The 57,671-nt window shown below is 45.6% G+C and carries 54 protein-coding genes (2 of these 54 running past the window's edge); 4 read left to right on the forward strand and 50 right to left on the reverse strand.

Annotated features, from left to right (window positions below; genetic code table 11):
* From atpB to rpoE, 29 genes are all read right to left on the reverse strand, one after another.
* A protein-coding gene (gene atpB, locus GLV98_RS08355) for a F0F1 ATP synthase subunit A (protein WP_160914515.1) crosses the window boundary here: on the reverse strand, positions 1 to 716 show its 5' portion. Its footprint begins 7 nt before the window's first position; only the first 716 of its 723 coding nucleotides appear in the window; it begins with the start codon at positions 714 to 716; its stop codon lies off the left edge, out of view.
* A 24-nt stretch (positions 717 to 740) separates the two neighbouring features.
* Positions 741 to 1,109, reverse strand: a complete 369-nt coding sequence (locus GLV98_RS08360; RefSeq protein WP_160910917.1) for an ATP synthase subunit I — start codon at positions 1,107 to 1,109, stop codon at positions 741 to 743.
* Between the two features lies 1 nt (position 1,110).
* A complete protein-coding gene (locus tag GLV98_RS08365) occupies positions 1,111 to 1,329 on the reverse strand; it encodes an AtpZ/AtpI family protein (protein ID WP_160913969.1) in 219 nt (72 codons plus the stop codon).
* 293 nt (positions 1,330 to 1,622) lie between these two features.
* Positions 1,623 to 3,782: a S8 family serine peptidase gene (locus GLV98_RS08370; protein WP_160913972.1), complete on the reverse strand. Its 2,160-nt coding sequence runs from the start codon at positions 3,780 to 3,782 to the stop codon at positions 1,623 to 1,625.
* A gap of 686 nt (positions 3,783 to 4,468) precedes the next feature.
* Positions 4,469 to 5,617 carry a non-hydrolyzing UDP-N-acetylglucosamine 2-epimerase gene (gene wecB / locus GLV98_RS08375; RefSeq protein WP_160913974.1) on the reverse strand — a complete coding sequence of 383 codons (1,149 nt, stop codon included), beginning with the start codon at positions 5,615 to 5,617 and terminating at the stop codon, positions 4,469 to 4,471.
* 30 nt (positions 5,618 to 5,647) lie between these two features.
* Positions 5,648 to 6,280 carry a uracil phosphoribosyltransferase gene (upp, locus tag GLV98_RS08380; protein ID WP_089654985.1) on the reverse strand — a complete coding sequence of 211 codons (633 nt, stop codon included), beginning with the start codon at positions 6,278 to 6,280 and terminating at the stop codon, positions 5,648 to 5,650.
* 662 nt (positions 6,281 to 6,942) lie between these two features.
* The gene (gene glyA, locus GLV98_RS08385) at positions 6,943 to 8,199 is read right to left on the reverse strand and encodes a serine hydroxymethyltransferase (RefSeq protein ID WP_160913976.1); all 1,257 of its coding nucleotides are present in this window, start codon (positions 8,197 to 8,199) and stop codon (positions 6,943 to 6,945) included.
* A gap of 23 nt (positions 8,200 to 8,222) precedes the next feature.
* Positions 8,223 to 8,786 carry a TIGR01440 family protein gene (locus tag GLV98_RS08390; RefSeq protein WP_160914517.1) on the reverse strand — a complete coding sequence of 188 codons (564 nt, stop codon included), beginning with the start codon at positions 8,784 to 8,786 and terminating at the stop codon, positions 8,223 to 8,225.
* Between the two features lie 154 nt (positions 8,787 to 8,940).
* The gene (rpiB, locus tag GLV98_RS08395; protein ID WP_160913978.1) at positions 8,941 to 9,381 is read right to left on the reverse strand and encodes a ribose 5-phosphate isomerase B; all 441 of its coding nucleotides are present in this window, start codon (positions 9,379 to 9,381) and stop codon (positions 8,941 to 8,943) included.
* Between the two features lie 781 nt (positions 9,382 to 10,162).
* The gene (locus GLV98_RS08400; RefSeq protein WP_160913980.1) at positions 10,163 to 10,771 is read right to left on the reverse strand and encodes a low molecular weight protein arginine phosphatase; all 609 of its coding nucleotides are present in this window, start codon (positions 10,769 to 10,771) and stop codon (positions 10,163 to 10,165) included.
* Positions 10,772 to 10,842: 71 nt separating this feature from the next.
* Positions 10,843 to 11,370: a manganese efflux pump MntP family protein gene (locus tag GLV98_RS08405; protein ID WP_202409988.1), complete on the reverse strand. Its 528-nt coding sequence runs from the start codon at positions 11,368 to 11,370 to the stop codon at positions 10,843 to 10,845.
* A gap of 69 nt (positions 11,371 to 11,439) precedes the next feature.
* Positions 11,440 to 12,474, reverse strand: coding sequence for an L-threonylcarbamoyladenylate synthase (locus GLV98_RS08410; RefSeq protein ID WP_160914519.1), 1,035 nt, complete (start codon positions 12,472 to 12,474; stop codon positions 11,440 to 11,442).
* A gap of 228 nt (positions 12,475 to 12,702) precedes the next feature.
* The gene (locus tag GLV98_RS08415) at positions 12,703 to 13,014 is read right to left on the reverse strand and encodes a hypothetical protein (protein ID WP_160913985.1); all 312 of its coding nucleotides are present in this window, start codon (positions 13,012 to 13,014) and stop codon (positions 12,703 to 12,705) included.
* Positions 13,015 to 13,068: 54 nt separating this feature from the next.
* Positions 13,069 to 13,665, reverse strand: a complete 597-nt coding sequence (spoIIR, locus tag GLV98_RS08420; RefSeq protein WP_160913987.1) for a stage II sporulation protein R — start codon at positions 13,663 to 13,665, stop codon at positions 13,069 to 13,071.
* 87 nt (positions 13,666 to 13,752) lie between these two features.
* The gene (prmC, locus tag GLV98_RS08425; RefSeq protein ID WP_160914521.1) at positions 13,753 to 14,613 is read right to left on the reverse strand and encodes a peptide chain release factor N(5)-glutamine methyltransferase; all 861 of its coding nucleotides are present in this window, start codon (positions 14,611 to 14,613) and stop codon (positions 13,753 to 13,755) included.
* 1 nt (position 14,614) lies between these two features.
* Positions 14,615 to 15,685: a peptide chain release factor 1 gene (gene prfA, locus GLV98_RS08430; RefSeq protein ID WP_160913989.1), complete on the reverse strand. Its 1,071-nt coding sequence runs from the start codon at positions 15,683 to 15,685 to the stop codon at positions 14,615 to 14,617.
* A 212-nt stretch (positions 15,686 to 15,897) separates the two neighbouring features.
* The gene (locus tag GLV98_RS08435; RefSeq protein WP_160913991.1) at positions 15,898 to 16,299 is read right to left on the reverse strand and encodes a hypothetical protein; all 402 of its coding nucleotides are present in this window, start codon (positions 16,297 to 16,299) and stop codon (positions 15,898 to 15,900) included.
* Between the two features lie 1,004 nt (positions 16,300 to 17,303).
* The gene (locus GLV98_RS08440; protein ID WP_160913993.1) at positions 17,304 to 17,594 is read right to left on the reverse strand and encodes a hypothetical protein; all 291 of its coding nucleotides are present in this window, start codon (positions 17,592 to 17,594) and stop codon (positions 17,304 to 17,306) included.
* A gap of 15 nt (positions 17,595 to 17,609) precedes the next feature.
* Positions 17,610 to 18,296 (reverse strand): DUF2294 domain-containing protein, encoded by a 687-nt coding sequence (locus GLV98_RS08445; RefSeq protein WP_160913995.1) that lies wholly within the window; start codon positions 18,294 to 18,296, stop codon positions 17,610 to 17,612.
* Between the two features lie 729 nt (positions 18,297 to 19,025).
* Entirely contained in the window at positions 19,026 to 19,649 is a 624-nt protein-coding gene (locus GLV98_RS08450; RefSeq protein ID WP_160913997.1) for a thymidine kinase, read from the reverse strand.
* Positions 19,650 to 19,947: 298 nt separating this feature from the next.
* A complete protein-coding gene (locus GLV98_RS08455) occupies positions 19,948 to 20,193 on the reverse strand; it encodes a type B 50S ribosomal protein L31 (RefSeq protein ID WP_089654859.1) in 246 nt (81 codons plus the stop codon).
* A gap of 176 nt (positions 20,194 to 20,369) precedes the next feature.
* Positions 20,370 to 21,656, reverse strand: coding sequence for a transcription termination factor Rho (gene rho / locus GLV98_RS08460; RefSeq protein WP_160913999.1), 1,287 nt, complete (start codon positions 21,654 to 21,656; stop codon positions 20,370 to 20,372).
* Between the two features lie 462 nt (positions 21,657 to 22,118).
* Entirely contained in the window at positions 22,119 to 23,087 is a 969-nt protein-coding gene (glpX, locus tag GLV98_RS08465) for a class II fructose-bisphosphatase (protein ID WP_089654857.1), read from the reverse strand.
* A 57-nt stretch (positions 23,088 to 23,144) separates the two neighbouring features.
* Entirely contained in the window at positions 23,145 to 24,431 is a 1,287-nt protein-coding gene (locus tag GLV98_RS08470) for a UDP-N-acetylglucosamine 1-carboxyvinyltransferase (protein WP_115823374.1), read from the reverse strand.
* Between the two features lie 67 nt (positions 24,432 to 24,498).
* Positions 24,499 to 25,140, reverse strand: coding sequence for a fructose-6-phosphate aldolase (gene fsa / locus GLV98_RS08475; RefSeq protein ID WP_160914001.1), 642 nt, complete (start codon positions 25,138 to 25,140; stop codon positions 24,499 to 24,501).
* A 121-nt stretch (positions 25,141 to 25,261) separates the two neighbouring features.
* Complete coding sequence (fba, locus tag GLV98_RS08480; protein WP_160914003.1) at positions 25,262 to 26,125, reverse strand: class II fructose-1,6-bisphosphate aldolase; 864 nt, start codon at positions 26,123 to 26,125, stop codon at positions 25,262 to 25,264.
* A 158-nt stretch (positions 26,126 to 26,283) separates the two neighbouring features.
* Positions 26,284 to 26,655: a response regulator gene (locus tag GLV98_RS08485; protein WP_160914005.1), complete on the reverse strand. Its 372-nt coding sequence runs from the start codon at positions 26,653 to 26,655 to the stop codon at positions 26,284 to 26,286.
* A 763-nt stretch (positions 26,656 to 27,418) separates the two neighbouring features.
* Positions 27,419 to 29,023: a CTP synthase gene (locus GLV98_RS08490; protein WP_160914007.1), complete on the reverse strand. Its 1,605-nt coding sequence runs from the start codon at positions 29,021 to 29,023 to the stop codon at positions 27,419 to 27,421.
* Between the two features lie 313 nt (positions 29,024 to 29,336).
* A complete protein-coding gene (gene rpoE / locus GLV98_RS08495; protein ID WP_160914009.1) occupies positions 29,337 to 29,885 on the reverse strand; it encodes a DNA-directed RNA polymerase subunit delta in 549 nt (182 codons plus the stop codon).
* Positions 29,886 to 30,136: 251 nt separating this feature from the next.
* Here rpoE and GLV98_RS08500 point away from each other — a divergent pair, with 251 nt between their 5' ends.
* Positions 30,137 to 30,451 (forward strand): hypothetical protein, encoded by a 315-nt coding sequence (locus tag GLV98_RS08500; protein ID WP_160914011.1) that lies wholly within the window; start codon positions 30,137 to 30,139, stop codon positions 30,449 to 30,451.
* A gap of 138 nt (positions 30,452 to 30,589) precedes the next feature.
* Here the strand turns inward: GLV98_RS08500 and icmF are convergent, their stop codons facing one another.
* The 8 genes from icmF to GLV98_RS08540 form a co-directional block, all read right to left on the reverse strand.
* Positions 30,590 to 33,835, reverse strand: coding sequence for a fused isobutyryl-CoA mutase/GTPase IcmF (gene icmF, locus GLV98_RS08505; RefSeq protein ID WP_160914013.1), 3,246 nt, complete (start codon positions 33,833 to 33,835; stop codon positions 30,590 to 30,592).
* A 15-nt stretch (positions 33,836 to 33,850) separates the two neighbouring features.
* A complete protein-coding gene (locus GLV98_RS08510; protein ID WP_160914015.1) occupies positions 33,851 to 34,477 on the reverse strand; it encodes a TetR/AcrR family transcriptional regulator in 627 nt (208 codons plus the stop codon).
* Between the two features lie 2 nt (positions 34,478 to 34,479).
* Positions 34,480 to 35,418, reverse strand: coding sequence for a methylmalonyl Co-A mutase-associated GTPase MeaB (meaB, locus tag GLV98_RS08515; RefSeq protein WP_160914017.1), 939 nt, complete (start codon positions 35,416 to 35,418; stop codon positions 34,480 to 34,482).
* Positions 35,419 to 35,430: 12 nt separating this feature from the next.
* Positions 35,431 to 36,570: an acyl-CoA dehydrogenase gene (locus GLV98_RS08520; RefSeq protein ID WP_089654847.1), complete on the reverse strand. Its 1,140-nt coding sequence runs from the start codon at positions 36,568 to 36,570 to the stop codon at positions 35,431 to 35,433.
* A gap of 12 nt (positions 36,571 to 36,582) precedes the next feature.
* Positions 36,583 to 37,728 (reverse strand): acyl-CoA dehydrogenase, encoded by a 1,146-nt coding sequence (locus GLV98_RS08525; protein ID WP_160914019.1) that lies wholly within the window; start codon positions 37,726 to 37,728, stop codon positions 36,583 to 36,585.
* Positions 37,729 to 37,749: 21 nt separating this feature from the next.
* Complete coding sequence (locus tag GLV98_RS08530; RefSeq protein WP_160914021.1) at positions 37,750 to 38,601, reverse strand: 3-hydroxybutyryl-CoA dehydrogenase; 852 nt, start codon at positions 38,599 to 38,601, stop codon at positions 37,750 to 37,752.
* A 13-nt stretch (positions 38,602 to 38,614) separates the two neighbouring features.
* Positions 38,615 to 39,802, reverse strand: a complete 1,188-nt coding sequence (locus GLV98_RS08535) for an acetyl-CoA C-acetyltransferase (protein ID WP_160914023.1) — start codon at positions 39,800 to 39,802, stop codon at positions 38,615 to 38,617.
* 171 nt (positions 39,803 to 39,973) lie between these two features.
* Positions 39,974 to 42,106 carry a heterodisulfide reductase-related iron-sulfur binding cluster gene (locus GLV98_RS08540; protein WP_160914025.1) on the reverse strand — a complete coding sequence of 711 codons (2,133 nt, stop codon included), beginning with the start codon at positions 42,104 to 42,106 and terminating at the stop codon, positions 39,974 to 39,976.
* A gap of 211 nt (positions 42,107 to 42,317) precedes the next feature.
* On the opposite strand from GLV98_RS08540, the gene cls reads away from it, so the two are divergent.
* Entirely contained in the window at positions 42,318 to 43,502 is a 1,185-nt protein-coding gene (cls, locus tag GLV98_RS08545) for a cardiolipin synthase (RefSeq protein WP_160914027.1), read from the forward strand.
* Between the two features lie 5 nt (positions 43,503 to 43,507).
* On the opposite strand, the gene GLV98_RS08550 is transcribed toward cls, so the two are convergent.
* The 6 genes from GLV98_RS08550 to speE all read right to left on the reverse strand — a co-directional run bounded on the left by GLV98_RS08550 (position 43,508) and on the right by speE (position 48,888).
* Complete coding sequence (locus GLV98_RS08550) at positions 43,508 to 43,687, reverse strand: XapX domain-containing protein (RefSeq protein WP_089654841.1); 180 nt, start codon at positions 43,685 to 43,687, stop codon at positions 43,508 to 43,510.
* 759 nt (positions 43,688 to 44,446) lie between these two features.
* Complete coding sequence (gene argS, locus GLV98_RS08555; protein ID WP_160914029.1) at positions 44,447 to 46,114, reverse strand: arginine--tRNA ligase; 1,668 nt, start codon at positions 46,112 to 46,114, stop codon at positions 44,447 to 44,449.
* Positions 46,111 to 46,551: a DUF1934 domain-containing protein gene (locus GLV98_RS08560; RefSeq protein ID WP_160914031.1), complete on the reverse strand. Its 441-nt coding sequence runs from the start codon at positions 46,549 to 46,551 to the stop codon at positions 46,111 to 46,113. The genes argS and GLV98_RS08560 overlap by 4 nt, the downstream gene beginning before the upstream one ends.
* An 84-nt stretch (positions 46,552 to 46,635) precedes the next feature.
* Positions 46,636 to 47,082 (reverse strand): hypothetical protein, encoded by a 447-nt coding sequence (locus GLV98_RS08565; RefSeq protein ID WP_160914033.1) that lies wholly within the window; start codon positions 47,080 to 47,082, stop codon positions 46,636 to 46,638.
* 97 nt (positions 47,083 to 47,179) lie between these two features.
* The gene (gene speB / locus GLV98_RS08570; RefSeq protein WP_160914035.1) at positions 47,180 to 48,052 is read right to left on the reverse strand and encodes an agmatinase; all 873 of its coding nucleotides are present in this window, start codon (positions 48,050 to 48,052) and stop codon (positions 47,180 to 47,182) included.
* A 5-nt stretch (positions 48,053 to 48,057) separates the two neighbouring features.
* Positions 48,058 to 48,888, reverse strand: a complete 831-nt coding sequence (gene speE / locus GLV98_RS08575) for a spermidine synthase (protein WP_160914037.1) — start codon at positions 48,886 to 48,888, stop codon at positions 48,058 to 48,060.
* Positions 48,889 to 49,028: 140 nt separating this feature from the next.
* On the opposite strand from speE, the gene GLV98_RS08580 reads away from it, so the two are divergent.
* Entirely contained in the window at positions 49,029 to 51,080 is a 2,052-nt protein-coding gene (locus GLV98_RS08580; RefSeq protein WP_160914039.1) for a transglycosylase domain-containing protein, read from the forward strand.
* Positions 51,081 to 51,383: 303 nt separating this feature from the next.
* On the opposite strand, the gene GLV98_RS08585 is transcribed toward GLV98_RS08580, so the two are convergent.
* From GLV98_RS08585 to GLV98_RS08615, 7 genes are all read right to left on the reverse strand, one after another.
* Positions 51,384 to 51,728 carry a YolD-like family protein gene (locus tag GLV98_RS08585; protein ID WP_237417075.1) on the reverse strand — a complete coding sequence of 115 codons (345 nt, stop codon included), beginning with the start codon at positions 51,726 to 51,728 and terminating at the stop codon, positions 51,384 to 51,386.
* A 142-nt stretch (positions 51,729 to 51,870) separates the two neighbouring features.
* Positions 51,871 to 52,098 carry a hypothetical protein gene (locus GLV98_RS08590; protein WP_160914040.1) on the reverse strand — a complete coding sequence of 76 codons (228 nt, stop codon included), beginning with the start codon at positions 52,096 to 52,098 and terminating at the stop codon, positions 51,871 to 51,873.
* 100 nt (positions 52,099 to 52,198) lie between these two features.
* Positions 52,199 to 52,741 (reverse strand): YwhD family protein, encoded by a 543-nt coding sequence (locus tag GLV98_RS08595; RefSeq protein ID WP_160914041.1) that lies wholly within the window; start codon positions 52,739 to 52,741, stop codon positions 52,199 to 52,201.
* 89 nt (positions 52,742 to 52,830) lie between these two features.
* Complete coding sequence (locus GLV98_RS08600; protein WP_160914042.1) at positions 52,831 to 53,391, reverse strand: GNAT family N-acetyltransferase; 561 nt, start codon at positions 53,389 to 53,391, stop codon at positions 52,831 to 52,833.
* A complete protein-coding gene (locus GLV98_RS08605; protein ID WP_160914043.1) occupies positions 53,388 to 55,412 on the reverse strand; it encodes an ABC transporter permease subunit in 2,025 nt (674 codons plus the stop codon). The genes GLV98_RS08600 and GLV98_RS08605 overlap by 4 nt, the downstream gene beginning before the upstream one ends.
* A 100-nt stretch (positions 55,413 to 55,512) precedes the next feature.
* Positions 55,513 to 56,013 carry a YwgA family protein gene (locus GLV98_RS08610; RefSeq protein WP_160914044.1) on the reverse strand — a complete coding sequence of 167 codons (501 nt, stop codon included), beginning with the start codon at positions 56,011 to 56,013 and terminating at the stop codon, positions 55,513 to 55,515.
* A 13-nt stretch (positions 56,014 to 56,026) separates the two neighbouring features.
* On the reverse strand, positions 56,027 to 57,322 hold the full coding sequence (locus GLV98_RS08615; RefSeq protein WP_160914045.1) for an HD domain-containing protein: 1,296 nt from the start codon (positions 57,320 to 57,322) through the stop codon (positions 56,027 to 56,029).
* A 234-nt stretch (positions 57,323 to 57,556) separates the two neighbouring features.
* Here GLV98_RS08615 and GLV98_RS08620 point away from each other — a divergent pair, with 234 nt between their 5' ends.
* Positions 57,557 to 57,671, forward strand: the beginning of a protein-coding gene (locus GLV98_RS08620; protein ID WP_160914046.1) for a lipoate--protein ligase family protein. The gene runs 728 nt beyond the window's last position; only the first 115 of its 843 coding nucleotides appear in the window; its start codon is at positions 57,557 to 57,559; its stop codon lies beyond the right edge, outside the window.

A 57,671-nucleotide genomic window follows, 5' to 3' on the forward strand; every position in this document is an offset into this window, starting at 1 on the left:
TCTTCGCTCACCTTGTGAGACAAGTAAACCATCGTTAACATAACGAAAATAAACGCCTGGATAAAACCAATGAAAGTACTAAAGCCCATCCATGCAATCATCGGAACGGTCGCTCCGATAAATCCTCCAACGCCAGTCGCTGCAAGTCCAACGAGCAAGGTTAATAGGATTTCACCTGCATATATGTTCCCGTAAAGACGCAGACCAAGAGTCAACGTATTTGAGAACTCTTCAATAATCTTGAATGGTAGCAAGAATGGCAATGGACGTACAAATCCTTTTGCATATTCCCTACCGCCCCGCAGTTTCACTCCATAATAATGGGACAAGACGACGACTAGTGTCGCGAGTGTCAAAGTGATCCCCGGATCAGCTGTCGGTGACTTCCACCATAGTGTGTGTCCAACAACACCGTTGGTGACAACCCCGAGCATGTTCGCTACGAAAATGTAGGCGAATAATGTCAGTCCCAGCGGTAAAAAGAGCCTACCTGTTCTCCAATCCATGTTGGAACCGATAATTCCTTTGATGAAATCGATCAGCCATTCCATGAAATTTTGAAAACCTGTCGGATATCGCTGCATGTTTCTTGTCGCCGCTACGCCGAGGATGAATACGATCAATGACGCGACAAACATCATCAACACGTTTGATAAGTTGAAATCCAACCAAGAGATTCCAAACGCATCCTCCCACATCGGTGCTTCGTGATTCAAACTGTTCACCTACCTTCCATCATGCTAAACTGTTGATTTATTGAACAGATAATCTATTAAAATGACAATATAGGCTGCCATTAAGCCCAAAACTACTGCAATCAAATGGAAATATTCTTCAAACTGAAGGGCAATGACTACGGCTAAAGCGCCGGAAGCCAATCGCGTAAACGTACCAATTCCTCTTACGGAGCGGTTATCTGCGGAAGCTTCGCCAAGCTTGCGGATCTTTCTTTGCATGAGCCAGAGGTTGTAGAAGCTCAATGCACTTCCTAGCAGAAGTCCGAGGAAAATCGGTTGCCAAGGGGTGATGCCCCAACCAAGTACAAATAATGCCAGAAGGTAGAACATCCATTTTCGCTGACGGGTCATCATCTGTTGATATCCTTGCATGTCAATCGTCTCCCGTGTACGTCCGTACTAAATGAATGGTCCCATATGTACCTGCACCTAACCCGAGGAGTAATCCTATGATTAAGAAAATGGGTTCCGTGGAAAAGTGACCATCGATCCATTTCCCGAGGAAAACGCCGGCCAAAGGGCCGCCTGCGAGTTGGGATGTGATCATGCTGGTTAAAGCCATTGCTTTGAAGGGTGGTTCGGTTTGTTTCATCCGCTCTTCCTCCACAATTTTCTAGTGGCTGAAAACCTTGTATGTCACTTATGAAAACCTTATCATTCCACACTATGTAAGAATACAATAGGGGTGGTTTGATGTCAATGAGTTTGTGAGTAAAAGTACAAATGAAAGACAAAATTCGATCACATTTTCGTCACATTTACTTTGGATTTACACACCCTTCAAATATATGGAACACAATACAAATATTATCTAATTAAACCACTGGTACTACATAGATTTTTATCTATCACGAAAAAACGCTGCGCTTCTATGCGCAACGTTTTTTACCGACTTCCTTCTATATAAATAGGAAATGGATAAATCGACTCCTTTTTATTTGTTTTGACGGTTATGATAGCAAGATAGCTCCCCTCTAAGTTCAGATTATCGATATTCACTTCCCCTTCAATCAATCCGGGTTGTAAATCTTTTTCATTCAGTAGAGTACCCGCTGTTAACATCGTACCTGCCCGGTATAAGTCGACTCTCAATTCTTCTACACCTTCCGCTAAATGGAAACGATAATCAGCCACTCGATCGTTTTGCCAGGAAGTCTCCAGTTCAAACCCTGAGACAATCTCATAACTAGACGTTTCTTTCACAAACACATATGGAATCGTGTAAACTTTTTCACTTTCTTGTACTTTGAGAAAACCTTCATGGATCCCATCTTCTAAAAAAGCTGCAGATACACGGAGTTCTACTGATAGTTCCTCCGTTTGGCCGGGATCTATTTCTGTGGCCATTGGTACCGTCCAAGATACACCACTTTCCATCATCGGCTTTTCAATTGAAATGGTAACAGGTTCACTTTTTAAGTTCTTTATCTTAAGAGGCAGTTGTTTTCGATATATCCGTTCCTCAATTTTCCCGAAAGACAGCGAACTTTGCTCGATGAGCAGTTCTGGCTCCAGTGCTTCGTTAAGATCAACATAACCAGCCCCTTGCTCTGTAGGTGGGAAAGGCTGGTTTCCTGTCAGGATCAAATCCGCTGTGCTGGTCAGCGCCTGCTTGACTTCAGCAGGATCCCAGTCTGGATGCGCCTCTTTAATCAACGCTGCCATTCCCGCCACATGAGGAGCAGCCATACTTGTTCCTTGCAACGATTGATACCCACCTGGAACGGTACTGTATATATCGACCCCAGGTGCCAGAATATCCGGTTTGATTTCCCAGTTCGTTGTGACAGGCCCTCTCGAGCTGAAGGGAGCAACTTGGTCGCCTAAAGAAACATTTATAGTTTCGACCCACTGATTTTGTTGTATAACTTTTTCCTTCAACCATTCCCCTGCTTCATTTGATAGAGATGCTACAGGGATCGGCAGTTTCACACCATCCAATCCTCCTTGAAAATTCCCCTCATCATTGTTGTAGATCAATACAGCAACCGCACCTTTTTGGTAAGCCTTGAGAGCTTTATGACTAAAAGGAATCCCACCTCTTTCAAACAAAACAATCTTTCCACGTACATCCCCATATTCTTCTTCCCCAGTCCCGGCATAGGTGACCGGATACTTCTTCGCTAATTCCCAAGGAACAGACCCAGACATCGTTTGGATTAAAACCTTTTCCCTTTCGCCTGGGACCTTCAGCACAGGAGCCTTCATAGATAAAGCTGAAGCCCCTACCGTGATCGCGTTCGAAGAAGTAGCGGGAGAGCCGATCGTCCAGCCATCCGGTCCAGAATTGCCTGCAGCTACCACAACCACCGTCCCTAACTCTATGGCTTTATTCACAGCGTGACTCGTTGGCCAGTCCGGCCCATTTACGTCATTCCCCAAAGAAAGGTTGATGACATCCATCCCGTCTTTGACTGCTTCTTCTATCGCGGCAATCACTTGTACAGACGACCCTACTCCTCCAGGGCCTAACGCCCGGTAGGCATACAGGTCAACATCTGGTGCTATTCCTTTCATTTCTCCATTCGCCCCTACAACACCGGCGACATGTGTGCCATGAATCGTCGCCCCTTCCTCCTCGGTTTCCATAGGATCATCGTCAAAATCAACGGTGTCATACCCACCTTTGAAATTGTCTTTTAGATCCTGGTGATTGTAGTCGATCCCTGTATCTATAATTCCGACCTTAACGCCTTTCCCTGTTTGCGGATGGCGCATTTGATTTCTAATCAATTCAGTAGAAAAAGTCGGGCCTTCTTCCACCTCTAATGCTTCGTAGGTGTGTACGGGATGCTGGTTTTTCACAGCATCCATCCTAGCCACTTTTTCCAATTCTTCCGCCGTCCCTCTAATGGCTACTCCATTAAAAATGGTATCGTAACTTGTTACTACTTCAAGCCTTGGGAGCCTTCTCTCTACCTCTTTTAAGAAACTCTCGGGTGATTCGTCTAATTCGACAATGATGGTTACTTCATCGTTCGGTTCAGGAGCACTGAATCCGGTCAATATAAATAGGCATGTGAAAAAGATAATCCCATATCGCATAAGCTTGTGCTCCTTTTTCCATAGCATTTGTCATAGCTACACGTTTATGCGAAAGCTTCAAAGGATCTTAAACAAAATGGCAGGATTGTGGAAGACTCAGTTTCGAGATGTTTCGTGGTTCGTTATCGTGTTGAGCGCCAGGGGTGGCTGGGAAGCTACTCGCTTTCCTGTGGGGGACGTGGTGAGCTTCCTCGGACTGCGTCCTGCGGGATCTCACCTAACTCCTTCTCCCACGGGAGTCTCGCAGCTTCCCAACCACCCCATTCGAGGTATGTGAAAAACGAACCTCTGTACCAAGTTGGAAGGTCTTCCACTACCACACATTTGAGGTGTAATGAGCTCTGGATCAAGCTTTTACGTACTTTGGAGGTGTTCTAGTCATCCACTTCCCTCAACCATACATGCTCCCCTTTTAGAAGTGGTTTCGAGACACTTCTAAGGTAAAGGGGCGGAGGGAAACGGTGAGACTCCTATGGGACGTGTGGGACAGGTGAGACCCCGGAAGGCGTAGCCTGAGGAGGCTCACCGCCCGCCCCATGGAAAGCGAACATTTTCCCAGAGCCCCTAGAACCAACAATTGTCTCGAAACTGAGTCTTCAAGTAAAGGGAGCTATTATGGAAGTAGGTTCGTTGGATGATAAAGAAAAAGGACGGGGTCTTGGTGACCTCGTCCTTTTGAGTGATTCTTATTCAATTTCAAATGGTGCTGGTTTGTCTTCGCGGTGTTTGAAGAAGTAACGAATTGCCTCTGCGATGCGTGCAGAAGCTTGTCCGTCTCCATAAGGGTTTGAGGCTTTAGCCATCGCTTCGTGTTTCTGATCATCAGATAACAATTCATGAGCCAGATGGAAAATATGATCCTCTTCCGTTCCTGCAAGCTTCAGAGTACCTGCTTCAATCCCCTCCGGACGTTCTGTTGTGTCACGAAGGACAAGGACAGGGACACCCAAAGAAGGAGCTTCTTCTTGAACGCCACCTGAATCGGTCAAAATGAGGTGAGCTCTTGATGCGAAATTGTGGAAATCGATGACATCAAGAGGTTCAATCAGCTTGATTCGATCGTCATTTCCTAAAATTTCGTCAGCTGTCTCTTTCACCACCGGATTCAAGTGAACCGGATAGACGACCTGAATATCGTCATGTTCCTGGACAAGGCGCTTGATGGCGCGGAACATTTGCTTCATGTTGTTACCGAGGTTTTCACGGCGATGGGCAGTCATAAGGACAAGTCGTTTATCTCCAACTTCCTCTAGCACCTCGGATGCGTAGTCTTCCGCTACCGTTGTTTGCAAAGCATCAATGGCTGTATTCCCGGTTACAAAAATGTTGTCCTCCGACTTATTTTCAGCAAGAAGATTATCCCTTGATTTATTCGTCGGTGCAAAATGAAGGTCTGCCATGACACCTGTCAACTGACGATTCATTTCTTCAGGGAACGGAGAGTACTTATTCCAAGTTCTTAGTCCAGCTTCCACATGTCCGACAGGAATTTGATTGTAGTAAGCAGCCAAGGAAGCTGCAAAAGTCGTTGTCGTATCCCCATGGACAAGCACAACATCCGGTTTCGTTTCCTTCATCACTTCGTCTAAACCTTCTAAAGCACGTGTAGTTACTTGAGCCAGTGACTGGCGGGCTTTCATGATATCAAGATCAAAATCAGGTTCAATATCAAAAATGTTTAGTACTTGATCTAACATCTCTCTGTGTTGGGCGGTTACAGCAACAATTGGTTCGAACTGTTCCGTACGTTTTTTCAATTCAAGAACGAGCGGTGCCATTTTTATGGCTTCCGGTCTTGTCCCAAATATCGTCATTACTTTAGTGCGTTCTGTCATGAGTGCTCCTCCTTTAATGAGGAAGTGGTTTTATTTCGTTCCGTACAAGCGGTCTCCTGCATCTCCTAAACCTGGTACGATGTATCCTTTTTCGTTCAATTTCTCATCAAGAGCGGCAAGATAGATGTCCACATCAGGATGTTCTTCCTGCACTGCCTCCACACCTTCCGGGGCCGCTACTAGACACATCAAACGAATTTGTCGTGCTCCACGTTTCTTCAAGGAGTGGATTGCTTCATTGGCTGATCCGCCTGTCGCAAGCATCGGATCGATGACAATCAGTTCACGTTCTTCGATATCACTTGGAAGCTTCACATAATACTCGACGGGCTGCAATGTTTCTGGATCGCGGTAAAGTCCGACGTGTCCGATCTTTGCAGCAGGAATCAATTGGATAATTCCATCCACCATACCAAGCCCAGCTCTTAGAATAGGAACAAGTCCGATCTTTTTCCCTGTTAGTACTTTCGCCTTCGCATCCTCTACGACTGGTGTATCGATAGACACTTCTTCCAGTGGAAGGTCTCGGGTGATTTCAAAGGCCATAAGTGCTGCCACTTCATCTACTAATTCACGGAAGTCTTTCGTCCCTGTTTCTTTTTTACGTATGTACGTCAACTTATGTTGAATCAATGGGTGATCCAGTACATAAACGTTTGCCATTGCCATTCACTCCTTCTGAAAATTTACATCCTTTAAATTGTACAGAAAAAGAAACCTCTCCGCAACCTATCAGCGTATTACGAATTATTACAGAATTGCTCCCATTGTGGAAGACTCAGTTTCAAGATGTTCCTGGGTTCGTTGCCTGGGTTGAGTGTCAGGGGTGGCTGGGAAGCTACTCGCTTTCCTGTGGGGATGACGGCCAGCCATTCCCACGGGAGTCTCGCAGCTTCCCAACCACCCCATGCGTTGAATGCGAGAAACGAACCCCTTTACCCAGGTAGATTGTCTTCTTCTATCCGACTGTTTAAAAGCATAAAGAGCTCTGTATCAAGCTTTCAGGATACATGAACCTCAGCATGGAAGTATTTTCTTACACTCCCATCAAGCTCGATAGCTACTTTTCCGAGAAGTGGTTTCGAGTCACTGGATATGGTAAAGGGGCGGAGGGAAACGGTGAGACTCCTGTGGGAAGTGCGTAGTAGATGAGACCCCGCAGAGCGTTAGCTCGAGGAGGCTTATCACTCGCCCACGGAAAGCGAACCTTTTCCCGAAGCCCCTAAACTCCCGCAAAAGTCTCGAAACCAAGTTTTCCACAACCGTGCCTGAATCTTTAAGAAGAGCCACTAGATCAATCTAGTGGCTCTTGGTGGTTCCATTCATTAAATGGAAGAAAAGTTGAGGGTCTGATATAACGGGAAGCGGGATGTTAATTCACGTACACGTTTTTCCGCTTCTTTCATTTTCGCTTCATCTTCATGATGGTCTAGAGTGAAGGCGATCAGATCTGCAATTTCTTCCATTTCCGCTTCCTTGAAGCCACGGCTCGTAACCGCTGCTGTACCGATACGGATACCGCTTGTAACAAACGGGCTTTCAGGATCGAACGGAATGGCATTTTTGTTTGTCGTAATACCGATTTCATCCAAAGCTTTTTCAACTACTTTACCGGTCAAGCCTTTGCTGCGTAAGTCAAGTAAGAGCAAGTGGTTGTCTGTTCCGCCAGAAACAAGATCTACCCCTTTTTCAACCAGGGATTCGCCCAGTTGCTTCGCATTGGAGATGATTTGACGGGAATACTCTTTGAACTCTGGTTGCAAAGCTTCTTTAAAGGAAACGGCTTTAGCTGCAATGATATGCATCAAAGGCCCGCCTTGCATTCCTGGGAAGACCGTCTTGTCGATCTTCTTAGCGAAAGATTCTTCACAAAGGATCATTCCACCACGAGGACCACGCAATGTTTTATGGGTCGTTGTGGTAACGAAATGAGCGTGAGGTACAGGGTTCGGATGTAGACCTGTAGCAACAAGCCCTGCGATATGAGCCATATCAACCATGAGGTAAGCTCCTACCTCATCAGCGATTTCGCGGAACTTAGCAAAATCGATTTCTCTTGGGTAGGCGCTGGCACCGGCGACGATCAATTTAGGTTGGACTTCTTTGGCCTTAGCAAGCACTGCCTCATAATCAATCGTTTCATCCTTTTCATCCACACCATACTCTTCAAAATTGTACAACTTACCACTAAAGTTGACGGGGCTGCCATGGGTCAAGTGACCGCCGTGATTCAAATTCATACCCAGAACTGTATCTCCATGCTCAAGCACGGTGAAATAAACAGCCATATTCGCCTGCGCTCCAGAGTGGGGCTGAACATTTGCATGATCGGCGCCGAACAGCTCTTTCGCACGGTCGCGGGCTAAGTTTTCAACAACGTCTACGTGTTCACAACCACCATAGTAACGACGGCCCGGATAGCCTTCCGCATATTTATTCGTAAGTACAGAACCCATCGTTTCCATAACCGCTTCTGAAACGAAGTTTTCTGAAGCAATCAATTCAATATTATCCTGTTGGCGTTGTCTCTCATCCTGGACGGCTGCAAAAATTTCTGCATCTGCTGATTTTACATGATTCATGGTCTAGCTTCCCCTTTCCATTCCTAAAGATCACAAGAACCTGCTTCTTCTTGACTTACATAAACCGCACGTGCCCCACCAATGAGAGGAGGTCGGGTTTTCGCTGCCGTAATGTGGGCGTGGCCGATGTTTTTTTGAGCGATACGAAGCGGAACGGCTACACGCTTCAAATGCATACCGATGAGTGTGTCACCGATATCAAGCCCACCTTTGGCTTCTATCCTCTCCACAAGCACTGGATCTTTCATATGCTTATAAGCGAAGGAGGCCATCGATCCGCCAGCAGTCGGAACAGGAATAGCGGAAACTTCTGTCAAACGCTGCTCTTCCATTATGGAACGGTCGACAACTATTGAACGATTCAAATGTTCACAGCACTGGAAAGCGAGATGAACGCCGGAGTGCTCTGAAAGACTTTGCAACTCACTGAAAACTACTTCAGCAATGGCTTCACTACCTGAAGTTCCAATTCTCTCTCCTGCAATCTCACTTGTTGAACAGCCAACGACAAAAATCCCCGGTTGAAGGTTGTCTTCTTCTACAAGCTGATCAACAACAGCACGGACATCCGTTTGAATCTTCTTCACATCCGTCACTTTTCTACCTCCTCTATGTGTCAGCACAAATAAGGGAAACCCCTTTTAGCGGCTAGTTTTACAAAAAAAGGAGAAGCATCAGGCTCCTCCTTCAGTTGTAAGCATCAGCTATGAAAAAGCTTCAGCTTTTCTATATCCCATTGTATTACTTATTTTCATATTCGGCAATCTTACTTACACGTCTTTCGTGACGGCCGGCTTCAAAGTCAGTAGACACCCATGTTCTCGCAATTTCCCGTGCTAAACCTGGTCCGATCACGCGTTCGCCCATACATAAGACATTCGAGTCATTATGTTCACGAGTGACTTTAGCTGTGAAAAGGTCATGCACCAATGCGGCACGAATTCCCTTCACTTTATTAGCGGAGATCGACATACCGATTCCAGTTCCACAGATGAGGATCGCTTTATCAAATTCTCCGTTTGCTACACGTTCTGCTGCAGGAATTGCATAGTCTGGATAGTCAACGGAACTTTCACAATCGCAACCGATGTCTTCGAATTCTACTTCCAGTTCATTCAAAACGTCTGCTACTTCTTTTCGTAAGTTTACTCCGCCATGGTCGGAGGCAAGGATCACTTTCATCTATAGACACTCCCGTCTTCTAATATCAATCCTATCGTGACAGTTTCCCCCTCCCCTGTCAATGCTCTCCGTCCGACTCTTTTCATCTACCAGCCCTTGTGTTTTATTAAAGTATCTGGCAGGTTTCTTGAAGACTCAGTTTCGAGACTTTTAGTGAGTGGGTGGGGGCTGCGGGGAATAGCTCGCTTTCCGCGGGAGCGCGGTGAGCCTCCTCGGACTGCGTCCTGTGGGGTCTCACCATGCACTTTTTCCCCCGCAGGAGTCTCGCCATTCCCCTCCGCCCCTTTACCATGGAAGATTCTCGAAACCACTACTGGAAAAATCAGCTTGTTTGGTTGATAGAAGTGGATGATGTCAACTCTTCCGAGTGGGCATGTAGAACGTAAATGCTTGATACAGAGCGCTTTGTGCCTGTTTAGGCTGGACGAGTGGGAGTCCTGCTTCTGGGTACAGGGGTTTGTTTTTCCTTACAGGAGATGGGATGGTTGGGAAGCTGCGAGACTCCCGTGGGAGAAAGGAGATAGGCGAGATCCCACAGGGCTTTAGCCCGAGGAAGCTCGGCGCTCCCCCACAGGAAAGCGAGTGGCTTCCCAGCCACCCCTAACGCCCACCCAGGCAACGAACCCCGGAAACATCTCGAAACTGAGTCTTCCACAATTGGGAGATTTTCTGGAATAGGAGGACATAAAAAAAGCCCAGAGGGGTCTCTGGGCTTTTGGTATGTATGAATGATGTCATAAAAACGTAGGCCGACGAGGATATTACGTTTGAAGAAACCGGTTTATTCCTCGTCGCGAAGTTTTTCTACGAGACGTTCGATGTAGTGGTTCAGCTCATCACGGGTATTCCGATAGATGGAGATATTCCCGCCGAAAGGGTCTATGATATTCAAATCAGGTAGTTCTTTCTCCCGCTGGTCGATTTCTTTTATTTCGTCCTCAAGTTCGTCGAACAATTTCTGTTCCAGTTCCTGCTCACCGATCTTATCTTTATATTCATTCAAGATGGATAGACGTTTTTCTTCGAAGGCTGCATAAAGGTTTTTTAATTGTTTCCATTGATTTTCATCAATAAGGACATATTCTTTAAGGGTATAGTATTTCTCTTGATGGTCCGGGTATTGGAGTGCAAGGGTTTGTTTGTGTCGATCCGTCATAGTGAGCACGAGATCTGCCCATTCCAAAAGGTCTCGATCGATAGGCCTTGTTTGATGATTCAAACCCAAATCGATTTCCCGAAGGACCAGTTCCGAATTCTTTGCCAAAGGTTCGCCTTTACCCGCAAAAATTCCCGCGGATTGAACATTTCCTTCTTCCAACTTCGATTTCAGCAATGCTTCCGCCATTGGACTTCGGCATGTATTTCCAGTACAGACAAATAATATATTCATAACCAATCTTCCCCTCATCGATAGTCCATTTTCTCTATAGTACCATAGGTACAGATCAGACGAAAAATCTGTCAAAAAATGGCGTTCAATCCTAAGGCACACAGAATGCTTCCCCCAAGAAGTTCACTGTATGTTCCTAGTAAACCACCTGCTCTACGGCCGATAATGAAGCCTGTCCATGTCAGCATCATACTAAAGACACCAAAGGAAAGGACAGATATAACCATTTCCGCTTCCCTTAAGCCTAAACTGAACCCAACGGGGAAGCTGTCAATGCTTACGCTCAATGCAAATAACCACACTCCGATGCCTGTCATCCGGTAAGAAACGGAATGTTTCTCAGTGAATGAAGCAAAAACCGCATAAGCGCCTAGCCCGAACAACATGATTCCTCCCGATAATTCAGCCCATTCCGCCGCACTATCAGAAAGCCATTTTCCAAGTAGGATTCCTAACCCCGGCATGATCATATGAAAAACCCCGATGACAATCCCAGTGAAAAAAGCGTGCCTTAACCTTACTGCTTGCAGTCCCATTCCTAAAGAAACAGAAAATGCGTCCAGACCTAAAGCGATCGATAACAAGATTAATGATGTCATGTGCTCCAACTGAAAGTTCCCCTCCCCGGACATGCTATATCATCGTATGCATGAAAGGAGAAGCGTATGTCAGTAGGTCTGGATTCTTTTTACAGCGGCTTTATTCAGTCGATTCATGATAGCCGCTCCTACCCCTTTTTCAGAAAAAGTTTCACACAAAATCAGGTCCACATCTGACTTCTTGAATTCTCTTAAGGCTCCATAAAGTTTTTCTGCTACTTGATGAAGCTGAAATCTTGAACCACAACGTATAAGAGGATAGTGGTCGAGCTTTTCTGCTAATTCATCACTTGCAATGACGCCGACTCTGTGTCCATCTTCCTTCAATCGATAAAGTTGATCGGAAAAGAAATCATCATTGCCATCCACGAGCCAAAGCGGTGACTCCGGTGCATAGTGCGTGTACTTCATCCCCGGTGATTTAGGCTTCTGTTTTTCATCAGCCAGAGCGGGATCGACCATGACTTGTGGGAGGAATTTTTCTAAGTCTTCCTTCGTTACCCCGCCCGGCCTTAAGATGATAGGGATTTCAGTCGTGCAGTCCACGACGGTGGATTCCACTCCGACCCCAGTCGGACCTCCGTCTAAGATGCCGGCAATTTTCCCATTTAAATCTTGATAGACGTGATCGGCGGTTGTCGGGCTTGGTCGCCCTGATCGATTTGCACTTGGCGCAGCTAATGGCTTACCTGTTTTACGAAGCAGGGAAAGAGCAAGGGGGTGATCCGGCATTCGGATTCCAATTGTGGGTAATCCCGCCGTCACATTTTCAGCGGCTGCCCCATTACTCTTAAGAACAAGTGTCAACGGGCCAGGCCAGAATTCGTCCATGAGTTTCCGTGCGACAGGGGAAATCTCTGAAACTAATTGACTCACTTGGTCCTCATCTGCCACGTGAACAATCAAAGGATTATCCGCTGGTCGTCCTTTAGCTTCAAAAATCCGTTGGACAGCTGCTTCTTCCGTTGCATCCGCACCTAAACCGTAGACCGTTTCTGTCGGAAAAGCGACGACCTGCTTTTCCAACAGAAGAGCTGAAGCTGCTTCGACTTGAGCCTCCACATCACTTGAATTCTTCCTTTGTTTCCACCATTTCGTTTCCATACACATCGTACGTACCCCTTTATTCCGTATCTACTGTCATTCCTATTATGATTAATTCTACAAAATATCGCAAATTTAGACATTATTCACAAGATGTCCTCAAGTTATCCACATAATTACCCACATATCCAAAGATTCCGTTAGTAAATTTGAAGATGAATTTTTCTTATTCACAAGTTATTAACAAATAATACCCCTTATGTGAATAAATAAGCGACTTATTCACAATTAACTGTGATTAACTTCATATATCCACAATCTTTTTTCGACATTCTTTTTCTTGAACTGTTGGTGTTGCAAAAGAAAGTCAAGCGTATCCGAATGGCTTTCCACATGCAGTTCTTTTAATCCCACTTTTTCCACATAAGTCTGGATCACTTCGAATATTTCTAAAATCCTACCGGGTGAAATATGATCTTTCACTTGAAGCTGTTCAAGCTTGCTTGCTCCCTTGGATAACTGAATCAGCCGGAAGGACCCGATTGGCTGATCGGCTTTTTTTAACTGATACAACTCATCTTCTACTTGTTCAATATACATAATAGAATCCACACCCCTTTGTTTCACTCTATGAAAAGGGATGTGGATTCTATGCTAGGAAAAGATGCTTTCCCATATTTTTACGACAAAAAATTGTACTTCCTCTTCCTCTTCTTTCTCTACTTCTTCTTCCGTTACTTCTTCCGCTTCCGCTACACTCGTTCCATTAGAGAAATCAAGGAAACATAGAGGCGGGAACAAGACACACCACCAGTTATCGCCTTTTCCTTCTCCCAATGTGATAAGAATCGCTTCATATTCTCCGGCCGGATAAATAAAAGAACCATATAATTTCGTTGGAAATTGAACACTGGAATCGTAGTCAACGGTATAACCCTGCTGGATTCCTTCCTTTTCCAAGGTTTCTCCTACAATCTCCTGAAGTTCTGGCAAACGGCTTTGAATTAATTCTCTCGCCGCTTCAATCGAAGTCAATTCGGCTACCCATTCGGTAATTTCACCATTGACCTCGTCTCTAACCATACGTTTGACTTTCTGATCTGCTTGATCATTACTGTCCGCTAATATGCGAAGACGGATGGCTTCATCCGGGATTACTTGAAATTCAGGTTGTGCTTTCGATTGTTGTCCCCATGGGAGGACCGTAATAATAATAGATAAAGATAATAATAAGAGCCAACTGTTTTTCATTTTCTTTTCCTCCCTATCCTCTACTAGTCGCTAGTATGGACAGGGAGCATAGACTTTAAACCATAAATCTATCAATCTTTCATTTCCTCATCCTGAAAAGGCAAAGACCATGCGATCCTTTCCGTTAATATCTTGTCGTACCTCTGCAAGGAATTCTGGCAGCAGGTCATGGAAGAGCGATAATAGCGATGCCCCTTGCTGATGACCGATTTCGAAAGCGATGCATTTCGGCTTTTGTTTCATATGGGAGACTTGGGTAAGGATGGATTTATAAGCGGCTAACCCTTCTTCCTCAGCAAAGAGAGCCATCGCTGGATCAAAATCCACGACGGTATCATCCATTTGATCTTTTTCAGAATAGGCGATATAGGGGGGATTGGAAACAATGATATCGAACGGCTCTTCAAGCAGCGATGCCAAAAAGTCCCCTTGATAAAATCGAACATCCGCCCCATGCTGAGCTGCATTCTTAGCAGCTATTCTAAGAGCTTCTTCTGATAGATCCACACCTCTTACAATACTGTCCGGAAGTTCAGTCGCAAGCGTGATTGCAATGACGCCACTTCCTGTCCCAAGGTCGACGATTCTGGGAGCTTTCAAGTTTTTCTGACGAACATATTCCATAATGCCAAGGACCAGCTCTTCCGTTTCAGGCCTCGGAATCAGAACATCTTCGTTCACTTGAAATTCCCTTCCATAAAAATGGCCGACTCCTGTAAGATGCTGGACAGGTATCCCTGTCTTCGCATGCTTTCTGACAGCTTCGACGAAACCCTCCACCACTTCAGAAGGCATCGGCTTATCATCAAAGGCAAGAAGCTGGGACGAGGTCCAACCTAAAAAATGTTCCAGCAATAAGTCAGCTACCCTCGGTTCCCGTTGTTCTTTTTGTAAAAAAAGAGAAGCCCAGCGGCGGGCTTCCCGAATCGACGTAAAAGTAGGCTGCATACTATTCACCAATCTGCTCCATTTTTTTCGTTTGCTCTTCAATCAACAGAGCATCAATGATTTCATCCATATTTCCCTGAAGAATCTGATCCAGCTTCTGTAATGTTAGACCGATACGGTGATCCGTCACACGTGTTTGCGGGAAATTGTACGTACGGATACGTTCGGAGCGGTCTCCTGTACCTACAGCAGACTTACGGTTTTCATCGTATTCTGCCTGAGCTTCCTGTTGAAACTTATCGTAAACACGGGCACGAAGAACTTTCATCGCCTTTTCTTTGTTCTTGATCTGTGATTTTTCATCCTGACAAGATACAACGGTCCCCGTCGGTTCGTGAGTCAGACGTACAGCAGACATGGTCGTGTTGACACTTTGGCCCCCTGGACCACTTGAAGCGAAAGTATCGACTCGAATATCCTTGTCATGCAACTCCACTTCGACTTCTTCCGCTTCCGGCATAACAACGACCGTCGCGGTAGAAGTGTGAATACGGCCTCCTGATTCTGTTTCCGGTACACGTTGGACACGGTGAGCGCCATTTTCGAACTTAAGCTTGGAATAAGCCATGTTTCCGGACACCATAAAGATGATTTCTTTATAACCACCGACGTCGCTTGCATTCGCTTCAATGACTTCGGTTTTCCAGCCCTGTGCTTCTGCATAGCGTGCGTACATACGGTAAAGATCACCCGCGAATAGTGCGGCTTCATCTCCACCCGCTGCGCCACGTACTTCCATAATGACGTTCTTATCATCGTTCGGGTCTTTCGGAAGCATGAGGACTTTCAAACGTTCTTCAAGGTCCTGTTTGCGTGTGGACAGCTCATGAATTTCTTCTTTGACCATTTCCACCATATCCGCATCCATTTTGTCATCAAGCATTGCCTTGGCATCATCCAGTTGCTCTGCCACTTCTTTATACTCACGATAAGCAGCCACGGTTTCCTGCAGTCCAGATTGTTCTTTAGAGTACTCACGTAGTTTATTCGTATCAGAAATAATTTCAGGATCACTAAGTAATTCGTTCAACTTTTCATAACGATCTTCTAATGTTTGTAAACGTTCGATCAATGGTATGCACCTCTTTCTCCATAACATTCTAATTATATTATAGAGAGGTCATGGTTACAACCGCTCACCTTATTCCTCAAAAAAGATGATCCGACGGAATATGTTTTTCCTCTACAGTCTTCTTATAGAGAAAAAGGGGAACAACTTCTTTCCACGGATCTCGCAGAAACCTAGCCATTCCCCAGAAAAGATGGACAAGCCATCCGAAGAAGTTATTTAATCTTCACGTGAATGTCATAACGGGGGACAGCCTGGTAAACAGCCTCTTGGATTTGAGCTTTCCATTCTTCCTTCTCTTCTTTGGAAAGATCCTCGTCTCCTTCAATGTGCGCCGTCACCCACACTTGATTGGCTTCAAGCGTGACCCGCTTCACTTCTACGCCGGGAAGTTGCTGGGCAGCTTCTTTGATCATTTGACGGTCTTGTTTAAGGCCCCATGTATCTCCCACTTTGTTCATAGAACGCGGACTCTCCTGTCCTCGAGTCACTTCGTTGTTGTAGCCCATGTTTTCTACATCATCACGGCTTGTCATGCCCTGGTACTTTTCTCCCTGCAACCCGCACGCACTCAACAAAAAGACAGCTATTCCTGCCATTAGTAAGAATCGTCTCATCTCTTGCACCTCTTCTCTTTTTACCGTTATTGTCTCCGAAACCCCTCCACTTATGCTCCATTAGTTATTCAACATAATCGCAGGGTTGTGGAAGACTTGATTTCGAGACTTTTGTTGGAGTTTAGGGGCTACGGGAAAAGGTTCGCTTTCCGTGGGCGAGTGATGAGCCTCCTCGAGCTAACGCTCTGCGGGGTCTCATCTACCACGCACTTCCCACAGGAGTCTCACCGTTTCCCTCCGCCCCTTTACCAAATGAGGTTCTCGAAATCCCTCTAATAGTAACCTGCCTAATTGTGTTATGAAATCCTGCTAAATCTGCGTTGATATAGAATTCTTAACCATAGGAAGGTAGTTCGAGAATCTCTTCCGGCAAGTGGGCGGAGGGGGATGGCGAGACTCCTGCGGGAAAAAAGTGCATGGTGAGACCCCACAGGACGCAGTCCGAGGAGGCTCACCGCGCTCCCGCGGAAAGCGAGTCATTCCCCGCAGCCCCATCCACTCAACAAAAGTCTCGAAACTGAGTCTTCCACAAACGGGAGCATTAGAGAAATAAGCGTAAAAAAACCAAGCGGGGGATCCGCTTGGTTTGGGAATTACTCTTGGATGAGCAATTGATATTTTTTAGGAATGATGTTTTCCTGCTTAATTTTTTTCAAGTACTCTTCAGCCTCTGAATAATTTTCAAAAACCAAATCCTTGTTATCTTTTCTAAACTCAATAACGATACGGTGGCTATCTAATCCAACTATACGATACAGAGCGCATACTCCTTTCGTTGAGCATAATCAGCTCGAAAAAACGCAAAAAAGCCGAAAAGTATCCACTTGTGGAAAGAAAGATACTTTTCGGCTTTTGTCTAGCTCTATTGTCCAGATCAATGTTACCGAATAATATATTAAAATGTTATCATCGTTCAATGGTTAAGCACGAGTAAGGATCAAACATCTCCGTTTCATCCCAATTACTATTATAGTACAGATTGGACGATATGAAAACAGGGCGAATTAAACCGTTTTTTTCATGTTCTTTTGTTGACGGAGCCTTTTATAACCCTCAAGCTCTTCACACAAGTGGACATACTCCAAACACATAAGGTAGACTCTGTCGTTTTCCGTTTCTCCGAGAGTTAAGCACTCTTCTGCAGCTTTCCTGCAAACCTCCACACACGAAGCGGCCATTTCATCCATAATCGGGCTGTTTTTCTGTACGGTTTCTACAGCGTACTTATAGGCATTCATGCATTCTTCAAGCAGTAATGTTTTCTCCATCAGCTTTGTGTCCTTTTCGCCAATCATTCTACATCCCCCTCTTTATGGTTTCAATATGAGAACCATATAACTACGATCCTTATTAAAATCCCAGTCTACAAAGACATCTTCTATGCTTGTGCCAAGAATCGTTTCGAAAGAGGCATGATTTAACAATCGTTTCTCCAGCCTTCGTTTGGAAATTTTCAAAGGCTGCTCATACCCAGTATTGATCATTTCCTTTTCGATGGGAACTAATATTCCATTACGCTCAATCAGCAGGGTACGTTCATTCAGTAAAAACGACCGAATAGAGGCAGGTGTTTTTTCTGCTTTTCGGCTGATTTTTTCCACTTCTTCATGGACCGCGTCTTTGTGTTCATACGTTTTCAATCTTTCATCGTCCTCGGGGCTATCCTTGGTAATCACTCCGATAAGTACACCGGTTTGTCTAGATAAAGACCAGTCATAATACAGACTCTCGACATGTATTCCTGCACTGGCACGAAACGTCGCTTTTATATCAGGAATTAATTCTCTCATCATAAGGTCTCGCGTTTCTTCCACTTTTTTATCATTTTTCTGCCCAACCAATACCCGTTCCATTGGCGCAAGAAAGTCTTTCAAGTAGATGGTCAGAAACTTCCCTTCTATGGAGACGAATACAGAGGAGGGTCCTTTTCCAAAGTGATCCCGCAACAGCTTCCCTATATAGCTCGACATTTCTGACTGAATGGATCGTTTATCCATCCCTATCCCCCCAGACCAAAAATTGCTTATCTACATTTAAATTATCACAAAACACAGGTATTTAAACGGAACAAAGCACATCGAGTATATAAGAGAGCACATTCATTCAACTAACTAGCAGGAATCTTGAAGACTCAGTTTCGAGACTTTTGTTGAGTGGATGGGAGCTGCGGGGAATGAGTCGCTTTCCGTGGGAGCGCGGTGAGCCTCCTCAGGCTAACGCCTTGCGGGGTCTCACCATGCACTTTTTTCCCACAGGAGTCTCCCCATTCCCCTCCGCCCCTTTACCAGGTGAGTGGCTCGAAACCACTTGTTGGAAACTCTGCTTGTATGTTCAAATGAATGGAATAATATAAAACTCTATTCGGTGGTCATTCCGAGGATGAAAGCTTCGTGTTGAGCGCTTTATGTATACTCCTGAGTGAAGGTGGAAGGCGTTCCCTCTGGGTATAGGGGTTCGTTTCTCTCCGGTATCGAATGGGGTGGTTTGGAAGCTGCGAGACTGCCGTGGGAATGGATTGGCTGGCGAAACCCCACAGAGCGAAGCTCGAGGAGGCTTGCCGTCATCCCCACAGGAAAGCGAGTAGCTTCCCAGCCACCCCTGACGCCCAACACGGCAACGAATCCCGAAAACTTCTCGAAACTGAGTCTTCAAGAATAGGGAGTTTCTTTTTAAGAATAGTGAAAAAGAAAAAGACAGCTGGTATCAGCTGTCTGAGTAGTGGTGGTTTATGTTGTTTTTTCAGCGTAAACCTTTTTCACTTCCTGTTGCCTGGGCTTGTTAGGTACTTCGTGATGATGGCGGCAACGCGGTTCGTATGATTCCGATGCACCGACTAAGATGATTGGATCGTCATAGGAAGCGGGCGCCCCATCGATCAAACGTTGAGTACGGCTGGCCGGTGAGCCACAAATAGGGCAGATGGCGTTTAATTTTGTGACACTTTCACTCAGTGCCATCATTTCCGGCATTTTCCCAAAAGGTTCACCCCTGAAGTCGGTATCCAGTCCAGCGACGATGACGCGTATGCCTTTGTCTGCCAAACACTCGACGACCTCTACGATATGCTCGTCAAAAAACTGCAATTCATCGATTCCTACGACATCCACTTCATCCGTCACATGCTGAAGGATATCCAACGAGCTCTTTACAGGACGAGCCATCACAGAAGTGCCATTATGAGATACAACCGCATCTTCTTTGTACCGGTCATCAATCGCAGGTTTATAGACACGGACCGTCAAATTACCGAAAGTCGCACGCCTGACACGACGGATCAACTCCTCTGATTTCCCGCTGAACATACTTCCGCAGATGAGTTCGACCCATCCGCTTTGTTTCATTACATACACGTCTACTGTCGCTCCCTTCTCACTCGATCAAGCTTCAAAATATGGGGGGATCATCCGGTATCCTCCCCTTTATCTCAACAAAAAAGAGCTCCCTTGATGACGCCGATCGAACGGCGGCTTTAATCACCAAGGACAGCTCCCCTTATTGATAAGTCCTTTGAAGAGTAAAGGATAACGCCTTTCCAACAAAGGCTTACCTACCCCTATTTTTTGACAAAAAAACAGGCAAACCTCTGAGACAATTTGCCTGTTTTTGTTCAAAATGATGAAGTCCCTCTCAAGAGAGAGGGTATCATTATTATGAAAGGTTATATTTCTTCTTGAAGCGATCCACACGGCCGCCAGCTTTGTCAGCTTTCTGCTTACCTGTGTAGAACGGGTGAGACGCAGAACTAATCTCTACGCGGATCAATGGATATGTGTTTCCATCTTCCCACTCGATTGTTTCTTCAGAAGACTTAGTAGACCCTGTTAGAAACTTGAAATTAGAACTTGTGTCTAGGAATACGACTTTACGGTATTCTGGATGAATTCCTGCTTTCATGTTCTTCCACTCCTTTTTGCCCTGAATCCTTTAGAAACAGAGTTATTGTAAGAGCCGTCGAAGGTTCGTGATAACACCTTGTACTGAAACTCACATAGAATGATTATAACAGGGGCTCCCCCCTGATGCAACATCCAGTTTCAAGAAACATACAATCGTTTTACCATGAAAATTCATCAGCGACGGGCGGCTGTTGCTTTCCCTTTCATATCTTTATCCATAAGATCGAAAAACTCTTCATTATTTTTCGATGCTCTCAAGCGACGCAGGAATCTGTCTGTGAAGTCCTGCGAATCGGACATCGATTTACGAATGGCCCAGATTTTGTCCAAATGGGTTTGAGGTAGAAGCAATTCTTCTTTTCTTGTTCCTGAACGAAGAATATCAATGGCAGGGAAAATCCGGCGCTCGGCAAGACTACGATCGAGATGCAGCTCCATGTTCCCTGTCCCTTTGAATTCCTCATAAATGACATCATCCATGCGTGAACCTGTATCTACAAGGGCGGTGGCAAGAATCGTCAAGCTTCCTCCCTCTTCAATGTTACGCGCAGCACCGAAGAATCGTTTCGGACGGTGGAAGGCAGCGGGGTCGATTCCTCCTGACAATGTCCGTCCACTTGGAGGAATGACAAGGTTGTACGCACGAGCTAAACGAGTGATGCTGTCCATGAGAACAATGACATCGCGTTTATGCTCAACGAGACGCATCGCTCTTTCCAGCACCAGTTCAGAAACCTTGATGTGATTTTCAGGGACTTCATCGAAGGTGGAGCTGACAACATCCACATCCGGTGCCACCGAGCGTTCAATATCTGTCACCTCTTCCGGACGTTCATCAACAAGCAAAATGATGAGCTTTGCATCCGGGTGATTCGTAGAGATGCTGTTGGCCATTTGTTTTAAAAGCATTGTCTTTCCTGCTTTTGGTGGAGCGACAATCAAACCACGTTGACCGTATCCAACAGGTGACATTAAATCCATGATTCGTGTGGAAAGCTTTTTCGTTTCCGTTTCAAGCTTCATTTGACGATCCGGATACAAAGGGGTCAATGCAGGGAAGTGTACTCTTTCCTTCGCAGAGTCTGGATCCTCTCCATTTACGGCATCTACGTGTAGAAGACCATAATAACGTTCGTTTTCTTTTGGTGGACGTACCTTACCGGATACTTTGTCCCCATTTCTCAAGTCAAAACGACGGATTTGGGAGGCAGAAATGTAAATGTCCTCTGCGCTTGGGGAATAATTGATCGGTCGTAAAAAACCGAATCCTTCTGAAGGAATAATCTCAAGGATTCCATCCATGAAAAGGAAACCATCTTTTTCAGCCTGAGCTTTTAATATAGCGAAAATCAATTCGCGCTTTGTCAATTTTGCATAGTAAGAGACTTTATATTGTCTAGCTTTTGCATAAAGCCCTTTCAATGTCATTGTTTCTAAATTGGAGATTGTTAAATCTGCCACGTGATCACCACTTTTTATTAATTTTCTTTATTTTCAAGTCATGCAGACAAACGCAAAAAAATCTTTTTGGGGCCACATGTTTTTCACAACCCTAAAGATGGAAAGGCTAAAAAACTTGGACATGACACCCTTTTTTTACATATAGATTTTAAAAACTTCTCTAAAGGATTTATTGAATGGCCCTGCTTGAATAGAAGATCTGCTCCCAAACAAAGGAATACATTCCTTCTGCAGAACTTTTGTGTTAGAAGAATGAGAAGAAGTTAAGTGAAGTCAGTAAATAGAAGCATAAGAAGACGTTTGTCATGATCTTCTATCCTAATCAAACAATCTTTATTGTACTCCTGTCTTTCTACAGTTTCAATGCTAATTTGTGAAATGTTTAAGAAGGTGGGCTTTTGTAGATGAAGAGGAAGCTGGTTTGACCACAGCTTCCTCTCTCTTTGATGAAGGATGTTTTCATTATGGTTTCATGACTAGATTCGGCTTTTTCTTCAGGCTGTGGTCGCCGTCAATGAAACGGACCGTCCCTGATTTAGCTCTCATGACTAACGTTTGAGTTGTCGCTTTCTGCCCTTTAAATTGCACGCCTTTAAGGAGTTCTCCATCGGTGACACCGGTGGCTGCGAAGATGGCATCATCCCCTCCACAGAAATCTTCCATGTAAAGGACTTTGTCAACATCCTCAATCCCCATCTGTTCACAACGGAGACGTTCCTCGTCATTGGCAGGAAGAAGCTTGCCCTGAATTTCGCCTCCAAGGCATTTCAGTCCGACAGCTGCGAGCACTCCCTCAGGGGCACCGCCTATGCCGAACAGAATATCGACACCTGTATGATCGAAGGCTGTATTGATTGCTGCGGCGACATCGCCGTCAGGGATCAGCTTGATTCTTGCGCCAGCCTCGCGGATCTCCTCAATGATCCCCTGGTGGCGTTCGCGATTCAAGACGACGGCTACGACATCTTCCACATCTTTCTTTTTCGCCTCAGCGACGGCTTGCAGGTTTTCGGCAATCGAGGCGTTGATATCCACTTTCCCTACAGCCTCCGGACCGACAGCTATTTTATTCATGTACATATCAGGGGCATGTAAAAGCTGCTTATGATCAGCGATCGCTATAACAGCCAGGGCATTCCACGTACCTTGAGCAACGATGTTCGTCCCTTCGAGTGGATCGACGGCTACATCGACTCTTGCTCCGTACCCGTTGCCGAGTTTCTCACCGATATAAAGCATAGGTGCTTCATCCATTTCCCCTTCTCCGATCACGACTGTCCCTTTCATCGGGATCGTATCAAACACATCGCGCATGGCTGAGGTCGCCGCATCATCGGCTTCCTCTTTCTTTCCTCTTCCCATCCAACGCGCCGATGACAATGCTGCTGCCTCTGTGACTCTTACTAATTCCATCGATAGACTTCTTTCCATGGTGATCTCCCCAATCAATCAAAGATTTTTCCTCATCTCCCCATGGAAATCATGAACCTACGAATTTTGGAATTGCTCGATTTCTTCGTCTGACATCTCCTCATACCAGACTTTTGCACCTAAATCGATCAGCTTGTTCGTAATGTTTTCATACCCTCGTTCGATGTGATCGACCCCTGTAATCTCAGTGACACCATCAGCCATCAACCCAGCGATGACTAAAGCCGCTCCTGCACGAAGGTCTGTCGCTTTCACTTTCGCTCCTTGCAACTTAGAAGGGCCTGTCACAATCGCGGAACCACCTTCGACTTTGATTGAAGCATTCATACGCCTCAATTCATCGACATGCTTAAATCGGGCTTGATAGATGGTATCTGTGACGACACCTGTGCCTTGCGTCTGTGTGAGCAAGGAAGTGAACGGCTGCTGCAGATCTGTCGGAAAGCCTGGATAGACGAGTGTTTTAATATCAACGCTCCTCAAGTCTTTTCCTGGTTTGACGTACAGCTGTTCATCATTCTCTTCTATGGTGACGCCCATCTCTCTCAATTTCGCTAAAAGTGATTCCAAGTGCTGCGGAATGACGTTATCGATGATCATCTCTTCACCTTGAGCAGCGGCCATGATCGTGTATGTCCCTGCTTCAATCCGGTCCGGGATAATCGTGTGAAGACAGCCTTTCAGTGTGTCCACACCTTCAATACGGATGACGTCTGTTCCTGCACCTTTGATTTTCGCTCCCATACTTGTCAAAAGGGTGGCCACATCAATGATTTCAGGTTCTTTCGCCGCATTTTCAATGACCGTCTTCCCTTTTGCACGGACAGCAGCCAGCATGATATTGATCGTGGCTCCTACACTGACGACGTCTAAATAAATACGGGCACCTTTCAGTTCTCTTGCACGAAGATAAATCGCCCCTTGTTCATTTGTCACTTTTGCACCTAGAGCTTCAAACCCTTTAATGTGCTGATCGATCGGCCTTGGCCCTAAGTGACAGCCACCAGGCAAGCCGATGACAGCCTTATTAAAGCGGCCAAGCATCGCCCCCATAAAATAATAGGAAGCTCTTAACTTTTTAACTTTCCCATTCGGCAAGGGCATGTCGACCATTTCAGAAGGATCGATATGTACGGTTCTTCCGTCTTTACGCACCGAGCCACCGATCTCTTCCAACAAGTCCGACAAGATCCCGACATCAGAAATGTCCGGAAGACCTTCAATCGTCACAGGGGTTTCAGCTAAAATTGCCGCCGGCAACAAGGCTACAGCACTGTTTTTAGCACCGCTCACCCGAACCTGTCCACGTAATGGTCTTCCGCCTTCCACTAATAGTTTATGCATGTGAAACTCCTCGCTTTAAGGTGAAGATTATGATTTTAGTATGTGCAATATTTTCCAAAACACACGACTATTTTTGATTATTCCAGTCATTCAAGAATTTTTCAATCCCCTGATCTGTTAATGGGTGTTTAACAATCTGGCTCAGAACTTTAAAAGGAATCGTAGCAATGTGTGCTCCGTGTATCGCCGCTTCCGTTACGTGGACGGGGTGGCGGACAGATGCTGCAATGATTTCCGTATCAATGGCATGGCGGTCAAAGATTTCTGAAATCTGTGCAACAAGCTCCATCCCGTTATGGCCAATATCATCAAGTCTTCCAAGGAATGGTGATACGTAGGAAGCACCGGCACGAGCAGCCATCAACGCCTGATTGGCCGAGAAAACCAACGTTACATTTGTTTTGATATTCAAATCACTGAACGCTTTTACTGCTTTCAGACCTTCGAGGGTCATCGGCACTTTCACTGTAATATTCGGGGCGATGGCAGCAAGTTCCTTCCCTTCCTGAATCATCCCTTCTGCATCTTCAGAGATGACTTCTGCACTGACAGAACCATCGACTTCGTCCGTGATTTCTTTTAGACGGTCATGAAAAGAGACCCCTTCTTTCGCTACAAGGCTCGGATTTGTCGTTACACCCGCTAAGAGCCCTAGCGCATTGGCTTCCCGAATATCTTCTATATTTGCCGTATCAATGAAAAATTTCATATCCCCACTCCTCTTCGCTTCTTTTTGTTGCTCCAAGTTGATGAAAAAAGTCGAATGATGGCGTTTTCATTCATGATGAAAAGGAAACCGCTACAGTGTAGCGGCTTCCTCTAAACTATTTTTACGCTTTTTGAGAAGATCCGAATTCACGCATCTTGCCAATAACCGTTTCCTTGATCGCATCACGACCAGGTCCAAGATATTTACGTGGATCGTACTGTTCAGGCTGGTCAGCAAGAATCTGACGAACGGCTTTACCTTGAGCCATTTGGTTTTCTGTGTTTACGTTAATTTTAGCTGTACCGAAAGAAATAGCTTTCTTGATATCAGCTGTCGGGATTCCTGTACCACCGTGAAGAACAAGCGGCTTGTCGACAAGTCCCATGATTTCTTCCATGCGGTCAAAGCCAAGGTTCGGCTCACCTTTGTAAGGTCCGTGGACAGAACCAAGAGCTGGTGCAAATACGTCAACGTTTGTTTCGTCGACCAATTGTTTACACTCAGAAGGGATTGCGTATGCTGCTTCCGCATCGTCAACGATGATGTCGTCTTCTTGTCCACCTACACGGCCAAGCTCTGCTTCAACAGATACACCGTGGATGTGTGCAAGTTCAACAACTTTACGGGTAACGGCAATATTTTCTTCAAGTGGATCATGGGAAGCATCGATCATTACAGAAGTGAATCCAGCGTGGATCGCTTCTGCACATTTTTCAAAGCTTGAACCATGGTCCAAGTGAATCGCAACAGGTACCGTTGTACCATAAGACTTCATAAGTGCTTTTACCATGTCGACAACAACGTTGAAGCCGCCCATGTAACGTGCTGCACCTTCAGATACACCCAGGATTACTGGAGACTGCTCTTCTTCAGCAGCCTGAAGAATCGCTTGAGCATATTCTAAGTTATTAAGGTTGAACTGACCTACGCCGTAGCGTTCTTCCTTAGCTTTTTCTAGCATTTCTTTCATTGATACTAGTGGCATGAAAGAATCCTCCTTTAATTAGCGTACTGCATTGTATTTACAAGTCTGTTTCCATACAAAAACACACCATGTAAGTTTGGTTACAGTATTAGAATACCAATACCCTTTCTATGGTGCAACAGCAGGAGGATTATATAGCGCTTACATCAAGAAAAAAGTCATGACCGGCTGTGAACAAGGGTTCCATTAACCATTTCTTTCAATTTATGGATGTCAAATGGCTTAGCTATGATATCTGTGACAAAAGGAAAATCAACTTCCTTCTCTATTGACTCCTTGGATGCCCCTGTAATGATGATGACGGGTGAACCAAAGTGCATTTCTTCTAAGTAGAGCAACACTTCTTTCCCATGCATGACGGGAAGATTATAATCCATAATGATGAGATCCATGTCCTGTTCTTCCACAAGGTCACATGCTTCACGGCCAGTTTTTGCGCTTACGGTTTCGTATCCCTCTGTTTTGAGAATCTCCTCTAACAGGAGTCGTATTCCTGGCTGGTCGTCCACGATAAGGATTCGATTTGCCATGTTGTTTACCTTCCCTTCTATCATCTTTTTCGTTTAAATTCCTCTCACTTTCTCTCTAACATGTATTTTCTATACATTCACCCTCTATTCCTGCGCACGTACGTTCTGTTTGTCAAAATTTCTGTAAAAAATTCTCTTTCCACTAAAGCTCCCTTTTCTTGAAGACTCAGTTTCGAGATGTTTTCGGGCTTCGTTTGCCATAACGGGAGTCAGGGGTGGCTGGGAAGCTACTCGCTTTCCTGTGGGGGAGCGCCGAGCTTCCTCGGACTGCGTCCTGCGGGATCTCGTCTATCTCCTTCTCCCACGGGAGTCTCGCAGCTTCCCAACCACCCCATCTCATGTATAGTGAAACGAACCCCTGTACCGAGAAGCAGGGATCCCACTCTTCCCTTCTAAGGAGGCATAAAGCCCTCTATAACAAGCGTTTACGTTCTAAACGTCCATTGGATAGAGTACATATCATCCACTCCCCACATCCATACAAGCTTACTTTTCCATTAGTGGTTTCGAGAATCATCCATGGCAAAGGGGCGGAGGGGAATGGCGAGACTCCTGCGGGAAAAGAGTGCTAGGTGAGACCCCGCAAGGCGTCAGCCTGAGGAGGCTCATCGCGCTCCCGCGGAAAGCGAGCTATTCCCCGCAGCCCCCATCCACTCAAAAAACATCTCGAAACTGAGTCTTCAACTATCCTGCCATATAATTGAAGAACTCAAAAAAAAGAGAGCCGGTATCCCTAAAGGGGACATCAGCTCTCTTTCATTTATTATTGATTGTTTTTCATTGCTGCGCCGACGAAGCCGTGGAATAGTTCCTGCGGACGGGTCGGGCGTGATTTGAATTCTGGGTGGAACTGGCTGGCTACGAACCATGGGTGATCTTCCACCTCGATGATTTCAACAAGGCGGCCGTCCGGGCTTGTCCCGGAGAATTTGAATCCTGCCGCTTCCATTTGTTCACGGTAATGGTTGTTGAATTCGAAACGGTGACGGTGACGCTCATACACAACTTCTTCTCCGTATGCTTCCATCGCTCTGGTGCCTGGTTGCAGACGGGATGGATAGATCCCAAGGCGAAGGGTACCACCAAGGTCAGACACTTCTTTTTGTTCTGGAAGAAGGTCGATGATCGGGTGCTCCGTAGAAGGATCGATTTCTGCGGAATGCGCGCCTTTTAAGCCAAGGACGTTACGGGCAAATTCGACGGTTGCCAGCTGCATACCAAGACAGATTCCAAGGAAAGGTACATGGTTTTCACGCGCATGACGGATCGCATCGATTTTTCCTTCGATTCCTCTGTCACCAAAGCCTCCAGGAACAAGAATTCCGTCTACGCCCTGTAGTTCATCGGCAACATTTTGCGCATTCAGGTTTTCAGAGTTCACCCATTTTACCTCTACATCGGAATCGTAGCTGTAACCGGCATGTTTTAGTGCTTCTACAACGGAGATGTAAGCATCCGGAAGCTCTACATACTTACCGACGAGCGCAATGGTCGTTTTATGCTGAAGGTTTTTCACTTGGTCAATCAGTTTATTCCACTCTGTCATGTCAGCCGGTGGCAGATCTAAACCGAAGTGCTGACATGTCAGCTCATCCAGCTTTTGTTCCTGCAAGGTAATCGGGACATTGTAAAGCGTATCGGCATCTCGCGCTTCAATAACTGCATCTTTATTAATGTCACAGAACAAAGCGATTTTTTCTTTCATATCTTCAGAGATCGCCATTTCTGTACGAAGGACGATGACATCCGGCTGGATACCTAGTGAGCGAAGTTCCTTGACACTATGCTGTGTCGGCTTCGTCTTCATTTCCCCTGCTGCATTCAAATAAGGAACAAGTGTACAGTGCAGGTACATGACATGCTCACGTCCGATATCACTCTTGATTTGACGAATCGCTTCAAGGAATGGAAGGGATTCGATGTCCCCGACCGTACCACCGATTTCCGTGATGACGACATCGGCGTTCGTTTCGTGACCCGCACGGAAGACACGTTCTTTGATTTCATTCGTAATGTGAGGGATGACTTGGACCGTACCTCCCAAATAGTCACCACGACGCTCTTTTTTAATGACGTTGGAATAAACTTTACCTGTCGTCACGTTACTGAATTTATTCAGGTTGATATCGATGAAACGCTCATAGTGTCCAAGGTCCAGGTCCGTCTCTGCACCATCATCGGTTACGAAAACTTCTCCGTGTTGATAAGGGCTCATGGTCCCCGGATCTACGTTGATGTAAGGATCGAATTTTTGGATCGTTACCTTCATGCCTCTATTTTTTAACAAACGACCTAAAGATGCTGCCGTAATCCCTTTTCCTAAAGATGATACGACACCGCCAGTTACGAAAATGTATTTTGTTGCCACGTTGAATCCCTCTTTCTCTATTTGTCTTATTTAGTTATTCACTAATCCTTGCGATTTGATAAGGGGCAATTTCATAAAAGCATAAGCGTCCAGAAAGACCTCCACGGCTGATATCCATGGCGATGTCTGGGAGCTGGACGCTGAATGATACAAAAGCACAGGCGCCTTAGCCATAACCAAGGCGCCTCTCCGAGATCACATATAAAAAACAAAAAACGCTCCCCTCTCTCGGGGAGCGTTTGGAAATTTCGTTTCAGGAAATTAAAGAGCCCAAATAAGATTCTACTGATTTGACTTTTAAAAGTCAACCACCTTATTTATCTTCTTCTTCTTCTTCGTCATCTCCAATGAAGCTGATGTCATCTTCAACGATTTCTTCCTCTTCTTCATCAAGGTCATCCTCTTCATAATCACCTTCGAAGTCATCGTCATCATCAAGATCTAAATCTTCATCCGTCAGCTCAAGATCATCCTCAAGCTCGTCCTCTTCTGCATCATCGAATTCGGATACACCCAATTCATCTTCAAGCAGTTTGGAAGGCTTCTTCTTTTTCTTCTTTTTCTTTTTACGTTTTTGTGGAAGGTTGGCAATCTCTTCTTCCATTTGTTCTACCGGGTACCACTTTTTCAAGCCCCAACGGTTCGTTCCGATTGTCATGAATTGACCGTCGACATTCATGTCCGTATAGAACTGGGCGATGTATTGTTCTCTCTGTGCATCAGTAAAACCTTTCATGTCTGCGATGCGTTTAAAGATTTCGTTAAAGTCAATCGCTTCACGTTCTTCTTCTAGAATTTTAGTAGCCAGTACAATCATGGAAGTTTCTTCAATTTGCTCTCGGCTCATTTCTTTTAAGCTCACGGTCCAGCACTCCTTTATATAAACAAAATAGAATAAGTGACCTCATGGGCATACGAATCACATTTAATCATACCATCCATTATATGATTTGGCCTTACAAAAATCAAATAGAGTCTTCCTTACCTTTTCTAGACAAACCTACATGAATTTAAACTTTGGATATAAAATAGAGGTTAGACATAAATGTTGGTGTTCCTGCCATTTTATTTTAAAATAAAGGTAGAATTGATCGAAAGAAGGAGAGACGAACTGTGGAAAATCATCCTTTCAACTGGGTTGCTACCATTATCGCTGCCTTGGCTCTAGGCATCTGGCTATTTACAAGCTTCGGTATGATCCATGAGGAACATAAAGAAGAAGCAGAAATCACATCCAAAACTCACAATGATGAAGGTTATTTTGTGGAAGTGGATGACAAGAAAATTCACGTCAAAGATACGAGCACATGGATGCTGTTAAAAGAAGGCGAAACGTATAACCTTACTTATGAATGGTATGGAATGAAAAAACCTTATGTAACCGAAGTGAACCAGGCCCATGACGATGATCAGGTCGGCGGCCACTAAAAGAATGGCCCTCGCTAGCATTTTAGCGAGGGCTAATTTTTTTATTCGCAGGTTTCAGCGATATATTAGCGACTTTCCACTATATATTCGCAGGTTTCATCATTTCATTAGCGACTCGCCCCAATATATGAACAGCCCCTACATATTCCTTCTGTACTGCCCACCAACTTCATAAAGTGCGTTCGTAATTTGACCGAGGCTCGCGACTTTGACGGTTTCCATCAATTCTTCAAAAATGTTTCCTCCGCCAGAGGCCACTTGCTTCAAGCGATTCAACGCTTCCCCGGCTTCACTTTCATGTGACGATTGGAAGTTGCGTAATTCTGTAATCTGGTGCTCTTTTTCTTCTTTGGATGCACGTGCAAGTTCCATGGAGTCGATTTCCTCTTCGGAAGGTGGGTTCGGATTCAAGTACGTATTCACGCCGATAATCGGAAGTTCACCGGAATGCTTTTTCCCTTCATAATAAAGAGATTCTTCCTGGATTTTGCCTCGTTGATACTGGCGCTCCATCGCCCCGAGAACTCCGCCGCGGTCATTGATACGTTCAAACTCTTGCAATACTGCTTCTTCGACAAGATCGGTCAGCTCTCTGATGATGTAGGAGCCTTGAAGAGAGTTTTCGTTTTTCGTCAGGCCGAATTCTTTGCTGATGATCATTTGAATGGCCATCGCTCTTCGGACAGACTCCTCTGTCGGTGTCGTAATCGCTTCATCGTACGAATTCGTATGCAGGGAATTACAGTTATCCTGGATGGCGATCAGTGCCTGCAATGTTGTACGAATATCATTGAAGTCAATTTCCTGCGCGTGTAGGGAACGTCCGGAGGTTTGAATATGATACTTTAATTTCTGGCTTCGCTCGTTGGCTCCATATTTATCGCGCATAACGATTGCCCAAATACGGCGGGCCACACGTCCGAGCACCGTATATTCTGGATCCAGACCGTTGGAGAAGAAGAACGACAAGTTTGGTGCGAACTTGTTGATGTCCATCCCTCTACTCAAGTAATACTCGACATAAGTGAAACCATTGGCCAATGTGAAGGCCAACTGCGTAATCGGGTTGGCTCCCGCTTCTGCGATATGGTAGCCAGAAATGGACACAGAATAATAATTGCGTACTTCGTTGTCGATGAAGTATTGCTGAATATCTCCCATCATACGAAGCGCGAATTCTGTGGAGAAGATGCACGTGTTCTGTCCTTGATCTTCTTTTAAGATATCCGCCTGGACGGTACCTCGGACAACATTGATGGTCTTGGCTTTAATGGAAGCCGCTTCTTCGGCACTCGGCTCCCGGCCGTTTTCATCCTTGAATTTCTCAAGCTGCTGATCGATCGCAGTATTGAAGAACATGGCAAGAATGATCGGCGCAGGACCATTGATGGTCATAGAAACAGAGGTGGACGGGTCGACAAGGTCAAATCCGTCGTACAGTTTCTTCATATCTTCCAGCGTACAAATGTTGACGCCGCTTTCTCCGACTTTTCCGTAAATATCCGGGCGTTCATCCGGATCTTCTCCATATAAGGTGACAGAGTCGAAAGCTGTACTCAGGCGTTTCGCTTCGTCTCCTTCCGATAAATAATGGAAGCGGCGGTTGGTCCGTTCCGGCGTTCCTTCTCCTGCGAACTGACGCTTCGGATCTTCCCCTTTTCGTTTGAACGGGAATACTCCGGCGGTAAAAGGAAAAGCACCCGGAACATTTTCACGTAACAGCCATGACAAACGGTCGCCCCAGTCGGTGTACTTCGGAAGCGCGACTTTCGGAACCTTCGTCCCGCTGAGGCTCTCTGTCGTAATATCCATCGTAATTTCCTTGTCACGCACCTTAAATGTGTAAGTATCTCCACTGTAACGTTCATGAAGGCCATCCCAGTCTTCCAGCTTCTCTTTTGCCTCACGAGAAAGGTGCCGTTCATAATCTTCGATCAAACGCTGAAGGCTTTCTTTCGTCGCTTCATCCTCCACGAGCTCAGCCGTACCTTTCAGCTGATAGAGTTTACGCGCTTTTTCTGCCTGGTCTTCTGTTTCTTTATGATAATTACGGACCGCTAGTGCAAGATCACGCAAATACTGCTTGCGCTCATTCGGGATGATGACATTCTGTTTTTCTACCTTTTCAAGACCGGAAAAAGAGGTTTCATCTTCCCATGCAAATCTGTCGTTCAGCTGATCGACGATCGCTGCAAACAACGTATTGGTCCCAGGATCATTGAATTGACTCGCAATCGTGCCGTAAACCGGGAACTTGCTGTCGTCTTCATGGAAAAGCATATGACTGCGCTGGTACTGCTTTTTCACCTGGTTAAAAGCATCTTCGGAACCTTTTTGTTCAAATTTATTGATGACGATAAAGTCAGCAAAATCGATCATATCGATTTTTTCAAGCTGTGATGGCGCGCCGAATTCCGCTGTCATGACATACATCGATAAGTCGGTGATATCGGTGATTGCCGCGTCACCCTGCCCAATTCCACTCGTTTCAACGATAATAAAATCAACACCGGCCGCTTTGACGACTTGAATCGCTTCTTCCACGGCTGTGGAAAGTTCGGATCGAGCGTCCCTTGTGGCAAGAGAGCGCATATAAACACGCGGGTTGAAGATCGCATTCATGCGAATACGGTCACCGAGTAAGGCCCCGCCCGTTTTCTTTTTCGTAGGATCGACAGATAAAATGGCGATTTTATTATCCGGAATTTCATTGACGAAGCGGCGGATCAATTCATCCGTAAGCGAACTCTTACCCGCTCCCCCTGTCCCTGTAATTCCAAGAACGGGAATCGTTTTTTCCTGTATTTTTTCAACAGCGCTCTCAAAAGCCGCAACAGCTTCCCTATCTTTCTTCGGCGTATTCTCAACATACGTAATAAAACGCGCAATGGACTGATGGTCTCCAGATGACAGACCTTCCACTCCTTTTTCCACATCGAGCGGAGGTAGAAAATCACACTCCTCGATCATCAAGTTGATCATGCCCTGAAGGCCTAGTGTGCGACCATCTTCCGGCGAAAACACACGGGCTACCCCGTACTCATGAAGCTCTTTAATTTCACGAGGGATGATGACGCCTCCCCCGCCGCCGTAGACGCGGATGTGGCCTGCGCCCTTCTGTTCCAGCAGGTCGACCATGTATTTAAAGTATTCCACATGTCCTCCCTGGTACGAAGAAATTGCGATTCCTTGAGCATCTTCCTGGATCGCCGCGTTGACCACTTCCTCAACGGAACGGTTATGGCCGAGGTGAATGACCTCTGCCCCTGTCGCCTGTAAAATCCGCCTCATAATATTGATTGATGCATCATGGCCATCAAACAGACTCGAGGCCGTCACGAAACGGACAGGGTTTTTCGGCTTATAGACTGTCGGTTGTTCCATATCCGATCATCCTTTCTATTGAAGTGTTTCTTCTTTATCGAGACCTTTCAACAACAACTGAATCTGCGTATCGGTGTAGCTTTCAATCGTAAACGTTCGCTGAAGAATCCAGCGTCGGAATCCCCACATCTGCCCCTGGACAAAAATATTGTTGGCGATCAGCTTGATTTCTTCTTCCGGGTGCTCCCCAGGAAGGCTGTTGACGATGACTTGTTCGAGCATCGCCACCATATCGCGCTCCTTTTGCAACACATAATCCTGAGCATCACGGGGCAGGGACTTGACTTCCTGATACATGACGAGCACCTCATCCTGCATATCATCCATCAATTGAAAGTAGGAGCGAATCGCATGGATGAGACTTTGCACACTCGTCTGACGAGGATCGATCGCTTCTTCCATCCGCTCTTTGACTCGCTGGTAAATGGAGTCACAGACGAGAAAAAGAACGTCCTCTTTCTTTCGAATGTATTCATAGAGTGTTCCGATACTGAACCCGGAAGCCTTGGCGATTTCACGGGTCGTCGTCTTGTGGAACCCTTTTTCTATAAACAGAGTGACCGCGCCCTTGATCATCTGGTTTCTACGCTTGGAGACGAGCGCTTCATCTTTAATGGTTGAAGGTACTTGTTTTTCAGCCAAACTCACTCCCCCTTCCTTACCCATTCACGAAACCAGGATCTGGCCAGTTCATAAGGATCCGCATCCGGGTTTTGAAAAGATTCAAGCTTCTGTGCGTCTTTTTCAATCTCACCCTTAACTTCACGCCAAATTTCTTCCCGGATCAAATCGTACACCTCAAGCTGCAGCTGTTGTTTACGACGCTCCGCCCCTTTGTTCGTCTCATACAAAAATTCACGATGGCTTTTCATACTTTCGTAGAGTTCCGCCATCCCTTTGGCTTCGGTCGAGATCGTTTGAACAATCGGCGGTTCCCATCCTTCCGGTTGTACAATCATCATGTATTCTTCAAGTGTAGATTTTAATTTTCTTACTCCCGGTAAGTCTGCTTTGTTGATGATGAATAGGTCGGCAATTTCCATAATCCCTGCTTTGAAAATTTGCAGTACATCTCCACTATTCGGTGTCAGCACCAGCCCTGTCGTATCTACGACTTTCATAATATCGAGCTCAGACTGACCGACACCGACCGTTTCAACGAGGACGACATCAAAGCCGTAAGCATCACATACACGGATACTGTCTTTTGTCGCCCGCGCTAAACCACCGAGGCTTCCTCTTGTCGCCATGCTTCTTATAAAGATGCCAGGGTCAAGAAAATGCTGGTTCATCCTCGTGCGATCACCAAGCAGTGCTCCTCCACTGAATGGACTGGTAGGATCGACCGCTATGACAGCGACTGTAAGGCCCTGCTGTCTTAAATAGGTGAGCAATTGATTGATGAGCGAGCTTTTCCCCGCTCCTGGTGAACCTGTAATGCCAATGTAATGCGCCTGTTTTTGTATCGAAAAAACATCACTCATCAGCGAGAGTTTTTCTTCATCGTCGTTTTCGATCAACGTAATCGCTCGGGCCAACGCCCTCATATCCTGCTTTTGAATTCGCTCAGCCAGTGGATGCATCATGCAGACCTTCTATTGGGTGACCATTCGGCCGACAACGAGCCTTTGGATTTCTTGTGTTCCTTCATAGATTTGAGTGATTTTCGCGTCACGCATGTAACGCTCGACAGGATAATCTTTCGTGTAGCCATAACCTCCGTGAACCTGTACGGCTTCTGTCGTCACTTTCATCGCTGTATCTCCAGCAAACAATTTGGCCATCGCGGAAGCCTTGGAATAAGGCAGTCCTTCCGACTCTAAGTAAGCCGCCTGGTAAGTGAGCAAACGAGAGGCTTCAATTTCTGTTGCCATATCGGCGAGCTTGAAAGAAATTCCCTGCAGATGAGCGATTGGCTTGCCGAATTGTTCACGCTCTTTGGCATAGTTGACGGATTCATCCAGTGCCCCTTGCGCAATTCCAACGGCCTGAGCGGCAATGCCGTTACGACCTCCATCAAGGGTCATCATCGCCACTTTGAACCCTTTACCTTCTTCGCCGAGCAAGTTTTCTTTAGGTATCTTACAATCTTCAAAGATCAATTCTGTTGTCGGAGAAGAACGGATGCCGAGCTTCTTCTCTTTCTTCCCTGTCGTGAATCCAGGTGTATCTTTTTCTACGATGAACGCACTAATGCCACGGTTGCCTTCATTCGGGTCTGTTTTGGCAAAAACAACGTAGATATCCGCAACGCCGCCATTCGTAATCCATACTTTACTTCCGTTCAGCACATAATGGTCGCCGTCAAGTTTTGCCTGTGTACGCATGGAAGACACATCACTCCCTGCTCCTGGTTCAGACAAGGCGTAAGCGCCCAGTGCTTCTCCTGAAGCGAGTTGAGTCAAATACTTTTGCTTCTGTTCTTCTGTTCCGAATTTATAGATTGGCCAGCTTGCTAAAGAAATGTGCGCAGAAAGGGTGACTCCTGTTGAAGCACAGACACGGGAAAGCTCTTCCACTGCAATCACATAACTGACAAAATCGGATCCGATGCCGCCATACTCCTCCGGCCATGGAATCCCCGTCAAACCAAGCTCTGCCATCTTATCGAAGATCTCACGATCGAAGCGTTCCTCCTCGTCCCTTTCAGCAGCTGTTGGTTCCACTTCATTCTTGGCAAAATCGCGAACCATTTTTCTAAGCATTTCTTGTTCTTCTGTTAAAGTAAAATTCATTCTGTGATCCTCCTAGTCTCTGATCAGATGATTGCCTATGACGATTTTTTGGATTTCACTTGTACCTTCATATATTTCACAAACTTTGGCGTCCCTGAAAAAGCGTTCAACCGCATAATCTTCGGTAAAACCGTATCCGCCATGAACCTGCACAGCTTCAATCGACGCTTTCACTGCGGTTTTTGATGCCATCAGTTTGGCCATGGACACTTCTTTTCCACACTTTTTGCCGGCTGCTTGTAAAGAAGCCGCGTTATATACGAGCAATTTAGACGCTTCCACTTCTGTAGCCATATCGGCAAGCTTGAACGATACGCCTTGCAAATGGGCGATGGGACGCCCGAACTGCTCCCGTTCTTTGGCATAAGAGATGGCATGTTCAAGTGCCGCTTCCGCGATTCCAAGGGACTGGGCGGCAATGCCGATTCGTCCTATGTTCAAATTGGCAAGTGCAATTTTATACCCTTCCCCTTCTTCTCCAAGTCGTTGTGAAACGGGAACTTCACATTGGTCAAAGTTCAGCGAAACAGTACTGGAACCGTGCAGCCCCATCTTTTTCTCTGCCTTTCCAATGGAAAAGCCAGGGGTGTCCCGCTCTACAATAAACGCACTCAACCCTCTCTTTGTTTCCACATCCGGATTCGTACGGGCGAAAACGATGAATGTATCTGCATTTCCTCCGTTGGTGATGAACACTTTAGAACCGTTGAGAATGTAATGGTCCCCTTGCTTTACCGCTCGCGTTTTCAGGCTGCTGGCGTCGGAACCCGCACTCGGTTCTGTCAGTGCGAATGCTCCTAAATATTCACCTGATGCCAGTTTCGGAATGTATTTGTTTTTCTGTTCTTCTGTACCGAAGTATAAGATAGGGTTCGTGCCGACAGAGGTGTGGACAGATAGAATGACTCCGAGTGTTGCACTCACCTTCGAGATTTCGTGAATCGCGATGATATAGGAGATGTAATCCATCTCAGCGCCGCCGTACTTTTCCGGAATCGGCACCCCCATCAACCCGAGCTCTCCCATCTTCGGTAGCAACTCAGAAGGGAACCGATCTTCCTTCTCCATCCGCTCCACAGCAGGAGCCACCTCTTTTTCAGCAAAATCGCGAACCATTTTCCTCATCATTTCCTGTTCATCCGTGAACTGCAAATTCATTCTCGTTCTCCCCTTTACACGTTAATCGTAGGTGTAAAAACCGCGTCCAGATTTCTTCCCGAGCCAGCCTGCTTTGACATATTTACGTAGAAGCGGGCATGGACGGTATTTGCTGTCTCCAAATCCTTCATGAAGGACTTCCATGATATATAAACACGTATCAAGGCCGATAAAGTCCGCAAGCGTAAGTGGCCCCATCGGGTGATTCATACCGAGTTTCATGACGGCATCCACATCTTCGGGCGATGCTACTCCTTCGTGAACCGTATAAATCGCTTCGTTGATCATCGGCATTAAAATACGATTGGAGACGAATCCTGGAAAATCCTCCACCTCTACAGGCGTTTTTTCCAATTGTTTCGTCATATCCTCAATCGCCTGGTACGTTTCATCACTCGTTTGGATGGCACGTATGATTTCCACTAACTTCATGACCGGTACAGGGTTCATGAAATGCATACCGATGACCTGATCTGGACGTTTGGTCGCCGCAGCAATCTCTGTAATCGGTAAGGATGATGTATTCGTTGCCAAAATGGCATGTGAAGGGGTAATTTCATCCAGTTGTTGGAAAACGCTCACCTTCACATCCATGTTCTCAACGACAGCCTCCACAACAAGGTCACAGTCAGAGGCGTCCTTCAAGTTGGTCGTTGTCTCTAAGCGTCCATATGCTGCCTTTTGATCTTCTTCGGTCATTTTTCCTTTTTCAACCGCTCGCTTCAGGCGCTTTTCAATGCCTGCAAGGCCTTGATCCAAGGCATCCTGGCTCATGTCATTCATTTTTACGTTCAATCCGGCCTGAGCAAAGACCTGGGCAATTCCCGCACCCATCTGACCTGCTCCTATGACCATGACTTGATTGATTGTCATCCTGTATTCCTCCTTATTGTTTCGGTACCTCGATCAATACGGCGTCTCCTTGACCTCCGCCAGAACAAATCGCTGCGATTCCAAGACCGCCGCCGCGGCGCTTCAATTCGTGAGCAAGCGTGAGAAGAATACGCGCACCACTCGCTCCAATCGGGTGTCCCAGCGCAACAGCACCACCGTTGACGTTCACTTTCTCGTGATCCAGCCCTGCAATCTTGCCACTGGCTAGGGAAACGGCAGCAAAAGCTTCATTCACTTCAAATAGATCAATCTCTTCTATGGATTTCCCGGCTTTTTTCAACAGTTTATTAATGACAAGTCCAGGCGTCTGTGGGAAGTCCTGAGCTTCCACCGCAATTTCATCATGCGCGAGAATCGTAGCCAGCGTGTCCGCACCTAATTCTTCCGCTTTTTCATCAGACATGAGCAGCATGGCACAAGCTCCGTCGTTGACCCCAGGTGCATTCCCTGCCGTGATGGTTCCTGTTTGATCAAAAACAGGACGAAGTTTTGCCAGGGCCTCGACTGTCGTATCTTTTCTTGGCGCCTCATCTGTATCGACGACTCTCGGATCGCCTTTTCTTTGAGGGACTTCGACAGCCGTGATTTCTTCCCCAAGCTTGCCTTCTTCTATCGCTTTAACGGCTCGTTGATGGCTTTGATAAGCCCATTCATCCTGCGCTTCTCTCGTTAATTCAAATTCTTCAGCCGTCCGGTTTCCGTAGTTCCCCATATGGACGTTTTCAAAAGAGCAAGTCAATCCATCATGCACCATCATATCTTTGACGGCACCGTCGCCCATACGGAATCCCCATCGGGCTTTCGGCATGAAATAGGGAGCATTGCTCATGCTTTCCATTCCACCAGCAACGATGATGTCCTCTTCCCCTAAGCGGATGAACTGATCACCCATCGTCACACTTCGCATACCAGAGGCACAAACTTTATTGACGGTTTCTGTTTTTACATCCCAAGGGATACCAGCTTCTCTTGAAGCCTGTCGGGAAGGCAGCTGCCCCTGTCCGCCCTGGAGGACGGTCCCCATAATGACTTCATCCACATCTTCTGCTTTTACGTTCGCACGTTCCAAAGCTGCCTTGATAGCAATTCCTCCAAGCTTGGCAGCTGTCAAAGGTGCAAGGGATCCTCCGAATTTTCCAAAAGGGGTACGGGCTCCGGCGACAATTACAGTTTTACGCATGTTTATTCCTCCTCTTATTGATAACGCTTTCAAAATTGACGATTGAACGCTCGCTCAAAATCGTCCCATAAGGAAAGTGTACATAAAATGCTGTACACTTTCCACAATTTTCATACTATTTTTTCTTTTAACGGGCATTTTCGACGGTCATAATATTGGTCAAACGTTTGATCAAGCGGTCTTCTCTTCGGTTTTATCAAACATGGATTTCGCCAGGATTTCTGCAATATCCATTGTGCTGACTTCCTCTTCTACTTCTTTCGCTTTTGTTCCATCGGATAGCATCGTCAGACAGAATGGACATCCACTGGAGATCATCGTCGGTTCTACTTCAAGCGCCTGTTCGGTACGGGCGACGTTGACGCGGTTTCCGGACTTCTCTTCCATCCACATCATTCCGCCTCCGGCTCCACAGCACATGCCGTTGGAACGGTTACGCTTCATTTCCACAACTTCGACGCCAGGAATCATTTCAAGCACTTCACGCGGCGGCTGATACACTTCGTTGTAGCGGCCGAGGTAGCAGCTGTCGTGATACGTGATTTTCTCTTTCACGACTCCTTCTGGTTTCAAGCGACCCTCTTTCAACCATTCGGCAAGCATTTCTGTATGGTGGTAGACTTCCGCTTCAAGTCCGAAGTCCGGATACTCATTTTTGAAAATGTTATAGGCGTGCGGATCGATCGTAATGATTTTCTTCACGTTATGTTTTTCGAATTCTTTCATATTCTTTTCTGCAAGCTCCTGGAAAAGGAATTCGTTCCCCATACGACGGGCCGTATCCCCGGAGTTTTGCTCTTTGTTACCAAGAATAGCGAACTTAATATCCGCCGCATTCATCAGTTTCGCAAAAGCCATCGCAATTTTCTGGCTGCGATTATCGTAAGATCCCATTGAGCTGACCCAGAATAAGTATTCGAATTCTTCTCCTGATTTCTTCAATTCTTTCACGGTAGGGATTTGAACGTCCTCATCCAACTGTCTCCAGTCTTCACGTTCTTTCTTAGAAAGTCCCCACGGGTTACCTTGACGCTCGATGTTCATCATTGCACGCTGTCCATCGGCATCCATCTTTCCTTCCGTCAAAACCAAGTAACGGCGAAGGTCGATGATTTTATCGACGTGTTCATTCATGACCGGGCAGGCGTCTTCACAATTACGGCAAGTGGTACATGCCCAAAGCTCTTCTTCTGTGATGACATCTCCGATTAAACTCTTATTGTTCACTGCATCAAGTGTAGCTGCTGCTTCATCTGACCCTTGGGATCGGGACATTTGTGCGAGCGTATTTCCTTCTGTTCCCGAAAACGCATAAGCGGGTACCCATGGAGATTGGCCGGTCACAGCCGCTCCTTTTTCTGTCAGATGGTCTCTCAGCTTCACAATTAAATCCATCGGCGAAAGCATCTTTCCTGAGCCTGAAGCAGGACAAACATTGGTACAGCGTCCACATTCGACACAGGCATAAAAATCGATCATCTGCAGCTGATTGAAGTCTTCGATTTTTCCAACTCCGAAGGATACGTCTTCTTCATCCGCATCTTCGTCGATTTCAAAGTCAATCGGTTTCAGTTTCCCTGGTGGTTCTTCACGGCTCAAGAACACGTTGACGGGTGCAGCAATCAGGTGTGCGTGTTTCGATTGAGGTACATAAACCATGAATGTAAGCAGGATAAGCAAGTGAATCCACCACATGATGAAGAACACAGTCGCAGCTGCAGCAGGAGGCAGCCAGCCGAAAGCGCTTGCAATTCCGGACGCAACGGGTTCTGTCCATGCTCCTTCATGACCATGCCAGATGAGACCCATACCATTTCCTACAAGTACGGTGACCATCAATGTTCCGATAAAAATAAGGACAAGACCCGCTTTAAAGCCGCGCTTCAAGCGAACCAATTTTTCGATATAACGACGGTAGAACGCCCAAATGACAGCGACAAGGATGGTCAGTGTCACGATTTCCTGGAAGAATGTAAACCCTGGATAGAAAGGTCCTAAAGGCAGATGAGAATCTGGAGCTAGTCCCTTCCAAATAAAGTCGATCGCCCCGAATTGGACGAGGATGAATCCATAAAACATCATGACGTGGATGATGCCCGACTTTTTATCTTTCAATAGCTTCTTTTGTCCGAATACGTAAATCCAAATCTTCTGTAAACGCCTCTTCAGCTGTCTGTCATATTCGAATTTTTTCCCCAGTTTAATGTAAGCGACACGGGTCTGAACGACACGGACGAACAAGTACAGGCCGTAGACAAGGACGCCAAGGAATAAAATCCAGTTTGCCACCAACAACGGATTCATTGGTTCTCCCCCTCTTTGTTGTTGTCGCGCGATGGCGACTTCCCTTTTCTCCGATCAGAAAATCGACAATTAATCTTATAATTTTCTGAATCTTATAGCTTTACTATAAATTATGAATGAGCATTCAGTCAACATATTTTCTTGTTTTTCCTTTTGAAACCTATAAAATCGGGGAAACTAACAGGAAGGTATTTTTAAGGAGGGACGAAAGATGCTCGTCACAATCATTCTATTCATCATTTTATTTGTATTCTTACTATTTATTGATTTCAAAATGGGACGGGCGGCACATAGAAAAAAACCACGGCCCCTCCCACTTCCTGAAACGCGCGGGAACTATAAACTTTATAAGAACGGTTCGGTTCTTTATGAACAGATGTTTCAGGAAATTTCCGAAGCGGAAAAACAAGTCGACGTCTACTTCTACTTGATCGATAACGATTATATTAGTGAGAATTTCTTAGATGTCCTGAAAAACAAGGCACGAAACGGTGTTCCTGTCCGTCTGCTTGTCGACAGGCTCGGAGGGTACAAAATCAATAAAGCTGCCAGAAAGAAATTAAAAGACGCAGGGGTTGCCTTCTATTTCGCCGAAACTCCCCGATTCCCCTTCTTTTTTTATCGATTAAATAGAAGAAATCATAGAAAAATAACAGTTATTGACGGAAAAGTAGGATATTTGGGTGGTTTCAACATTGGAAAGAATTATATCGGAGAATCAGCAAAATTCGGAGACTGGAGAGATTATCACCTGCGCTTAACAGGTCCCGTCGTTTCACAAATTCACAAGGTCATGCTGGATGACTGGTACCTGGCTTCAGGAGAAAAACTTCCACCTTGTGAGCCTTCTGATGATGGAGAATATAAAATGAATATTCTGGCGACCGACGGGGTTGAGCTTGAGAAAGAATTTGCGAAGATGATCCATTCTGCACAAAAAGAAATCCTGATCGGCACCCCCTATTTCATTCCGACACCCAGATTACAACATGACTTAAAGCAGGCGATTGACCGAGGGGTCGAGCTTCACATCATGATTCCAATGAAGGCCGACCATCCATTTGTAAAGCCAGCAGCCATCCCTTATTTAAAAGAGCTTTATCACAAGGGAGCTACCATCCGTTTGTTTGATGCAGGCTTTTACCATTCTAAAATCATCGTCATCGACGGAACATTTGCCGATATTGGAACGGCCAATTTCGACCGCCGAAGCTTCTTTTTGAACAAGGAAGTCAACACCTATGTGTATGATGAAGACTTCATCAGTGACTTGAGAGCCGCTTACTTCGAAGATGCCGCTGATGCCATAGCCTTCGATGAACACTGGCTCAAGCGCCGCTCATTCACGACCCGCCTGAACCAAAGAATCGCCGTATTGTTGAGGCCTTTCTTATAATTCTTTCACTTGAAAAATTCAGCGAACATCGGACCCGCCCATGCCATGACTTTAAAGCCAAGGTAGATCCCGATGATTCCTGCAACCCCAGCGAAAGCAGGCGGCGCTGGGATCGGCAACTTGAAACCTGCAAAAACCAGTCCAACAATAAATCCTGTAATCAATGCGAGAATGACTTCTTTCACCTTTTCCACAACCTTTCGATATGTATGATACAGAAATAGTTTTTGCTTGCATGCGCCTTGTCATGCAAGCTTCTTTTTATGTTACGAAATCCCTCCACCTAATAACACAATAGATTCTCATATAAGCTCGCAATTGTGGAAGACTCAGTTTCGAGGCTTTTGTTGAGTTAATGGGGCTACGGGGAATAGCTCGTTTCCGCGGTAGCGCAAGGAGCACCTCCCAAGTAGCTCTTAAGAAAGCCTTGTCTGGTTGAAATAATGAATGATGAATCCCTTGCCAAAAACGACGATTTGCAGTGTTTTGGTTCAGTTTGTAGAAAAACACACACGTTCGTGTCTCCTTTAGGTTTACATGCGGACGTTTCCCAGACCCTGTTCCCTAGCCTAATTCGTTCAGGTCCAATGGTTGAAACTACTATAACGGAGTATTGGAGCAGGATTCCATTACCCAACTCGTTAGAATCCTTTAGGAAGGGTTTCGAGAACCTCATATAACCAAGGGGCGGAGGGAAACGGTGAGACTCCTATGGGGTGTGCGGGACAGATGAGACCCCGGGAGGCGTAGCCTGAGGAGGCTCATCGCCCGCCCCATGGAAAGCGAACCTTTTCCCGCAGCCCCTAAACTCTCAATAACATCTCGAAACTGAGTCTTAAAGTATCCTGACATATACTTCAGCAATATAGTACCTTCATATCTAGATATAGAAAAAGAGCGCCCCTGCTCTATTAGCAAAGACGCCCTTTTCCTAGTATATGGAATTACATTTGGTTTGGTGCAGAAACTCCGATTAAACGAAGTGCATTATTCAGTGTTGTACGGACAGCTTTCATCAAGGCAATTCTTGCTGCTGTCAGTTCTGGATTTTCATCGTCCAGCACTTTGACGGCATTGTAAAAGCTGTGCAGGTTCGATGCGAGATCGAACGCATACTGAGTTACGCGGTGTGGCGTGCGTTTTTCTGCAGCATCCGACACCACTTGCGGGAATTCTCCGAGACGCTTGAGAAGGTCTTCTTCTTTCTCAGCTGTAAGATAGCTTCCGTCATAAGAATCTTTCACTAGACCCTTTTCTTCTGCCTGCTTCAGCATTGTACAAATACGGGCATGAGCGTATTGTACGTAATACACAGGATTTTCGTTCGACTCTGAACGAGCAAGGTCCATGTCAAAGTCCAGATGAGAATCACTGGAGCGCATAGAGAAGAAGTAACGCATGGCATCGATTCCGACCTCTTCCATCAGTTCACGAAGGGTGACCGCTTTTCCTGTACGCTTACTCATTTTCACCTTTTCACCGTCTTGGAACAAGTTCACCATTTGAATGATTTCTACTTCCAGCGTATCTTTTTCGTAACCAAGCGCCTGGATGGCCGCTTTCATACGAGGAATGTATCCATGGTGATCGGCTCCCCAAATATTGATCAGTGTATCAAAACCACGATCCAATTTGTTTTTGTGGTAAGCGATATCCGGCGTCAAGTACGTGTACGTTCCGTCATTCTTAATGAGTACGCGATTCTTGTCATCCCCGAACTTCATCGTTTCAAACCATGTCGCATCATCTTTTTCGAACACATACCCTTGGTCTTTTAATACGGCAAGAGCATCTGTGATCTGATCGTCGTTATAAAGGGATGTCTCAGAGAACCATTCATCAAATGGGACACGGAATTCTTCCAAGTCTGTTTTGATTTTATCCAAGAGGAACTTCAATCCGTACTCACGGAAGAACTGAAGGCGCTCTTCTTCCGCAACATCGACCCATTTTTCACCATCTTCACTGACAAGCTTTTCAGCTAAGCCAATGATATCCTGGCCCTGATAGCCATCTTCAGGCATGCTCCACTCTTTTCCGAGATTTTGCATATAGCGGGCTTCCAGGGATTTTGCCAAATTCGCCATTTGGTTCCCAGCATCATTAATGTAGTATTCACGGGACACATCGTACCCTGCAGCATCCAACACGTTGCATAGGGAATCACCGACCGCTGCGCCACGTGCGTGCCCTAAGTGAAGCGTACCTGTCGGGTTGGCAGAAACGAACTCCACCTGAATTTTGTGTCCTTCTCCACTCTTGCTACGTCCATACTCTTCTCCAGCATTCAGAATCGTAGGAACCAATTCAGTCAGATACTGATTGTTCATGTAAAAGTTAATGAACCCTGGTCCAGCAATTTCAATTTTCTCGATGGATGCTTTGGACTTGTCGAACTGCTCTACGAGATCGGTCGCGATGGCACGTGGATTCTTTTTGGCTACGCGCGCCAACTGCATCGCCATGTTCGTGGCATAATCTCCGTGCGTTTTATCTTTCGGCTGCTCAAGAATCACTTCAGGCATCTCTTCCTCGGATGCCAGTTCGGCAGCTAGGACTGAGCGTACGATTTCATCCTTCAGTTTCTGTTCCATTTGTTCAACGATATTCATGAATCGCTCTCCTCCTCAAACGTCAACGTCAAGCGGTGGGCTTGAGTCACTTCATGGTTTAAAGTCATGGTATAACTTAAATACAGTCGGCCTTGTGTGGATTCTTCCAAAGAACGGAATTCCACTTTATCTGTAAGTGTCTTCATATGAAAATCACCATACGTATGGTGATATAAATTTTCTGTTTCCGTGGATGTCTGGAAAACCTGGCGCATTTCCACGCCACCGCTCCGTTTGATGCTGACATGTTCTGGTTTGACCGTCACCATCGTACTGACCGGTTCTCCATCTTCCGGGTGCTCGATAAAGGTGAGCACTTGCGTATCGCCTCGTTTGAAAAACTGTCCCGGTTCCTGGATCTTCATCGTCTCTTTACGATCCCCATCCTGTATTTCCGTAACAAGCTGCACCTGGACATCTTTTGCGTGACTTGGCATTTTCCCTCCACCTTTTCTATCGCCATTTTTACGTACAAGATATAACTAATATATTATAAGAATTCGAACAGAAAAACGCAAGTATCATTGTAGCAGAAGGTTGACGTACTCATGGACTTCCTTCACTTGGGCGAGATGATTAGGAATCGAATAAGCCGCATATAGAACTAGGATAGCCAAAACAATCGTCAAGTACCACTTGAAGGATAGATTTTTTTTGAATGGACGGCGGTCCGGGACAATCGCGAAAAGTAAGAATGGAAGCAAGAGTCCGATCACCCATACGTCTGTTTTCCACTGTTTATTTTCCAGAGAGACAGCCAAAGTGAACTGCAGAAGGTCGTTCATTCGGTCTTCCACATTCACCTCCGCGACTTCCTCTCCCCCTATTCCTTCGTTAATGACAAGCATATCTCCATTCAACTCATACGAGATGTTGGAGGGGTTCCAGTTTGCTCCGTAAGTGAGAAGCAGCAGTGGAATCATGATCAATACATAAATTGCTGCTACTCCCATCGTCTTTTTATCCAAAACAAAAGCTCCTTTGTATCGTGTCTTTTCATGTAGTCGATCCATATAGAAAAGCCACTATGAAGACCTCTCACAGCGGCTTGTTCCATTCTATCATTTATTTGACGAACCCTAAAAGCATTTCGCGGATGAACTTGCTCGCTGCAATCTGCGTCTTCTCTGTCGGGTCATACGCTGGAGCGACTTCAACAAGGTCGGCTCCTACGATGTTCAAATCACTGCCGGCTATCGCATGGATGCTTGCAAGCAGTTCTTTCGACGAGATGCCGCCTGCTTCTGCTGTCCCTGTGCCAGGGGCGAACGCAGGATCGAGTACATCGATATCAATCGTAACGTACACGGGACGGCCAGCCAGTTCAGGGAGCACTTTTTTCAAAGGTTCCAGCACTTCGAACTTGGCCATGTGCATACCGGACTCTTTCGCATATTGAAACTCTTCACGCATGCCGGAACGGATACCGAATGAGTAGACATTTTCTGCTCCCATCAACCCACATGCCTTCCGAATAGGCGTCGAGTGGGACAATACTTCCCCTTCATACTCTTCACGAAGATCCGCGTGGGCATCGATATGAATGATGGCGAGGTCCGGGTGTTTTTTATACATCGCCTGAATGACAGGCCATGTGACGAGATGCTCTCCCCCAAGACCTAGGGGGAATTTGCCTTTTTCCAGCAGTTCATCCAAATACCCCTCAATGATATCCAAACTCCTCGCTGCATTTCCGAAAGGCAGCATCAAATCGCCGGCATCGTGATAGTTCACTTCCTCCAGGTGACGATCGAGGTACGGGCTGTACTCTTCCAGCCCAATGGAAGCTTCCCGAATACGGTTCGGGCCGAAGCGCGACCCCGGGCGAAAGCTGACGGTCCAGTCCATCGGCATGCCGTAAATGACAGCATCCGCTTCCTCTTCCGTGGCCCGGCTCATGATAAATACTTTTCCAGAGTAAGATTCATCAAAACGCATGCCGGTCACTCCTTCGTGAGATCTTTGACGAACTTCGGCAACGCAAAGCACGCGTGGTGAATTTCGTCTGTGAAATATTTCGTATCGATATCTTCAAAACGTTCCTCTTTGACTTGTAGAGGGTCATGAACTTTACTTCCCATCGTAAACGTCCACAGCCCGCTTGGGTAGGTCGGAATGTTCGCTGTATATACTTTTGTGATCGGGAATGTCTCTTTCACGTCGCTATACACCTGGCGGATCAGATCCGCTTTGAACCATGGGTTATCCGTTTGGGCTACGAAAATGCCATCTTCTTTCAAAGCTTTAGCAATGCCTTCATAGAACCCTTTGGAAAAAAGATTGACCGCTGGGCCGACGGGTTCGGTGGAATCAACCATGATGACATCATACTCACTTTCACTTTTTGCGATGTGCATGAAACCATCATCCACTTTCACTTCCACCCGTTCATCTTCTAGCGCCCCGGCAATGGAAGGCAGATACTTCTTCGAATACTCGATGACCTTCCCATCAATCTCCACAAGTGTCGCTTTTTCTACACTTTCATGCTTCAACACTTCACGAATGACACCCCCGTCACCGCCACCGACGACAAGGACATTCTTCGGATTCGGGTGGGTAAACAATGGAACATGGGCAACCATTTCGTGATAGACGAATTCATCCTTCTCTGTCGTCATGACCATGTCATCAAGAACGAGCATATTCCCCCACTCCGCTGTTTCCAGCATCTCTAAATCTTGAAAGTCTGTTTTCTCACTGTGCAGGGAGCGATTGACCTTCGCTGTAATCCCGAAATGATCGGTCTGTTTCTCAGTAAACCATGTACCCATGTTGCATTTCTCCTTTTTCATCTATGAAATATCTTTCATCACATATGTGTTTGTTTTCACTCAAGAAGTTTATTTTACTACGTATTCTCACATAATAATAGCAGTCTTTATACATTCGTAACAGTTAGGAGTATAAAAGAATGCGATCATTTTTCAGAACAACTTATAGATGGACGACCCGCGGGATGAAACTCGCCATATTTGGAACAATCGTAGGGATTGTCGGAATCATCGGTGTGTTGATTTATGCCATCACTCAAGGTCCTCCATCGTTGATGACTGAACAGAATACCGTCTTCTATGGGACGGACGGGGAAATCATTGGAGAAGAACAAGGGGCCGAAGAACGTTACTGGATCAATATAGAGGAAATGCCCGAATCTATCAAAGACGCGACACTAGCTATTGAGGACCGGCGTTTCTATAACCACTTCGGTTTCGACTTGAAGCGTATTGCAGCAGCTGCGCTTACGGATCTTAAGCAGATGAGAATGGCCGAAGGGGCCAGTACCATTACTCAGCAGTATGCAAGAAACCTATACCTCTCCCATGATAAAACATGGAAGCGTAAACTTAACGAAGCTCTCTATGCCTTACGATTGGAAATTTTTTATAACAAAGATGAAATATTAGAAGGTTACTTGAACACGATTTATTACGGCCACGGGGCTTATGGAATCGAAGCCGCAAGCCGGCAATATTTCAATAAACATGCGGCTGACCTCACCTTGACGGAAGCTTCCATGTTAGCCGGCATCCCTAAAGGCCCGACCTATTATTCACCACTGGCGAACGCCGAGCGAGCAGAAGCAAGACAACAGCAAATACTAGCTGAAATGGAACAGAACGGCTATATCACTTCCTCTGAAAAAAGAGCAGCCGTAGAAGCGAGCATTTCCTATGCGGACGGCGAAGAAGAAGAGACCCAGGAGGTTGCTCTCTATTTTCAGGATCAAGTCATTACAGAAGCGGCCCAGCTGCTTGAAGTAGACAGAGAAAGTGTGCAGACAGGCGGTTATCATATTCACACCACTCTGATTGAAGAGCATCAACGGATTTTGGAAGAGCAGGTGAAGAGGAATATTCCAGCGAGTGAAGAAATCCAAGTCGCATCTGCTGTTATGAACAGCCATTCTGGAGCGATCACTGCCCTTGTCGGTGGTAAAGATTATGGAGAAAGTCCATTCAACAGAGCCACTCAGGCGAAACGTTCCGTCGGTTCAACCATCAAACCTTTTCTGTATTATGCAGCGCTCGCGGAAGGGTACTCTCCTGTCACGATGAAAGAGACGCAGCCTATTGAGATTGAAGTAGACGGCAAAACGGAACCTTATGTTCCATCCAATTTCAATGACCAGTATGCAGAAGAACCGATTTCCATGGCTCAGGCCCTTGCTGTTTCCGATAATATATATGCGGTGAAGACCCACATGGATATCGGACCTGAAAAATTAGGAAAAACGATGAAGACGTTTGGTGTCAAGGAAACGTTCAAACCACACCCCTCCCTCGCCTTAGGATACTCCTCCATATCTCTTTTCGATATGGTGAGTGCCTATGGGAAAATGGTGAAAGGAACGGAATCCATAGAGGGGCATACGATCGCAAAAATCACCGACCGACACGGGAATGTCCTGTATGAATACCAACCGGCTTACAATAAAGACGATGCTGTCGATCGGGTACGGGCGTTCACCGTGACCCACATGATGACGGGTATGTTCGATCCGATCTTGGATGCTGATTATGCATCGGTTACAGGTACCCCAATCAAAGGGAAGCTGACACGCATGTATGGAGGGAAATCCGGAACCACCGACAACGACAGCTGGATGATCGGATTCAGCCCTCAATACGTCTCCGGGGTTTGGGTCGGATATGACGAAGGCAGCAAGCCACTCGAAGACTTCAACGACCACCGGTATGCGAAAGCCATATGGGCCGATACGATGGAGAAAATCCACGAGACAGAACCAACAGCCGCCTTCATCCCGCCACCGGGGGTGAAAGGGGTCTACATCGATCCGGAAACCGGCTATGTCGCAGGTCCCAACTGTCCACAGGAACGGTTAGTGTACATGGAAGAGGCCGATATTCCTGAGAATGTTTGCGGCGGAGACGAAAGCAAGGATGTGGATGATGAATTCAAAGATGATCCATGGTTCAAAGATGTTGTTGATTGGTTCTTTTAATTCATTTTCGGTCGCTTTGGGGTGATTCACGCCTCTTCTGGCGATCCTTGCCTCCTTTGACGCGAAAGGTCATCCTCCAACGGATGACCTTTCGCTTTTTTTATTTAAATGACTCAGCTTTCCTCACAAAATAAAAAAAGACAGAGAAAACGACCGGGGGAACCGGTCGCTTTCTCTGTCCTAGTAAACATGTATAACCCATGTGTTACTTAATATATTACCCTTATCGCTGATTCGTCAAGATTCGGCGTCTGAATTCTTACACTTTTTTCATGAACATTTTGTGAACAAATCGTGAACACCTTACAAAATGGCAAGGTCAGCGATATCATCCAAGGGAATGCGGACCTTCTCTTTTGTCTGTCCATCCACTCCTGCTACGATGTGGCTGTTTCGGTTCACATGGGTGACCTTCATCCTTATGTCTTCATAGTCGAAACCATTGTAGACCCTAACCTGGACGGTAAGACTGTCCGTTAGTGCCCGCTGCAAAAGAAAGTCGATCTCGACCGCTTTCTGTTCATCCATGATTCCTTTTTCTACCCGCTGATCTTCTTTCCATAGCTTCTTCACCATCTCTACATGTTCCGGTAACATGAGCGATGTCCACTTGATCGTCCCGCGATCACGATTCCGGTTATCCATCATTGGTTCCCTCCACCACGAACGTTTGTTCTTATTCTATCATAAAAGAGGGAATCGTAAACTGGAATTTTCATACTGAACCAAACCTTCCCCAGTCCTCACACGTCTCGGTTATCCAGACAAGCAAAGGAATGTACTCAAATTCCTACTCCATTTCTTTGTTTCCTGCATTCGCCTTTTTCTGGTATCCAAACACGAAAATACAACTCACATAAATCACAAACGCTCCTGAAATAAACCATAAACCTGATGTTAAATATTCATGGTCCGCATAAAAAGACCATTTAAACAAGAAATGAAGAATTCCTGAAACCAACCCCACTAGAGCAATTACAAAGTGAAACACCACATCATCTTCTAGAATCTTTTTCATAAAGGCCACTCCTTTCTTTTACAAAAAATCGAATGAGAAAGAGGGAAACCCTGCAGATTCCCCTCTCTCCGTACCAATGCTATACGCTTGCCATCGTGAATTATTGTACTCCTAGAGAGTCTTTCAGTTCCTGCGCCGTGTTCTCCCATAATTCTGGTTTAAAGTCACGTAAATATCCGCCGAGCAGCTTTTTCGACTTCTCATCAAGGTGATCGACCACAAAGCGGCCCTTCAAAGACTTATCCATGTGGTTCACATGTTCAGGCATCGATTTGTATCCGCGCTTGATGGACCTGTCCACGACAATCTCACTGGCAGCTACGCCATGATAACACGGCTTTCCTTCCTGGTGATCGACCGTTACCCAAGCGATCCAATATTTCAGTCCGTTTTTAACGACTTCACGATCGGTAATGAATTTGATGCGTTTTTCAACTTTACTACGCGCGTGAAGAGCCCCCATATCGACATAGGCTTCGTCTTCATTAGGGTCCACAATAACCGGGGTCATATTCTCCAAACTGATGGAACCGACACCATAACCTCCATGGCCATCCGTCGAATCATCTTTAATGATGGTGAATTGATTCTTCTTTTTATCGCTGCTTTCGCCTTTGTTTTTAAATTGATCGAACTCTCTCATAAAGCGATCCTCCTCTTCAATCGTCCTCTTATTTTGTCCCATTTTAACATACAAAACAGTTCTTGTTAGAACAGACGCTTCATGAATAATTAATCAAACGTTTGATTAATCTTCTCATATTCCCTCTTCAGCATGGAAAACACCACAGTATCCTGGAATCTCTCTCCATCAAAATCTGTTTCCCTCAATACTCCCTCTTCCCGGAAGCCAAATTTATTCAAGAGCCTTCGTGACCCCTCATTTTCAGCGAAGATGTCTCCGACAATCCGATTTAGCTCAAGCGAATCAAATCCATAAGGGAGAACTGATTGAAGGACTTGGGTCATAACCCCTTTCTTTTGGTAATCCGGGTGAATGACGGCCCCCATTTCTGTCTTTCTATGCCACAGATTCAATTTGTGAAAACGGAACATTCCGATGCATTTCCCTCTCCCGTCCTCAATCACCCACGGAATTTCTTTTTGCTTACGAAATCCATCCAGGCTTTCTTCTACATAAGCTTCCATCTCCTCCAACGATAGGACAGGATGGGGAGTGATGTACTTCATCGTATCCGGCTGGCTCATGAACTGGAACAAAGAAGGAGCGTCGGATATTTTCAGTCCTCGTAACTTTATCTCTTCCATTATGAAGACAGGAATATGATTCATATCGACTTTCTCCTATATCCATGACCATCACGGGGTTCATCAGTACTCTTTTTTTCTGGTACAAACTCAAAATCCGCTTCTTTGAGGGAAACAGCTTTTCCTCTATGCGTTTCTTTATTACGGAAAATTCTTTTGAACCATGTATTCTGCTCTACAGGTACACCGACACGGCGCTGCTGAACTTCCTTAATTCCCTGGACAATCAACTGCATCGCGACAATCATCGCCATGAAACAAAGGAGTGTAGGAATAATGAGCCACCAGCGACCAGTCATCAACGAATCCTTGGCTGCTCCAATCATCCCGGACCATTCATATGTGGTACTCGTGGGTGGGTCTGCTACAAAATCATAACTTACTTTTGTCCCTCCAAAATAAATATCAAATACGCCCAGGTGGATGAAAATAAGCAGCGTCTGGATGAACTGCTGACCAAAAATAATTCCCATGCGGGCACTCAAATGCGGCATTAAGTGCTTCCACAACAAATGAACAGAACTGCCGCCAAGCACCTTTGTACTCGTTACAAACTCCTCTTTCATAATCAATTTCATCTCATTACCGAACAATGTTATAACAAGCGGAACCGCTAAAAGTGTCAAAATGATCCCCTGATAAAGGATCCTCTCTGCTTCTGTCGTTGTAAAACCGCCAGGGGGCATCCATAGAACCGGCTTCAATAGCAGAAAGGCAATAATCGTCATCGGTAAAAAGTGCATACTGTCCACAAGCTTTTCAAAGACGAGCTGTATCTTTTTTGGTAGAAAGAAAGCAAATGGAATAGCTAAAAGGAATCCGATGGCCATTCGCAGGAAAGCAATAACAAGACCGAAAATGATCGTGTATTTCGCGCCGACCAGGATTTGGTCGAGCACGCTAAAACCGAGAGCATCAGTACCCAAAAATACATACTCCGGTGTGTGTGGCATCGAACTGACTAGTGTCCCTTCATCATCATAGATCAGTCGGAACTGATCAATCAGCGGCTCTGCGGTCATGGTATAGACGATACTTACAATGAGGGCTCCCGCAATGACTGTAAATCCTAAGAGAAACTTTATGTTTTTAAAATGGGCCCCGATCTCTGATAACGCATGAGAAAGCCAACCTCCGCCCCCTTTGAATGAGACAGATCCTAGAAAACTGTTCATACGGGTAGCGACTTCTTCCGACTCTTTCTCTTCCTTAAATAAGAACAGTTCTGTGCCCTGATAGATGATATAAAAAGGTGTAAACAGCATAAGAAGGATAAAGCTTGAAACGACTGGCCGGAAATCATTCAGAAATGCGGTCGTAATCCCGTTCATATTGAAAATATATTCAATGATCAACAGACTCGACAACGCCCCCCATACAATGATTTTCGAGTGGTAGAACGTGCTTTTTCCGATATTCCGAAAAATATGTACACATAAAATTCCGGCTTTCTCCAACCCTTTTCCCCTGGCCATCTGCACATAAGATTTCGTCCATTCTTCTTCGATCAATGCGAGGATGATCTTATACATCGTCACCATAGGCAGGACGGCAATCGCAATCATCGGAAGCAGGTAGACTTGCTCCCCCTGCCCGAGAGAAGCAAAGGAAATCAGCAGTATATCCGTTTGTTTATAGAACCATACGATGAACAACTGTATGGAAAAAGCCAACAATAAATCAGGTACACTCTCGAGCAAACCAAGGATGCGATCGACGACTGAACGCAGCCATTTCGGTAAAAATACGGTAAGGAAAGCGCATGCAAATGCGAGAATGAAACCTAATAGAATGCCACCGAAGAAAACAGTCATGGAGTACTGATAAGGATCCCACAGATGTTCAAAAATCGGTACAGGACGTCCTTTAAATAAATAGTTCCAATCTCCCGGGTTCACAACAGAACCAAGGAGCTGATTCAACTCTTTTATGTAATTTCCTACATCTAAAAACGCTCCTCCCCTGAACAACGCGGGGGAAGTGCTGATTAATAAGATTCCTACTATACCGAACACGTAATACGCGAAAAATTTAATGACCCTCATGTGCGTAGACCTCCACTCTACTTTCGACTGATGTTTTTTCAATTATCTGACATTAAAATACAATAAAAAAGGTGTACATCATCGTACACCTAATTTCATCTTAATGAATGGAACGCAAATATTCAATGAATTTCCATCCTTCATCAATATCTTCTTGTGTGTAATTTTGAGCACTTTTTACTGTGAACACTTTTTCAGTAATTTCTTCTTTCGGTAGATGCTCGAAGAAAAGCATCGTAGAAACGAGCTCAAGGAAACGCGAACTGCGTCCATTCATTTCTTCGATGTGGACATTCAATGGAGGCAGGTCCATCTCATAGTGGGTCAGAAAATTTCTGCCGCTATCGGTCAATTGGTACCGGTACTGGTAATAATTCTTCTTTTCTTCTTTCGTTTCACTAATAAAACCAAGGTTACACATTTCCTCGACTCTCAGTGTCAGTTCTTCTGAATAGGGGCCATAAAAGTGAAACTGGTAACGCTCTTCAAAAGGGATTTCACACTTTTTCAGTATGTAAATCATCTTCTGCAACTTCTTTCGTCCAACAATTTCTTCGGTGCTTGAGAAAAACTGCATCAACTTCGCATGATTCTCCAACATGGAGGTTCACTCCTTATCCAAACAAAATTTCCATAATCCGCTTCTTCGTTTTACTTCGATTTGACATTTCCTCGAGACGATCAAGAGGAATGTACAATTTATGATCCGTCCGTTTTTTACCCGAAATCGATTCGACAATATCAGAAAGCCTCGACAGTTCCTTCAACTCGTCATTTGGCTGCAGAAGGTGAATCGGCAATCTCTCTCCTTCTTCTCCTGGACGATAAAAATCATAAGGCAGATCTGAACTGGAGTCGACGACTAAATAATAATCAGGGTTCAAACCGGCTTTAGTGAACAATTTATATAGTTCCATCCATTCATTCATCTGGGAATTCGGATTGAACTCAATATATTTGAAAAGTTTACGGTTCACGAAACGTTGGCATAAATCACTCAATACCGCATCTTCTTCTTTCATCCACGTCTGGAAATAATAGAGGACGACCGCCTCATCCAGCGCTAAATATTCTTCAAGTGAAGGCTCACCAGCAAAGAAGGATAGGAAGTGCACCGGCTCCAACTTGAAACTGTATCCTTCTTCGTGCAGTTCCTTTGCACGATGGAGAATTTTAGTTAAGATGACTTCCGCACTTCTCGTTACAGGGTGGAAATACACCTGCCAGTACATTTGATAGCGACTCATAATATAATCTTCAACGGCATGCATGCCACTCTCTTTGACGACGACCTGATCTTCCATCGGCCGCATGACTCGAAGAATCCGTTCCATGTCAAAATGACCATAGCTGACCCCTGTAAAGTAAGCATCCCGCTGCAAGTAATCCATTCGGTCCGCATCAATTTGGCTGGAAATCAAACTCACGACCAGCTTGTTTTCGTACGTCTTGTTGATGACGTCCGCTACTTTCTTAGGAAAACCTTTTTCAACTTTACTTAGAACTTTGTTCACTTCCGTATCCCCAAGTAAAATCGCCTGGGTGAAATCTTCATGATCAAGCTTGTACACTTTTTCAAAGGAATGCGAAAAAGGTCCATGCCCAAGATCATGCAAAAGAGCAGCACACAGACAAAGCAAACGCTCCTCCTGATTCCAGTTCGGACGGTCTTTGAAATTCTCGATGATCCTTCTCACGATTTCATAAACACCTAAAGAGTGGTTAAAACGGCTGTGTTCAGCTCCATGGAACGTCAAATAAGATGTGCCGAGCTGTTTGATTCTACGGAGCCTCTGAAATTCGGCCGTCCCAATCAAATCCCAAATCACCCGTTCTCGAACGTGGACATAACGATGTACGGGGTCTTTAAAAACCTTTTCTTCACTTAACTTCTCATCACGATAGGCCATCAGTTTGTCCTTTCTACACGACATTTTTATCTATTATATACCTTAAATTCCGACAAAAAAACATCTTGACAGACAGAAATTGACAGGTGTTCATCGGGAGACCTGTCTATAAGCGCTCTAACTTTCGATATGAATTTTTTATCCATCAGAGAATTCTACATTCGATCATCCATTCATGCAAGAGGCGACTTTTGGTATAATGGACGTTGCTACTCGAAAAGGAGAACGAATGCTATGAGTGAACTACATCCATTATTAAAACCAGATATGTACCGCTTCATCGACCAAAGCAATTTAGGCCCCGGATTTTCGGCTTTACAGTCTTTTGCTATGGACGATGCGTTATCTA

The organism is Halobacillus litoralis, assembly GCF_009856415.1.
In the GTDB taxonomy this organism is placed as follows: Bacteria; Bacillota; Bacilli; order Bacillales; family Halobacillaceae; genus Halobacillus; species Halobacillus litoralis_C.

Excerpts from the sequence above, each read along its gene's own strand:
- GLV98_RS08360 (WP_160910917.1), bottom strand. The coding sequence starts at position 1,109 with ATGCAAGGATATCAACAGATGATGACCCGTCAGCGAAAATGGATGTTC.
- GLV98_RS08365 (WP_160913969.1), bottom strand. The coding sequence starts at position 1,329 with ATGAAACAAACCGAACCACCCTTCAAAGCAATGGCTTTAACCAGCATG.
- GLV98_RS08370 (WP_160913972.1), bottom strand. The coding sequence starts at position 3,782 with ATGCGATATGGGATTATCTTTTTCACATGCCTATTTATATTGACCGGA.
- wecB (WP_160913974.1), bottom strand. The coding sequence starts at position 5,617 with ATGACAGAACGCACTAAAGTAATGACGATATTTGGGACAAGACCGGAA.
- upp (WP_089654985.1), bottom strand. The coding sequence starts at position 6,280 with ATGGCAAACGTTTATGTACTGGATCACCCATTGATTCAACATAAGTTG.
- glyA (WP_160913976.1), bottom strand. The coding sequence starts at position 8,199 with ATGAATCATGTAAAATCAGCAGATGCAGAAATTTTTGCAGCCGTCCAG.
- rpiB (WP_160913978.1), bottom strand. The coding sequence starts at position 9,381 with ATGAAAGTGATCCTTGCCTCCGACCATGGCGGAGTAAACTTACGAAAA.
- GLV98_RS08400 (WP_160913980.1), bottom strand. The coding sequence starts at position 10,771 with ATGAATATATTATTTGTCTGTACTGGAAATACATGCCGAAGTCCAATG.
- GLV98_RS08405 (WP_202409988.1), bottom strand. The coding sequence starts at position 11,370 with ATGACATCATTAATCTTGTTATCGATCGCTTTAGGTCTGGACGCATTT.
- GLV98_RS08410 (WP_160914519.1), bottom strand. The coding sequence starts at position 12,474 with ATGGAAACGAAATGGTGGAAACAAAGGAAGAATTCAAGTGATGTGGAG.
- GLV98_RS08415 (WP_160913985.1), bottom strand. The coding sequence starts at position 13,014 with ATGTATATTGAACAAGTAGAAGATGAGTTGTATCAGTTAAAAAAAGCC.
- spoIIR (WP_160913987.1), bottom strand. The coding sequence starts at position 13,665 with ATGAAAAACAGTTGGCTCTTATTATTATCTTTATCTATTATTATTACG.
- prmC (WP_160914521.1), bottom strand. The coding sequence starts at position 14,613 with ATGCAGCCTACTTTTACGTCGATTCGGGAAGCCCGCCGCTGGGCTTCT.
- GLV98_RS08435 (WP_160913991.1), bottom strand. The coding sequence starts at position 16,299 with ATGAGACGATTCTTACTAATGGCAGGAATAGCTGTCTTTTTGTTGAGT.
- GLV98_RS08440 (WP_160913993.1), bottom strand. The coding sequence starts at position 17,594 with ATGATTGGCGAAAAGGACACAAAGCTGATGGAGAAAACATTACTGCTT.
- GLV98_RS08445 (WP_160913995.1), bottom strand. The coding sequence starts at position 18,296 with ATGGATAAACGATCCATTCAGTCAGAAATGTCGAGCTATATAGGGAAG.
- GLV98_RS08455 (WP_089654859.1), bottom strand. The coding sequence starts at position 20,193 with ATGAAAGCAGGAATTCATCCAGAATACCGTAAAGTCGTATTCCTAGAC.
- glpX (WP_089654857.1), bottom strand. The coding sequence starts at position 23,087 with ATGGAAAGAAGTCTATCGATGGAATTAGTAAGAGTCACAGAGGCAGCA.
- GLV98_RS08470 (WP_115823374.1), bottom strand. The coding sequence starts at position 24,431 with ATGCATAAACTATTAGTGGAAGGCGGAAGACCATTACGTGGACAGGTT.
- fsa (WP_160914001.1), bottom strand. The coding sequence starts at position 25,140 with ATGAAATTTTTCATTGATACGGCAAATATAGAAGATATTCGGGAAGCC.
- fba (WP_160914003.1), bottom strand. The coding sequence starts at position 26,125 with ATGCCACTAGTATCAATGAAAGAAATGCTAGAAAAAGCTAAGGAAGAA.
- GLV98_RS08485 (WP_160914005.1), bottom strand. The coding sequence starts at position 26,655 with ATGGCAAATCGAATCCTTATCGTGGACGACCAGCCAGGAATACGACTC.
- icmF (WP_160914013.1), bottom strand. The coding sequence starts at position 33,835 with ATGGAACAACCGACAGTCTATAAGCCGAAAAACCCTGTCCGTTTCGTG.
- meaB (WP_160914017.1), bottom strand. The coding sequence starts at position 35,418 with ATGCATCCACTGGCTGAGCGAATTCAAAAGCAGGATATGAGGGCGTTG.
- GLV98_RS08520 (WP_089654847.1), bottom strand. The coding sequence starts at position 36,570 with ATGAATTTTACTTTAACAGAAGAACAAGAAATGCTTAGAAAAATGGTT.
- GLV98_RS08525 (WP_160914019.1), bottom strand. The coding sequence starts at position 37,728 with ATGAATTTGCAGTTCACGGATGAACAGGAAATGATGAGGAAAATGGTT.
- GLV98_RS08530 (WP_160914021.1), bottom strand. The coding sequence starts at position 38,601 with ATGACAATCAATCAAGTCATGGTCATAGGAGCAGGTCAGATGGGTGCG.
- GLV98_RS08535 (WP_160914023.1), bottom strand. The coding sequence starts at position 39,802 with ATGCGTAAAACTGTAATTGTCGCCGGAGCCCGTACCCCTTTTGGAAAA.
- GLV98_RS08540 (WP_160914025.1), bottom strand. The coding sequence starts at position 42,106 with ATGAATCCGTTGTTGGTGGCAAACTGGATTTTATTCCTTGGCGTCCTT.
- cls (WP_160914027.1), top strand. The coding sequence starts at position 42,318 with ATGCTCGTCACAATCATTCTATTCATCATTTTATTTGTATTCTTACTA.
- argS (WP_160914029.1), bottom strand. The coding sequence starts at position 46,114 with ATGAATATCGTTGAACAAATGGAACAGAAACTGAAGGATGAAATCGTA.
- GLV98_RS08560 (WP_160914031.1), bottom strand. The coding sequence starts at position 46,551 with ATGCCAAGTCACGCAAAAGATGTCCAGGTGCAGCTTGTTACGGAAATA.
- speB (WP_160914035.1), bottom strand. The coding sequence starts at position 48,052 with ATGCGTTTTGATGAATCTTACTCTGGAAAAGTATTTATCATGAGCCGG.
- speE (WP_160914037.1), bottom strand. The coding sequence starts at position 48,888 with ATGGGTACATGGTTTACTGAGAAACAGACCGATCATTTCGGGATTACA.
- GLV98_RS08580 (WP_160914039.1), top strand. The coding sequence starts at position 49,029 with ATGCGATCATTTTTCAGAACAACTTATAGATGGACGACCCGCGGGATG.
- GLV98_RS08585 (WP_237417075.1), bottom strand. The coding sequence starts at position 51,728 with ATGATGGATAACCGGAATCGTGATCGCGGGACGATCAAGTGGACATCG.
- GLV98_RS08590 (WP_160914040.1), bottom strand. The coding sequence starts at position 52,098 with ATGAAAAAGATTCTAGAAGATGATGTGGTGTTTCACTTTGTAATTGCT.
- GLV98_RS08595 (WP_160914041.1), bottom strand. The coding sequence starts at position 52,741 with ATGAGAGAGTTCGATCAATTTAAAAACAAAGGCGAAAGCAGCGATAAA.
- GLV98_RS08600 (WP_160914042.1), bottom strand. The coding sequence starts at position 53,391 with ATGAATCATATTCCTGTCTTCATAATGGAAGAGATAAAGTTACGAGGA.
- GLV98_RS08605 (WP_160914043.1), bottom strand. The coding sequence starts at position 55,412 with ATGAGGGTCATTAAATTTTTCGCGTATTACGTGTTCGGTATAGTAGGA.
- GLV98_RS08610 (WP_160914044.1), bottom strand. The coding sequence starts at position 56,013 with ATGTTGGAGAATCATGCGAAGTTGATGCAGTTTTTCTCAAGCACCGAA.
- GLV98_RS08615 (WP_160914045.1), bottom strand. The coding sequence starts at position 57,322 with ATGGCCTATCGTGATGAGAAGTTAAGTGAAGAAAAGGTTTTTAAAGAC.